The organism is Micromonospora terminaliae (genome assembly GCF_009671205.1).
In the GTDB taxonomy this organism is placed as follows: Bacteria; Actinomycetota; Actinomycetes; order Mycobacteriales; family Micromonosporaceae; genus Micromonospora; species Micromonospora terminaliae.
The window spans coordinates 3918355-3973512 of sequence record NZ_CP045309.1; the positions used below are offsets into that span (position 1 = coordinate 3918355).

The 55158-nt window shown below is 72.2% G+C and carries 58 protein-coding genes, 1 tRNA gene and 2 pseudogenes (2 of these 61 cut by a window edge); 25 read left to right on the plus strand and 36 right to left on the minus strand.

Annotation, left to right across the window (positions count from 1 at the left end):
• Window positions 1–372 (minus strand): annotated as a pseudogene (locus GCE86_RS17710) (DEAD/DEAH box helicase); its annotated part reaches 2223 nt to the left of the window's first position; the annotation flags it as partial.
• A 99-nt stretch (window positions 373–471) separates the two neighbouring features.
• A pseudogene (locus GCE86_RS32610) lies at window positions 472–924 on the minus strand (ATP-dependent helicase); the annotation flags it as partial.
• A 63-nt stretch (window positions 925–987) separates the two neighbouring features.
• On the opposite strand from GCE86_RS32610, the gene GCE86_RS17715 reads away from it, so the two are divergent.
• Window positions 988–1863: a carbohydrate kinase family protein gene (locus GCE86_RS17715; RefSeq protein ID WP_154227997.1), complete on the plus strand. Its 876-nt coding sequence runs from the start codon at window positions 988–990 to the stop codon at window positions 1861–1863.
• A gap of 7 nt (window positions 1864–1870) precedes the next feature.
• Here the strand turns inward: GCE86_RS17715 and GCE86_RS17720 are convergent, their stop codons facing one another.
• Window positions 1871–2392 carry a DinB family protein gene (locus GCE86_RS17720; RefSeq protein WP_154227998.1) on the minus strand — a complete coding sequence of 174 codons (522 nt, stop codon included), beginning with the start codon at window positions 2390–2392 and terminating at the stop codon, window positions 1871–1873.
• Window positions 2393–2476: 84 nt separating this feature from the next.
• Between GCE86_RS17720 and GCE86_RS17725 the strand changes: the two genes are divergently transcribed.
• A complete protein-coding gene (locus tag GCE86_RS17725; protein WP_154227999.1) occupies window positions 2477–2683 on the plus strand; it encodes a hypothetical protein in 207 nt (68 codons plus the stop codon).
• 6 nt (window positions 2684–2689) lie between these two features.
• On the opposite strand, the gene GCE86_RS17730 is transcribed toward GCE86_RS17725, so the two are convergent.
• Together GCE86_RS17730 and GCE86_RS17735 are read right to left on the minus strand one after the other, a co-directional pair.
• Window positions 2690–3838, minus strand: coding sequence for a polysaccharide pyruvyl transferase family protein (locus GCE86_RS17730; RefSeq protein ID WP_154228000.1), 1149 nt, complete (start codon window positions 3836–3838; stop codon window positions 2690–2692).
• A gap of 73 nt (window positions 3839–3911) precedes the next feature.
• Window positions 3912–4484 carry a TetR/AcrR family transcriptional regulator gene (locus tag GCE86_RS17735; protein WP_154228001.1) on the minus strand — a complete coding sequence of 191 codons (573 nt, stop codon included), beginning with the start codon at window positions 4482–4484 and terminating at the stop codon, window positions 3912–3914.
• Between the two features lie 91 nt (window positions 4485–4575).
• Here GCE86_RS17735 and GCE86_RS17740 point away from each other — a divergent pair, with 91 nt between their 5' ends.
• Both GCE86_RS17740 and GCE86_RS17745 read left to right on the plus strand, forming a co-directional pair.
• Window positions 4576–5154: a dihydrofolate reductase family protein gene (locus GCE86_RS17740; protein ID WP_154228002.1), complete on the plus strand. Its 579-nt coding sequence runs from the start codon at window positions 4576–4578 to the stop codon at window positions 5152–5154.
• A 41-nt stretch (window positions 5155–5195) separates the two neighbouring features.
• Window positions 5196–6131 carry a phosphotransferase family protein gene (locus GCE86_RS17745; protein WP_208818022.1) on the plus strand — a complete coding sequence of 312 codons (936 nt, stop codon included), beginning with the start codon at window positions 5196–5198 and terminating at the stop codon, window positions 6129–6131.
• 14 nt (window positions 6132–6145) lie between these two features.
• Here the strand turns inward: GCE86_RS17745 and GCE86_RS17750 are convergent, their stop codons facing one another.
• A complete protein-coding gene (locus GCE86_RS17750; protein WP_154228003.1) occupies window positions 6146–6946 on the minus strand; it encodes a helix-turn-helix domain-containing protein in 801 nt (266 codons plus the stop codon).
• A 238-nt stretch (window positions 6947–7184) separates the two neighbouring features.
• Between GCE86_RS17750 and GCE86_RS17755 the strand changes: the two genes are divergently transcribed.
• Together GCE86_RS17755 and GCE86_RS17760 are read left to right on the plus strand one after the other, a co-directional pair.
• Window positions 7185–7688, plus strand: coding sequence for a SigE family RNA polymerase sigma factor (locus GCE86_RS17755; protein WP_154228004.1), 504 nt, complete (start codon window positions 7185–7187; stop codon window positions 7686–7688).
• The gene (locus tag GCE86_RS17760) at window positions 7685–9103 is read left to right on the plus strand and encodes a beta-propeller domain-containing protein (protein WP_154228005.1); all 1419 of its coding nucleotides are present in this window, start codon (window positions 7685–7687) and stop codon (window positions 9101–9103) included. Before GCE86_RS17755 ends, GCE86_RS17760 begins: the two co-directional genes overlap by 4 nt.
• Here the strand turns inward: GCE86_RS17760 and GCE86_RS17765 are convergent.
• From GCE86_RS17765 to GCE86_RS17785, 5 genes are all read right to left on the minus strand, one after another.
• Window positions 9041–9838: an alpha/beta fold hydrolase gene (locus GCE86_RS17765; protein ID WP_154228006.1), complete on the minus strand. Its 798-nt coding sequence runs from the start codon at window positions 9836–9838 to the stop codon at window positions 9041–9043. The two genes, GCE86_RS17760 and GCE86_RS17765, sit on opposite strands and share 63 nt — an antisense overlap.
• 63 nt (window positions 9839–9901) lie before the next feature.
• Window positions 9902–10384 carry a GNAT family N-acetyltransferase gene (locus GCE86_RS17770; protein WP_204342532.1) on the minus strand — a complete coding sequence of 161 codons (483 nt, stop codon included), beginning with the start codon at window positions 10382–10384 and terminating at the stop codon, window positions 9902–9904.
• 230 nt (window positions 10385–10614) lie between these two features.
• Window positions 10615–12096 carry an NCS2 family permease gene (locus tag GCE86_RS17775; RefSeq protein ID WP_154228007.1) on the minus strand — a complete coding sequence of 494 codons (1482 nt, stop codon included), beginning with the start codon at window positions 12094–12096 and terminating at the stop codon, window positions 10615–10617.
• A 272-nt stretch (window positions 12097–12368) separates the two neighbouring features.
• Complete coding sequence (locus GCE86_RS17780) at window positions 12369–13052, minus strand: DUF6928 family protein (protein ID WP_204342531.1); 684 nt, start codon at window positions 13050–13052, stop codon at window positions 12369–12371.
• Between the two features lie 94 nt (window positions 13053–13146).
• Window positions 13147–13734 carry a helix-turn-helix domain-containing protein gene (locus GCE86_RS17785; protein ID WP_154228008.1) on the minus strand — a complete coding sequence of 196 codons (588 nt, stop codon included), beginning with the start codon at window positions 13732–13734 and terminating at the stop codon, window positions 13147–13149.
• 81 nt (window positions 13735–13815) lie between these two features.
• On the opposite strand from GCE86_RS17785, the gene GCE86_RS17790 reads away from it, so the two are divergent.
• The 9 genes from GCE86_RS17790 to GCE86_RS17830 all read left to right on the plus strand — a co-directional run bounded on the left by GCE86_RS17790 (window position 13816) and on the right by GCE86_RS17830 (window position 22369).
• Window positions 13816–14826 carry an NAD(P)/FAD-dependent oxidoreductase gene (locus GCE86_RS17790; RefSeq protein ID WP_154228009.1) on the plus strand — a complete coding sequence of 337 codons (1011 nt, stop codon included), beginning with the start codon at window positions 13816–13818 and terminating at the stop codon, window positions 14824–14826.
• Between the two features lie 15 nt (window positions 14827–14841).
• Complete coding sequence (locus tag GCE86_RS17795; protein ID WP_154228010.1) at window positions 14842–15459, plus strand: class I SAM-dependent methyltransferase; 618 nt, start codon at window positions 14842–14844, stop codon at window positions 15457–15459.
• 95 nt (window positions 15460–15554) lie between these two features.
• On the plus strand, window positions 15555–17402 hold the full coding sequence (locus tag GCE86_RS17800) for a glycoside hydrolase family 15 protein (RefSeq protein ID WP_154228011.1): 1848 nt from the start codon (window positions 15555–15557) through the stop codon (window positions 17400–17402).
• Window positions 17403–17509: 107 nt separating this feature from the next.
• Complete coding sequence (gene msrB / locus GCE86_RS17805) at window positions 17510–17980, plus strand: peptide-methionine (R)-S-oxide reductase MsrB (RefSeq protein WP_154228012.1); 471 nt, start codon at window positions 17510–17512, stop codon at window positions 17978–17980.
• A complete protein-coding gene (msrA, locus tag GCE86_RS17810) occupies window positions 17973–18491 on the plus strand; it encodes a peptide-methionine (S)-S-oxide reductase MsrA (RefSeq protein ID WP_154228013.1) in 519 nt (172 codons plus the stop codon). The genes msrB and msrA overlap by 8 nt, the downstream gene beginning before the upstream one ends.
• A gap of 125 nt (window positions 18492–18616) precedes the next feature.
• Window positions 18617–19759, plus strand: a complete 1143-nt coding sequence (locus GCE86_RS17815; protein ID WP_204342599.1) for an epoxide hydrolase family protein — start codon at window positions 18617–18619, stop codon at window positions 19757–19759.
• On the plus strand, window positions 19760–20713 hold the full coding sequence (locus GCE86_RS17820; RefSeq protein WP_154228014.1) for a redoxin domain-containing protein: 954 nt from the start codon (window positions 19760–19762) through the stop codon (window positions 20711–20713). It abuts the gene before it with no gap.
• Between the two features lie 49 nt (window positions 20714–20762).
• Entirely contained in the window at window positions 20763–21650 is an 888-nt protein-coding gene (locus tag GCE86_RS32120) for a hypothetical protein (protein ID WP_239542887.1), read from the plus strand.
• Between the two features lie 50 nt (window positions 21651–21700).
• On the plus strand, window positions 21701–22369 hold the full coding sequence (locus GCE86_RS17830) for a DNA alkylation repair protein (protein WP_208818023.1): 669 nt from the start codon (window positions 21701–21703) through the stop codon (window positions 22367–22369).
• 23 nt (window positions 22370–22392) lie between these two features.
• Here the strand turns inward: GCE86_RS17830 and GCE86_RS17835 are convergent, their stop codons facing one another.
• From GCE86_RS17835 to GCE86_RS17845, 3 genes are all read right to left on the minus strand, one after another.
• On the minus strand, window positions 22393–23262 hold the full coding sequence (locus tag GCE86_RS17835; RefSeq protein ID WP_154228015.1) for an AraC family transcriptional regulator: 870 nt from the start codon (window positions 23260–23262) through the stop codon (window positions 22393–22395).
• A gap of 79 nt (window positions 23263–23341) precedes the next feature.
• Window positions 23342–23677 carry a hypothetical protein gene (locus tag GCE86_RS17840; protein WP_154228016.1) on the minus strand — a complete coding sequence of 112 codons (336 nt, stop codon included), beginning with the start codon at window positions 23675–23677 and terminating at the stop codon, window positions 23342–23344.
• Window positions 23674–24927, minus strand: coding sequence for a hypothetical protein (locus GCE86_RS17845; RefSeq protein WP_154228017.1), 1254 nt, complete (start codon window positions 24925–24927; stop codon window positions 23674–23676). The genes GCE86_RS17840 and GCE86_RS17845 overlap by 4 nt, the downstream gene beginning before the upstream one ends.
• Window positions 24928–25224: 297 nt before the next feature.
• Between GCE86_RS17845 and GCE86_RS17850 the strand changes: the two genes are divergently transcribed.
• From GCE86_RS17850 to GCE86_RS32505, 3 genes are all read left to right on the plus strand, one after another.
• Window positions 25225–26076, plus strand: a complete 852-nt coding sequence (locus tag GCE86_RS17850; protein ID WP_154228018.1) for a hypothetical protein — start codon at window positions 25225–25227, stop codon at window positions 26074–26076.
• Window positions 26077–26741: 665 nt separating this feature from the next.
• Complete coding sequence (locus GCE86_RS17855; RefSeq protein ID WP_154228019.1) at window positions 26742–26963, plus strand: hypothetical protein; 222 nt, start codon at window positions 26742–26744, stop codon at window positions 26961–26963.
• Complete coding sequence (locus GCE86_RS32505; protein ID WP_341874554.1) at window positions 26960–28075, plus strand: NUDIX hydrolase; 1116 nt, start codon at window positions 26960–26962, stop codon at window positions 28073–28075. The genes GCE86_RS17855 and GCE86_RS32505 overlap by 4 nt, the downstream gene beginning before the upstream one ends.
• 103 nt (window positions 28076–28178) lie before the next feature.
• On the opposite strand, the gene GCE86_RS17865 is transcribed toward GCE86_RS32505, so the two are convergent.
• The 7 genes from GCE86_RS17865 to GCE86_RS17895 all read right to left on the minus strand — a co-directional run bounded on the left by GCE86_RS17865 (window position 28179) and on the right by GCE86_RS17895 (window position 32809).
• Window positions 28179–28424 (minus strand): helix-turn-helix domain-containing protein, encoded by a 246-nt coding sequence (locus GCE86_RS17865; RefSeq protein WP_204342528.1) that lies wholly within the window; start codon window positions 28422–28424, stop codon window positions 28179–28181.
• Between the two features lie 52 nt (window positions 28425–28476).
• A complete protein-coding gene (locus tag GCE86_RS17870; protein WP_154228020.1) occupies window positions 28477–28851 on the minus strand; it encodes a hypothetical protein in 375 nt (124 codons plus the stop codon).
• 30 nt (window positions 28852–28881) lie between these two features.
• The gene (gene deoC / locus GCE86_RS17875; RefSeq protein WP_154228021.1) at window positions 28882–29586 is read right to left on the minus strand and encodes a deoxyribose-phosphate aldolase; all 705 of its coding nucleotides are present in this window, start codon (window positions 29584–29586) and stop codon (window positions 28882–28884) included.
• A complete protein-coding gene (locus GCE86_RS17880) occupies window positions 29583–30311 on the minus strand; it encodes a GntR family transcriptional regulator (protein ID WP_244317009.1) in 729 nt (242 codons plus the stop codon). The genes deoC and GCE86_RS17880 overlap by 4 nt, the downstream gene beginning before the upstream one ends.
• A gap of 326 nt (window positions 30312–30637) precedes the next feature.
• Entirely contained in the window at window positions 30638–30901 is a 264-nt protein-coding gene (locus tag GCE86_RS17885; RefSeq protein WP_204342527.1) for a DUF7660 family protein, read from the minus strand.
• A 227-nt stretch (window positions 30902–31128) separates the two neighbouring features.
• Window positions 31129–31680, minus strand: coding sequence for a hypothetical protein (locus GCE86_RS32125; RefSeq protein ID WP_239542886.1), 552 nt, complete (start codon window positions 31678–31680; stop codon window positions 31129–31131).
• A 769-nt stretch (window positions 31681–32449) separates the two neighbouring features.
• Window positions 32450–32809, minus strand: coding sequence for a hypothetical protein (locus tag GCE86_RS17895; RefSeq protein WP_154228023.1), 360 nt, complete (start codon window positions 32807–32809; stop codon window positions 32450–32452).
• Between the two features lie 205 nt (window positions 32810–33014).
• On the opposite strand from GCE86_RS17895, the gene GCE86_RS17900 reads away from it, so the two are divergent.
• Window positions 33015–33644: a hypothetical protein gene (locus tag GCE86_RS17900; RefSeq protein WP_154228024.1), complete on the plus strand. Its 630-nt coding sequence runs from the start codon at window positions 33015–33017 to the stop codon at window positions 33642–33644.
• A gap of 332 nt (window positions 33645–33976) precedes the next feature.
• Here GCE86_RS17900 and GCE86_RS17905 read toward each other — a convergent pair.
• From GCE86_RS17905 to GCE86_RS17930, 6 genes are all read right to left on the minus strand, one after another.
• Window positions 33977–34051, minus strand: a tRNA-Val gene (locus GCE86_RS17905).
• Between the two features lie 79 nt (window positions 34052–34130).
• A complete protein-coding gene (locus tag GCE86_RS17910) occupies window positions 34131–34598 on the minus strand; it encodes a peroxiredoxin (RefSeq protein WP_154228025.1) in 468 nt (155 codons plus the stop codon).
• 80 nt (window positions 34599–34678) lie between these two features.
• A complete protein-coding gene (locus GCE86_RS17915; RefSeq protein ID WP_154228026.1) occupies window positions 34679–35116 on the minus strand; it encodes a DUF3052 domain-containing protein in 438 nt (145 codons plus the stop codon).
• Between the two features lie 111 nt (window positions 35117–35227).
• Window positions 35228–37837 (minus strand): thiamine pyrophosphate-dependent enzyme, encoded by a 2610-nt coding sequence (locus tag GCE86_RS17920; RefSeq protein ID WP_154228027.1) that lies wholly within the window; start codon window positions 37835–37837, stop codon window positions 35228–35230.
• Between the two features lie 51 nt (window positions 37838–37888).
• A complete protein-coding gene (locus GCE86_RS17925) occupies window positions 37889–38359 on the minus strand; it encodes a MarR family winged helix-turn-helix transcriptional regulator (RefSeq protein WP_154228028.1) in 471 nt (156 codons plus the stop codon).
• A gap of 3 nt (window positions 38360–38362) precedes the next feature.
• On the minus strand, window positions 38363–39784 hold the full coding sequence (locus tag GCE86_RS17930) for an MFS transporter (protein ID WP_154228029.1): 1422 nt from the start codon (window positions 39782–39784) through the stop codon (window positions 38363–38365).
• Between the two features lie 87 nt (window positions 39785–39871).
• Between GCE86_RS17930 and GCE86_RS17935 the strand changes: the two genes are divergently transcribed.
• A complete protein-coding gene (locus GCE86_RS17935; RefSeq protein WP_154228030.1) occupies window positions 39872–40642 on the plus strand; it encodes an AraC family transcriptional regulator in 771 nt (256 codons plus the stop codon).
• Between the two features lie 42 nt (window positions 40643–40684).
• Here GCE86_RS17935 and GCE86_RS17940 read toward each other — a convergent pair whose 3' ends face one another.
• A complete protein-coding gene (locus tag GCE86_RS17940) occupies window positions 40685–41089 on the minus strand; it encodes a secondary thiamine-phosphate synthase enzyme YjbQ (protein ID WP_204342525.1) in 405 nt (134 codons plus the stop codon).
• Window positions 41090–41287: 198 nt separating this feature from the next.
• Here GCE86_RS17940 and aceE point away from each other — a divergent pair, with 198 nt between their 5' ends.
• Window positions 41288–44032, plus strand: coding sequence for a pyruvate dehydrogenase (acetyl-transferring), homodimeric type (aceE, locus tag GCE86_RS17945; RefSeq protein ID WP_154228032.1), 2745 nt, complete (start codon window positions 41288–41290; stop codon window positions 44030–44032).
• Between the two features lie 254 nt (window positions 44033–44286).
• Here aceE and GCE86_RS17950 read toward each other — a convergent pair whose 3' ends face one another.
• On the minus strand, window positions 44287–44733 hold the full coding sequence (locus tag GCE86_RS17950; protein WP_091269147.1) for an SRPBCC family protein: 447 nt from the start codon (window positions 44731–44733) through the stop codon (window positions 44287–44289).
• 186 nt (window positions 44734–44919) lie between these two features.
• Here GCE86_RS17950 and GCE86_RS17955 point away from each other — a divergent pair, with 186 nt between their 5' ends.
• The 3 genes from GCE86_RS17955 to gltX all read left to right on the plus strand — a co-directional run bounded on the left by GCE86_RS17955 (window position 44920) and on the right by gltX (window position 48984).
• Window positions 44920–46251, plus strand: a complete 1332-nt coding sequence (locus tag GCE86_RS17955) for a GH1 family beta-glucosidase (protein ID WP_239542885.1) — start codon at window positions 44920–44922, stop codon at window positions 46249–46251.
• Window positions 46248–47525: an MFS transporter gene (locus tag GCE86_RS17960; protein WP_154228033.1), complete on the plus strand. Its 1278-nt coding sequence runs from the start codon at window positions 46248–46250 to the stop codon at window positions 47523–47525. The genes GCE86_RS17955 and GCE86_RS17960 overlap by 4 nt, the downstream gene beginning before the upstream one ends.
• Window positions 47526–47613: 88 nt before the next feature.
• Window positions 47614–48984, plus strand: a complete 1371-nt coding sequence (gltX, locus tag GCE86_RS17965) for a glutamate--tRNA ligase (RefSeq protein ID WP_239542912.1) — start codon at window positions 47614–47616, stop codon at window positions 48982–48984.
• Between the two features lie 37 nt (window positions 48985–49021).
• On the opposite strand, the gene GCE86_RS17970 is transcribed toward gltX, so the two are convergent.
• The 4 genes from GCE86_RS17970 to GCE86_RS17985 all read right to left on the minus strand — a co-directional run bounded on the left by GCE86_RS17970 (window position 49022) and on the right by GCE86_RS17985 (window position 52468).
• On the minus strand, window positions 49022–50071 hold the full coding sequence (locus tag GCE86_RS17970; protein WP_154228035.1) for an ArsR/SmtB family transcription factor: 1050 nt from the start codon (window positions 50069–50071) through the stop codon (window positions 49022–49024).
• Between the two features lie 149 nt (window positions 50072–50220).
• The gene (locus GCE86_RS17975) at window positions 50221–50712 is read right to left on the minus strand and encodes a hypothetical protein (RefSeq protein WP_154228036.1); all 492 of its coding nucleotides are present in this window, start codon (window positions 50710–50712) and stop codon (window positions 50221–50223) included.
• Window positions 50713–50771: 59 nt separating this feature from the next.
• A complete protein-coding gene (locus tag GCE86_RS17980) occupies window positions 50772–51731 on the minus strand; it encodes a hypothetical protein (RefSeq protein WP_154228037.1) in 960 nt (319 codons plus the stop codon).
• Between the two features lie 131 nt (window positions 51732–51862).
• Complete coding sequence (locus tag GCE86_RS17985) at window positions 51863–52468, minus strand: copper resistance CopC family protein (protein WP_154228038.1); 606 nt, start codon at window positions 52466–52468, stop codon at window positions 51863–51865.
• A 214-nt stretch (window positions 52469–52682) separates the two neighbouring features.
• Here GCE86_RS17985 and GCE86_RS17990 point away from each other — a divergent pair, with 214 nt between their 5' ends.
• Window positions 52683–53345, plus strand: coding sequence for a hypothetical protein (locus GCE86_RS17990; RefSeq protein ID WP_154228039.1), 663 nt, complete (start codon window positions 52683–52685; stop codon window positions 53343–53345).
• A gap of 8 nt (window positions 53346–53353) precedes the next feature.
• Here GCE86_RS17990 and GCE86_RS17995 read toward each other — a convergent pair whose 3' ends face one another.
• The 3 genes from GCE86_RS17995 to GCE86_RS18005 form a co-directional block, all read right to left on the minus strand.
• Complete coding sequence (locus tag GCE86_RS17995; protein ID WP_154228040.1) at window positions 53354–54280, minus strand: NADP-dependent oxidoreductase; 927 nt, start codon at window positions 54278–54280, stop codon at window positions 53354–53356.
• Between the two features lie 36 nt (window positions 54281–54316).
• Window positions 54317–54649, minus strand: a complete 333-nt coding sequence (locus tag GCE86_RS18000) for a hypothetical protein (protein WP_154228041.1) — start codon at window positions 54647–54649, stop codon at window positions 54317–54319.
• Window positions 54650–54778: 129 nt separating this feature from the next.
• Window positions 54779–55158: the 3' portion of an orotate phosphoribosyltransferase gene (locus GCE86_RS18005; RefSeq protein WP_154228042.1), read on the minus strand. Its footprint extends 166 nt past the window's final position; the window shows 380 of its 546 coding nt (coding positions 167–546); the start codon falls outside the window, past its right edge; its stop codon occupies window positions 54779–54781.

Below are 55158 nucleotides of genomic sequence, written 5' to 3' on the forward strand. Positions count from 1 at the left end.
GCCCGCGGCGTCGCGCTGCCAGGCGTCCAGCTCGGCCCGGAGGGTGTCCAGGGCGGCCGGCTCGGCGGCGAAGCCGCGCTCCGGGCCGGTGAGCGCGGCCAGCCAGGCCGGCACCGGCCCGTTCGGGCGCATGCCCCGGGGCAGCCGGGTGTCGGCGAGCGCGGCCCGGGCGGCGGCGTCGACCAGCGCGTCCAGCGCCTCGGCCACCAGCTCCCCCGGCTCGGCGCCGCCCACGGTCACGCTGCCCGGCTCCACGCCGTCCTCGTGCCACTCGCGGGCGGCGCGGACGGCCGGGGGCAGCGCGAGCGCCAGTGAGCGGGCCCAGGCCGCGTCCGTGCCGGTGAGCAGCGGACGCCAGACGGCCCGTGCGGTGGCCACGTCCGAGTCGTCCACCACGCGCAGGCGACGTCGGTCGCCGCCCTGACGAAGGGCCGCCGGAACCGTGGAGAGGGAGGTCGGGTCGGGGTCGGCGAGCCCGGGCAGGAGCCGGCCGCGGGTGACCAGGTCGGCGGCGAAGTCGGCCAGCTCGGCCAGGTGGCGCAGGCTCGCCCCGGCCACCGCCTCCCCCGGGTCGAGCGCCCGGAGCACGGCGAAGGCGGCGTCCGGCGCGTACACCAGGGCGGGGACCCGCCACCCGGCGCGGGTGGCCCGGCCGCGGGCCGGTTCCCCGACGGCGGTCCGGACCAGCTCGGGTGAGTCCAGCGGTGAGCCGGCCCGGGTGGGCAGGTCGAGCAGGACGGCGGCCGGGGCGCCCGGCGGACCGTCGAGCGCGGTCGCCAGGGCGGCGTGGCCGGCGGCGAAGGGGTGTGGCCGCTCGCGCGGCGCGCGGCCGGGCCGGCGGGGCGCGTCGGCCGGCAGCCAGCTGTCCTCGGCCCAGACGGCGAGCCCGCGGCCGGACAGCCACAGCCCGTGGATGACCAGCACGCACTCCCCCTCGACGACGCCCGGGGCCAGGATAGGCGGCCGGCGCGGACTACTGTCGGCGCCATGGTCGATCTGCTCGTGATCGGCGGGTTGGGCGTGGACATCCGCGCCCGGGTGCCCGCCCTGCCGCTGCCGGCCGCCGACTCGCTGGCGGTGCCCCCGATCGAGTTGCGGATCGGCAACACCGGCGCCGGGGTGGCGCTGGCCGCGCACGCCCTCGGTCTCCGGGTGGCGCTGGCCGACGTGCTGGGCGCCGACCCGGCCGGTGACGTGGTCCGGGCGGCGCTGGCCCGCACCTCGGTACGCGCCGTGCTGGCCGACGCGCCGGCCGGCACCCGCCGCTCGGTGAACATGGTCGACCCGGCCGGCCGGCGGATGTCCCTCTACGACCCGCGCCCCTGGTCGGGCGCCGCGCCGTTCGCCGAGGCGGACCTGGCCGGGCTGGTGCGCGAGGCCGCGCACGTGCACGTGTCGATCATGGACTGGGCCCGGGACGCGCTGCCGGCCCTGCGGGCGGCGGCCCTCGACACCGGGGTGTCGCTCTCCACCGACCTGCACGACTGGGACGGCGAGAACGACTACCACCGGCCCTTCGCCGAGGCGGCCGACCTGGTCTTCGTCAGCGACGTCCGGTTGGGTGACCGGGCCGGGAAGGTGGCGGCCGCGCTGGCGCCACGGACGGTGCTGGTCACCGGCGGGGCGGCGGGCGCCACCCTGCACGGCCCGGATACCCCGCCGGTCCACGTGCCCGCGATTACGCCGCCGGGAGCCGTGGTCGACACCAACGGCGCGGGCGACGCGTTCGCCGCCGGCCTGATCGCGGCCCGGCTGCGCGGCGCCACCCCGCTCGACGCGGCCCGGTACGCCGCCCGGGTGGCCGCGGCGGCCTGCACCCACGACGGCATGGAGTATCCGGCCGGCCTGCTGCCCCGGGACTGAGCCGGGCTCAGATCGCCCCGGTCTCGCCGTCGGTCAGCTCGCGCAGGATGTCGGCGTGCCCGGCGTGCCGGGCGGTCTCCTCGATGAGGTGCACGAGCACCCAGCGCAGCGACACCTCGCCGAGCTGCGGGTGCGGCACCACGTGGTCGAGGTCGAACCGGGCGGCCACGGCGCGGGACCGGGCGCAGGCGGCCCGGTAGACCTCGGCCAGCCCCTCGACGGTCTCGCCGGGCTCGAGGGTGAAGCTGGCCTCGGCGTCGGCCTCGCTGGTCAGGTAGACGTCGCCCGGCTCGGGGGCGAACAGGCACGGCAGCCAGTTCCGCTCCACCAGGGCGAGGTGTCGGAGCAGCCCGGCGAGGGTGGTCCGGGTGGGCACGAGGCGCCGGGTGGCCTCGGCGTCGGAGAGGCCGCGTGTCTTGCGCAGGATCGTGGCCCGGTGGAAGTCGAGGAACGATTCGAGGATGGCCCGTTCGCCGCCCGTGCGGGCGAGGATCGGACCGAGGGTGGGGTCGATCGCCGGTTCCGCCATCCCCGGACCCTAGTCGCCGGGACCGCCGTCCCGCTGCCCCCGCATCCCGCTGCGCGGCGGCGATCCCCGGGGCAGGATGGGCGCATGGCATCCACGGTGCAGATCCCTCTGGTGGGCGGCACGGCCGACGGCGAGACCGTCACCGTCGAGCTGGACAGCCACGGCCGCCCTCCGCTGACCCACCACCACCTCGGGCCGGAGGGGCTCGCCCACGCCCAGATCTACGAGCTGCAGACGGACGACCAGCAGGAGGGCACCTGGGTCTACACCTGGCGGGGTCCGGCGGCCTGACGCCGCTCAGGCCGTGGCCCTGGCCAGCGTCCGCGAGCGGAGGCTCTCCAGCACGCCGCGGGTGACCTGGGACGTGCCGTGGGCCTGCTCGCACACGGCGGCCACCCGCCGGGCGGTCTCGTCGGCTCGCGCGTCGCGCTCGTCCCACAACCGGTCCACCTCGGCCAGCAGCGGGCCCTCCACCTCGCGCTCCACGCCGCGCAGCGCCGGCACCCCGAGCCGCTGGGCCAGGTCGAAGACCTTTCCCGCGTACGGCAGGGGCAGGAACGGCGTGCCCATCATGGCTGCGAAGATCAGGAAGTGCAGCCGCATGCCGACCGCGAGGTCGAAGTGCTTCATGAGGCCGAGCACCTGCCGGGGCGAGTAGTCGTTGTGCAGGATCCGGCCCCGCTCGGCGGCGACCATGTGCGACATCACGCCGTGCGAGTGCCGGATGTCGTCGCGTTCCATGGGCACGAAGAGCACGTACGCGTCGATCCGGTGCACCAGGAAGTCGCTGATCTGGGCGAGCAGCCGGTGGTAGCCGTCGACGTCGAGCCGCTCGGCGGCCCGGCCCGGTTCGCGGACGCTCAGCCCGACCAGCTGCTTGCCGGCCGGTACGCCCTCCTCGCGCAGCCAGCTCTCCGGAAAGTCCTCGGGCGTGAGCAGGAACGCCGGGTCGGCGGTGACGGTGATCGGGTTCAGCAGCCCTGCCTCCTCCAGCACCATCCGGGACTCCTGGTCCCGCACGGTCAACTCGGTGGCCTTGCCCAGCGTCTCCCGCACCATCCCGGTGTCCACCCCCTCGCTGAGCGGGCCGACCCCGACCGCGTACGTGAGCAGCGGCAGGCCGCGTTCCTGGGCGACCCGGACCACCCGCAGGTAGCGCCGGGCCTCCTTGTCGTAGAGGATGCCGCCGCCGCCGAGGACGAGCAGGTCGAGCTGGGCCAGGACGGCCGACGAGTCGACCCGGCTGACGCCCTCCCAGGGCACCGCCTCCACGTCCGGGTGGGCCAGCGCGGTGTGCGCCGGGTTACGGGAGAAGACGATGATCCGGGCGTTCGGCTCCTGCTGACGCAGGTCGGCCAGGAGGCCCGTGAGGATCGCCTCGTCACCGAGGTTGCGACCGCCGTACGAGCCGAGCACACCGATGGTCAGTCCGGCGCCATCCGTCATCGTCGCTCCTCCCCAGGTGCGTCCCGGACCGCGTTCCCGCTGGTCGCCGGGACATACCTGGGCGCGGGACAGGTCAGGCGACGGCGACCAGACGGGAGACCAGGGCGGACACCACCTGATCGACGTCGAACCCGGCGTCGATCGAGGTGGTGAGCTGGTCGAGCAGGAGACCGTCGACCGCGTAGTGCAGCAGGGCGATCTCGAAGGCGCCGCCGGGCAGCCCGGCGGCGACGTGGAAGGCGACGTCGTCGGCGTACCCCCGGCGCAGCACGTCGCCCAGCGCGGCCCGCAGCTCGGGGCGGCGCGAGGCCTCCAGCCGCAGCTCGAACAGGGCGCGGGTGAGGTCGGGCTCGCGGGTGGTGCGCTCGACGATGTAGCGCAGGTAGTCGGTGACCAGCGCGAGTGAGGGCTCGCGCCGGCCGAGGTCGGCCAGCACCGCGGGGTCGGGCGCCATCCGGTCGAAGATCCGTTCGGCCAGCGCGGCAAGCAGCGCGGCCCGGGACGGGAAGTAGTTGGAAGCGGTGCCGGTGGGCACGCCCGCCTCGGCGTCCACCGCGCGGTGGGTCAGGCCGCGCGCGCCGGCGGCGGCCAGCACGCGCAACCCGGCGTCGGCGAGCAGGGTACGGCGTTCCGGATTTCGGACCATGCCAGCACCCTAGCAAAAACCACGACAGGTGTTGTACATTCTCTCTCGACCACGACAGCCGTTGTGGTTGAGGCCGGACATCGGAGTCGGTTTGCGCAAGCTCGTGTACTACGTCGCCAGCACCCTCGACGGCTTCATCGCCGCCCCCGACGGGTCCTACGACCACCTCCCGCTGGAGCCCGACGTGGCGGCCCACCTGACCGCCGAGTGGCCCCAGACCTTCCCCACGTTCACCCACGCCCACTTCGACATCGCCTCGCCGCCGGCCGGCCGCTTCGACGCCCTGCTCATGGGCCGGGCCACCTACGACCCGGCGCTCAAGATCGGCGTGACCAGTCCCTACGCGCACCTCAAGCAGTACGTCTTCAGCCGCTCGCTGCCCCCGTCGGACGACCCGCAGGTCGAGATCGTCGCCGGCGACCCGGTGGCCTTCGTCCGCGAGCTGAAGGCCCAGCCCGGCGGCGACATCTGGCTCTGCGGCGGCGGGCAGCTCGCCGGCCAGCTCCTCGACGAGGTCGACGAGCTGGTGGTGAAGCTCAACCCGGTGGTGGCCGGCAGCGGCATCCCGCTGGCCGACCGGAGCTTCACGCCCACCCGGTTCACCCTGGTCGGCACCCGGTCGTTCGACAGCGGCGTGGTGGTGCTCCGCTACACCGCCGGGGCGCGGTAATCGGGTTGCCCGCGGCCGGACGGGTCGCGCACGGTGGGTCGGTGACCAGCCTGACGAAGAGCCGGATCCGCTGGACGGACCTGCCCGGGCCCGTCCGCGCCGCGGTCGAGGAGATCCTCGGCGACCGGGTGGTCGCCGCCGAGTCACAGCACGGTGGCTTCTCCCCCGGCACCGCCGACCGGGTCCGCACCGCCGGTGGGCGGCGGGCCTTCGTCAAGGCGGTCAGCCCGGCGCAGAACGACCGCAGCCCCACGCTGCACCGGGCGGAGGCGCGGATCGCCGCCGCGCTGCCGCCGGCCGCGCCGGCGCCCCGGCTGCTCGGCAGCCACGACGACGGCGACTGGATCGCGCTGGTCTTCAGCGACGTCGAGGGCCGCCACCCGGTCACGCCGTGGGAGGCCGGCGAGCTGGCCGCCGTGCTGTCCACCCTGGAGGCGATGGCCGGGGTGCTCACGCCGGCGCCCGCCGCGGTCGTCACCACCGCGGCCGAGCAACTGGGGTACGACTTCGGCGGCTGGCGGCGGCTCGCCGACGACCCACCGGCCGACCTGGACCCGTGGGCGCGGGCCCGGCTGCCCGAGCTGCGCGCGGCCGCCGACCGGGGGCTGGCCGCGCTGGCCGGCGACACCCTCTGCCACGTCGACATCCGGGCCGACAACCTGCTGATCGGCCCGGACGGCGGCGTCACCGTGGTCGACTGGCCCTGGGCCTGCCGCGGGCCGGCCTGGCTGGACAGCCTGCTGACCCTGATCAACGTGCAGGTGCACGGCGGTCACGACCCGGAGGCGCTGCTGGCCGCCCGGCCGCTCACCGCCGGGGTGGACCACGCCGACGTGACCGGGGTGCTGGCCGGGTTCACCGGGTTCTTCCTGGACGGCGCCCGCCAGCCGCCCCCGCCCGGCATCCCGACGGTCCGGGCGTTCCAGCGGTTGCAGGGCGACGCGCTGCTCCCCTGGCTCGCCCGGCGTATGGGCTGACGACCAGGGCGGATTCAGGCCCGGTCCGGGAGCTTCTCCTGCCGGGTCCAGCTCGTCCAGCCCCGCTCGCGCATCAGGTCGCGCATCAGCCGGGCCCCGGGATGGGACTCGTCGGCGAGCGCGTCGAGCAGGTCGTACGGCAGGTCGTCCCCGGAATCACCCTGGCCGGCGGCCTCGCCGGCGGCGTAGGCCTCCTCGGACAGCTCCGCCATGATGTCGGCGGCCTCCTCCATGAGCCGGTGGGCGGCCCCATCCGTCAGGCGTTCGCCGGCCACGTCGCCGTCCAACAAGGTGGACAGGACCAGATAGAGCCGGACCATCCGCGGGTCATCCAACTGCGCGAACTTCAACGGCATCCACCCGCGCACCTGGTCCGGCCAGCGGGCCGAGATCAGGATCCACCCGTCCCGCTCGGCCTCCACGACGCGCTCGGACACCCCGATCTCCCGGAGCCGGTCAAGATAGGCGAGGACCTCCGGCGGGAGGCCGCCGCTGTTCCCGGCGGCCAGTTGGGCGATCTGCTGACGGCTGGTCTCCAGCCGGCTGATCTCGTCGGACAGGCGGCCGTCGATGCGGTGGATCGCCGCGGCGAAATCCGCCTGGTCCGCCCGCAGCAGCGCGGTGATCTCGGACAGCGGCACCCCGGCGTCCGCCAGGGCGCGGATCTTGAGGAGTGCGACGACGGCGCTCGCGCCGTACCGCCGGTAGCCGGAGGCGTCGCGCTCCGGCTCCGGCAGCAGACCGATCTGGTGGTAGTGCCGCACCGCCCGCACGGTGACACCGGCGTACGACGCCAGTTGCCCGATCGTCAGCATGCCCCTGATCCTGCCCTGCTCAGGAGGCCGTTCGCCGCTGGCCGCCGCCGGATTGTTCATGCCGCCAGCATGGCGGGTTGACGCTGCGTCAGGGTCAAGCCGCCCGCTTGGCGAAGACCACGACAGCGCGCCACGTCCGCGGGCTGACGGTGAGCACGGGGGCGGCCGGGGCGTGGTCGAATGACCGCCTCAACCATCCGGCGGGTGGCACGCGTTCCTAGGGGGCGAGGGGGTGGGCATGTCGGAGACGTTCCACGAGTTCGTGGTGCAGCGGTCGCCCGCGCTGTCGCGGACGGCGTACCTGCTGACCGGCGACCACCAGCACGCCGAGGACCTGTTGCAGAGCGCACTGGCCCGGACGTACCGGCACTGGCGGCGGATCCACGACGGGGACCCGGAGGCGTACGTGCGCCGGGTCATGTACCACCAGCAGGTCTCGTGGTGGCGCCGGCGGCGGGTGGCGGAACGGCTGGACGCGACGCCGGTCGAGCGGGGCGGCGGCGACCACACCGACGACACCGCGCTGCGGCTCAGCGTGGTGGCCGCGCTGCGCCGGCTCACCGCCCGGCAGCGGGCCGTGCTGGTGCTCCGCTACTACGAGGACCTGACCGAGGCGCAGGTGGCCGAGGTGCTCGGCTGCTCGGTGGGCACGGTGAAGCGGCACGGGCACGACGCCGTGCGCCGGCTCCGCGACCTCGTCCCCGACCTGTGGGAGCCGACGCCGGAGAGGAGCGGGCGATGAGCGTACGGCTGCGGGAGGCGCTGCGGGATGCGGCGGCCGAGGTTCCGGCGTACCCGGTGCACGACCGCGCGGTGCGGACCGCGCGGCGCACCCGCCGGCGGATGGCGGCGGCGGTCGCGGCGGTGCTGGTGCTGGTGGCGCTCGTGCCGCTGTCGGTGCGCGGCGGCGGGCCGGCCACCGTCGCACCGGCCGGTGTGGACGGCCCTGCCCTGCCCGACCGGATCGGGCTGCCGGGGTTCGGGTCGTTGCGCGCCACCGACCGGCCCCGGCTCGGCCCGGCGTCGGTGGTGTTCAGCGGGCAGGCGCGGGGGCTCACCGGGCTGATCGACGAGAACGGCACCGTGGGCATCGTCGGCGCCGACGCCGACCGCTACCGCACCTGGACGGTCGGCCACGAGGCGCCGGCCGGCGAGCAGGTGCTGCTCTCCCCCGACGGGCGGCGGCTCGCCGTGCCCGCCGGGTCGTGGGAGCATCCCCGGATCGACCTGGTCGACCTGGTGGACGGGACGGTCCGTCGGGTGCCGAGCCCGCGAGAGGGCAGCACGCTGACCGAGCCGGCCGGCTGGGCGCCGGACGGGACCGCGCTGGTGGTCCGGGACACCACGCCGGCCAACCCGGAGGGCAGCGCCCACGTCAACACGCTCAGCCTGGTGCGGCTGGACACCGGCCGGGCGGTACGCCTGCTCGAAACCGAGCAGCTGCCGGTCTTCGGCACCCCGGTCGCGTTCACCGCCGACGGGTCCCGGCTGGCCTACCAGGTCGGCGACAAGGTGCTCGTGACCAGCGCCGACGGGCAGTCGATCGCGTCGTTCCCGCTGCCGCCGGAGAGCGGGCTGGCCGGCAAGGGGGCCTGGCTGCCCGACGGGACGCTGGCGCTGGCCGGCCACGAACCGGGCACCGACCGGTGGCGGCTGCGCCGGGTCGACACCAGCGGCACGGACCTGGGCGTCCCGGCGCTGCCCGCCGTCGCGGGCGTCACCACGATCCGGCTGCTCGGCTGGCAGGCCGACGGGACCGCCGTGGTGGTCGGGTACCGGCCCGAGCCGAACTCCCCGGCCTCCTTCACCGGAGCGCTGGAGATGGACCAGCGGACCGCGTACGGGAACGTGCGGACGGTCCGGGTGCTGGGCCTGGCCCCGGGTGCCGCCGCGCCGACGACGCTGCTCACCGCACCGGACCAGGTGCTCGCCATCGACGTGGCGGACGCAGTGGTGCGCGCCGGCCGGGTCCGCGCGGCGGATCCGCCGTCCGGGCCGGGTGGCCGGGTCTGGTGGGCGGCCGGGGCGGCGGCGCTGCTGCTCGGCGGCCTGGTGGCCGCGCGGCTGCTCCGGCGGCGGCGACGGGCGCAGCGGTCACTCGGGGACGCGCACCTCGTGGGTGAGGAAGGGCAGCACGGCCGCGGGCAGGGCGGGTGAGCCGACGATGTCGTAGTGGGTCAGCCCGGGCAGCACGGCCAGCCGGGACGCGGGCCGGCCGGTGCCGTCCCAGCCGGCGTCCCGGTGGCCGCCGCCGAGCAGCCCGTAGAACTCGGCCGCGTGGCGCACGGGAATCGAGTCCGCGTCGGCGAACACCAGCAGCACGGGCATGGGCAGGGCGGCCACCTCCGCGGACCAGTCGTACTCGCGGCGCAGCAGCTCGCCGGTCTTCGCCCAGAGCACCGGCCAGTCCTGCGGGCGGGGCGCGACCCGTTCGTAGCGTTCGTGCGGCGGGGTGCCGCGCATCTGCTCGGCGACCCGCTCGTCCTGGGCGGCCATCGCGGCGAGCACCTCCGGGTACCAGCCCTGCCTTCGGCACGGCGTCGAGACCAGCACGAGGCGGCGGACCAGGGCCGGGTGCTGGATCGCGGCACGCAGGGCCACCCCGCCCCCGAGCGAGTAGCCGAGCAGGTCGGCCGGCGGCAGGCCGAGGTGCCGCAGCAGCGCGGCGACGTCGTCGGCCATCGACTCGTGGCGCAGCGGCCGGTCCACGTCGGCGGTCCGGCCGTGGCCCTGAAGATCGACGGCGACGACCTGCCGGCGCGCGGTGAGGGCGGGCAGGATCGGCGCGAACGTCTCCGTCGAGCCGTACCCGCCGTGCAGCAGGACGAGCGGGCGGCCGGTGCCGTGGATCTCGTACCAGAGCCGCACCCCGTCGACGTCCGCGTAGCTCACGCCGGTTCAACGACGGACGGCCCGGCGGCGGGTCGCCCCACCGCCGGGCCGGTCGGTCCGGCGTTACCCGGCGACGTACCGGTGCAACAGTCCTTCGTCACTGTCGACGGTGCCGTCGCGGCGCAGGCCGGCCTTCTCCAGCACCCGCACCGACGGGATGTTGGCCGGGTCGACGGTGGCGAACACGAGCGTCACCCCGGGCAGGGTGCGGGCGTGGGCCACCAGCGCACGGACCGCCTCGGTGACGTAGCCCCGGCAGCGCCGGGACTCGACGATGCCGTAGCCGAACTCGACCGCGCCGTCGGTGGGCGGCAACTTCAGCCCGATGCCGCCCACGGTGAGGCCGGTCTCCCGCTCGATGATGAGCCGGTGGCCGTGCGGCCGGTCCGGGTTGCCGGCGATGATCCCGGCGATCACCCGCTCGCCGTGGGCGGGGAAGTCCGCCGCCCAGTGCGGGCGGCGCGCACCGGCGACGACGGCGGCGGCCTCCTCGGCCGGCCACGGGCGCAGCACGAGACGGTCGGTGGTCAGGTCAGAAATGAACAACGCGATTCTCCAGAGTCATGGAGTGACCCGGGTCGCGGTGAACGCTCAGTCAGGAGTCGCGACCCGGAAGAGGGCATGGCAGGGGAAGCTCATGGCGATCCATGGCCTCATCTCCCCCTGCGCCCACGACGGTCGCGTGTCCGCGCCCGGGCACTCTAACCCATGATCCGGATACGCCGCGCCCCCGTTGCCTCGGGCCAACGGGCAACGGGGGCGCGGCGCGGGACGGGTCAGCTGACCCCGGTGACGGCCTTGACCAGGTTGATGGCGAAGTAGATGACGAACGCGACGGCCACCGCCCACATGAGCGGGTGGATCTGCCGGGCCTTGCCCTGCGCCACCCGGATCGCCACCCAGCTCACGAAGCCGGCGCCGATGCCGTTGGTGATCGAGTAGGTGAACGGCATGAGCGTCATGGTCAGGAACGCCGGGACGGCGACGCCCACGTCGGTGAAGTCGATGTCCTTGACCTGGCGGATCATCAGCGCGCCCACGACCACCAGCGCCGGGCCGGCGGCCTCGCTCGGCACCAGCGACACCAGCGGGGTGAGCAGCAGGGCGCCCAGGAAGAGCACGCCGGTGACCACGCTGGTCAGGCCGGTCCGCCCGCCGTCCGCGATGCCCGAGGAGGACTCGACGTACGTGGTGGCCGACGAGGCGCTGCCCGCGCCACCGGCGACCGCGGCGACGCCGTCGACGAAGAGCACCTTGCCGAGGCGCGGCATGTCGGTGCCGTCCTCGGTGGCCAGGTTGGCCTGCTTGGCGAGGCCGACCGTGGTGCCCATGACGTCGAAGAAGTCGGCCAGCACCAGGGTGAAGACCAGCAGCAGCGCGGTCATCAGGCCGACGTGGGCGAACGCGCCGAACGACACGTTGCCGAGCAGGTGCAGGTCGGGCTTCTGGACCAGCGGGTCCGGCAGGGTCGGCACGTTGAGCCGCCACCCGTCCGGGTTGGGCTTGCCGTCGACGAGCGCCGGGCCGGGCTTGGCGAACGCGTTGACGATCACCGCGATGACCGTGGTGGCCACGATGCCGATGAGGACGCCGGCCTTCACCTTGCGGGCGACCAGGATGCCCGTGACCAGCAGGCCGACCACGAAGACGACCGTGGGCCAGCCGTGCAGGGTGCCGTTGCTGCCCGAGCCGAGCTGCAGCGGCACGCCGCTGCCGGCCCGGACCAGACCACCGTCGACGAAGCCGATCAGCGCGATGAACAGGCCGATGCCGGCCGCGATGGCCGCCTTCAGCTCGGCCGGGATGGCCCGGAAGACGGCCTTCCGGAACCCGGTCAGCACCAGCACGGTGATGATCAGACCCTCGATGACGACCAGGCCCATGGCCTCGGCCCAGCTCATCTGGGACGCGACCGCGTACGCCACGAACGCGTTCAGCCCGAGACCGGTGGCCACCGCGAACGGCACCCGGCCCACGATGCCCATCATGATCGTCATGACGGCGGCGACCAGGGCGGTGACGCCGGCGACCGCCGGGATGCCGAGGGTCTTGCCGTCGGCGTCCGGCGCGGTGCCGATGATCAGGGGGTTCAGCACGACGATGTAGGCCATCGTCGCGAACGTGGTGAGCCCGGCGAGCACCTCGCGCCGGACCGTCGAGCCCCGTCGGGTGATCTCGAAGAAGCGGTCGAGGCGGCTCTGCGCGGCGGGTTCCGCCGGCTCCACCGGGGCAGCAGGATCCTGCGTAGTCACGCTCATGGCGTGGCTTACTCCGTTCCGGGTTGGCCCAGCCGGTTGCGCCGGCCAGGCGGTGGGGGTGCAGCCGTCCCGTTTCGGTTGGCCCGGAGAACGTCGGGGCGGCTGGGCTCCACGGATCCCGTGAAGCACTACGAAGCCGCGCCCCGGGGTCCGGGGAAGCGACTTCGCGAGGCCCACCTTAACCGCCGGGTAACGGCAGATGACCTGCCGCTGAGCGGGGATCCGGCCCGGGGGTGGCCAAGGTCACGCCCGGGCCCGGTGCCGCGCGCGAGCTAGGCGCGGCGCTGGAGCACCATCCGGCGTGCCAGTTCGTGGAGTTCGTCGCGCGCGGCCTGCTCCCGGCCGGTCGGGTCGGTCACCCGGAACCCGTGCAGCCGGACGGCGTCGGCGTCCACGTCGTCCGGCCGCCGGCGGCCCTCCATCACGAAGCCGAACAGCGCCCGCAGCGCCGCCTCACCCAGTTCCAGCGGATGGAACGGCAGGCGGTCCCAGCCCGGCACCGGGTGCTCCCCCGCCCAGTACGGGAGCTCGAACGGTAGTGGCTCGCCGATGTTCTCACCGACGCCTTCGGGTCCCACGTTCAGCGACCGGACCAGGACGCCGTCCTCCCACACCGCGAATCCCAGCCAGTCGCTGACCGACTGCATGCCATGGAGCACGATCCGCCGCCCGGCGCCGGCCTCGACCAGGTGTGCGGGCAGCGCGGACGGCGGGTTGACGGCCAGCCGCCGGTCGCAGAGCAGGTCCACCCCGGCCAGCGCGACGGCGTACGTCACGTCGTCGGGCGGGTAGACGGCGTCCCACAGGCACTCGTCGGCGGCGCCGTCGACGAGGTGCCCCGGGTGGATCCGCCGGACCAGCGCCTCGGCCGCGTCCCGGTCACCGCCGGTGGCCCCGCGCAACGCCGTGGCGATGTCCCCGTCCGCGTACGCCAGCAGTGCCGTCTTCGCCCCCACGCCCGCGCCCCTCCCCCGACGAGTGTCACCGCACGGTACCGGCGAGATCTTGGTAGGAAAAGGCCCCGGTAGGGGCCACTTCCCACCAAGATCTCTAGGAAGCCGTGCGGGGGCGGGCGCGGAGGTGGGCGCGTTCGCCCTGGGCGCCGAAGAGGCTGAGGAACTCGACGGCCTCCTCGTCGGCCCGGCCGAACCAGTGCGGCACCCGGGTGTCGAACTCGGCCGCCTCGCCGGGTGCGAGCACCAGGTCGTGCTCGCCGAGCACCAGCCGCAGCCGGCCGTTGAGCACGTAGACCCACTCGTACCCCTCGTGGGTCTGCGGGGTGGGCTCGGCGGGCCGCCCGCCCGCGGGGATGACCAGCTTGTACGCCTGGATGCCGCCGGCCCGGCGGGTGAGCGGCAGCATGGTCATGCCGTGCCGGGTGACCGGCCGCAGGTGGATGCGCGGGTCGCCGGTGGGCGGGGCGCCGACCAGCTCGTCGAGGGTCACGCCGTGCGCCCGGGCCAGGGGCAGCAGTAGTTCGAGGGTGGGGCGGCGGCTGCCGGACTCCAGCCGGGACAGGGTGCTCACCGAGATGCCGGTGGTGGCCGACAGCTCGGCGAGGGTGGTCTCCCGTTCGCGGCGCAGCGCGCGCAGCCGGGGCCCGACCGTGTCGAGGGCCCGGTCCAGGTCGTCGTCCATCACCCCAGTTTGCCAGAACGGCAACAAAGTTTGCGGGTATGGCCACCACCGCCGCATCGTTGCGGCCAGGAGGTGGTCAGGATGGCCGAAGGGTACGAGGTGGTCGTGATCGGCGGCGGCGCCGCCGGGCTGAGCGGGGCGCTCATGCTGGCCCGGGCGCGCCGGTCGGTCCTGGTGATCGACGGAGGCAGCCCGCGCAACGCGCCGGCCGACGGGGTGCACGGCCTGCTGGCCCGTGACGGCATGCCCCCGGCCGAGCTGCTGGCGCGCGGCCGGGACGAGGTACGCCGGTACGGCGGACAGCTGGTGGACGGCGAGGTCGACACGGTGACCCGCGACGAGGAGGGCTTCACCGTGGCGCTGGCCGGCGGCCGGCGGGTGCGGGCCGGCCGGCTGCTGGTGGCCACCGGCCTGGTCGACGAGCTGCCCGAGGTGCCCGGACTGCGGGACCGGTGGGGCCGGGACGTGGTGCACTGCCCGTACTGCCACGGATGGGAGGTGCGCGACCGGGCCATCGGTGTGCTGGCCACCGGGCCGCTGTCGGTGCACCAGGCGCTGCTGTTCCGCCAGTGGAGCGACGATGTCCTGTTCCTCCGCCACACCGCGCCGCCGCTCACCGACGAGCAGGCCGAACAGCTGGCCGCGCGGGGCGTCCCGGTGATCGAGGGCGAGGTCGCGTCCGTCGAGGTCGTGGCGGACCGGCTGGCCGGGGTACGCCTGGGCGACGGCCGGTCGGTCGCGCGCGAGGTGCTGGTCGCGGCCCCCCGGATGGTGGCGCGGGCCGGGTTCCTGGCGGCGCTCGGGCTGCGGGCCGTGGCGCACCCGTCCGGGGCCGGCGAGCACGTGCCCGCCGACCCGACGGGGCGTACCGAGGTGCCCGGGGTGTGGGTCGCGGGCAACGTCACCGACCCGGCCGCCCAGGTCGGCGCGGCAGCGGCGGCGGGCGCCCTGGCGGCCGCCGCGATCAACGGCGACCTGGTCGCCGAGGAGACCCGCCGGGCGGTCGACGCGCGGCAGCGGGACGTGTTCTCGGCGCAGACCGAGGCGCGGGTGAGCGAACTGGTGGCGGGCGACCGTCGCCACGGACTGTGAACCGGGGAGGCGGCCATGGCGGAGTTCGACCGGGCGTACTGGGAGGAGCGGTACCACCACCAGCACGCGGCGCATCCCCGGACGCCCACGCCGTACCTGGTGGCGGAGGCCGGTGACCTGGCGCCCGGCACGGCGCTGGACGCGGGCTGCGGCGAGGGCGCCGACGCGATCTGGCTGGCGGCACGCGGCTGGCGGGTCACCGCGGTCGACGTCGCGGACGGCGCCCTGCGCCGGGCTCGCGAGCACGCGGCGGCGCAGGGCGCCGAGGTCGCCGGCCGGGTCGAGTGGGTGCGGGCCGACCTGGCCGGCTGGCGTGCCCTTGAGGAGGGCTTCGACCTGGTGACCAGCTCCTACGTGCACGGCGCGGGCGAGGATCTGGTCGACCGGCTGGCCGCCGCCGTCGCGCCCGGGGGCACGCTGCTCGTGGTGGGTCACGACCCCACCGACCCGCACACCGCCGCGGAGGGTGCTCCGGCGACGGCGCACGTCACGGCCGGGCGGCTGGCGGCGGGCCTCGACCCGGCGCGGTGGGAGGACGTCATGGCGGAGACCCGGTCCCGGTCGGTCACCGCCCCGGACGGCCGGTCGAGCACCCTGCACGACGCGGTTCTGCGCGCCCGCCGGCGCGGCTGAGCACGCGGAGGGGTGGCATTCACGAATCCGACTTACATGGACAATATTGCCCTTTAAGTTACTGCGGTGAGGGTGCAGTCGAAACGGGGGGCGACGTGAGCGAGTATCCGCCGATCGAGGATCACGGGCTCATCGGTGATCTTCAGACCGCCGCCCTGGTGACCTGTGACGGCACGATCGACTGGTTCTGCGCACCCCGCTTCGACTCCCCCAGCATCTTCGCCAGCGTGCTCGATCGGGAGCGCGGTGGCTTCTTCCGGATCGCGCCCCACGAGACCACCTACGTCACGAAACAGCTCTACCTGCCCGGCACCCCGATCCTGATCACCCGGTTCATCAGCGCCGACGGGGTCGCCGAGATCCAGGACTTCATGCCGGTCACCGGCGAGAAGGCCACCGACGTGCACCGCCTCGTGCGCATGGTCACCATGGTCCGGGGCAGCATGCGGTTCCGGCTGGAGTGCCGGCCCCGGTTCGACTACGCGCGCGAGCAACCCCGGCTGGAGCGGCACCGGAACGGGTTCGTCTTCCGCGGCTCGTCCGCGTCGCTCACCTTCAACCCGGTCCAGCCGATCCGCCAGCTCATCGCCAAGGAGGACATGCACCTCGGGGACGGCGACCTGATCGGGTTCGGCACCCTCAACCAGGGCGACACCGGCGGCGTGGTGCTGGAGACGAACTCCGAGATGGAACCCCGGGCGGTCCCGCTCGAAGAGGTGCAGGGGATGTTCGAGTGGACCCGCGACTACTGGCGACGGTGGGTCGAGCGCTCCCGGTACACCGGCCGCTGGCGGGAGATGGTCGAGCGGTCGGCCATCACGTTGAAGCTCATGACGTACGCGCCCACCGGCGCGATGATCGCCGCGCCGACGGCCGCGCTGCCCGAACTCGTCGGCGGCACCCGCAACTGGGACTACCGCTACACCTGGGTCCGGGACACGTCCTTCTCGGTGCACGCGCTGCTCGGCCTCGGTTTCACCGAGGAGGTCGGCCGGTACATGGACTGGCTCGACGAGCGGATCCGCGAGGCCGGCGACCACCAGGCCCCACTGAAGATCATGTACCGGGTCGACGGTTCGTCCGACCTCCACGAGGAGGTGCTCGACCACCTGGAGGGCTACCGCGGCTCCCGCCCGGTCCGGATCGGCAACGGCGCCGCCGACCAGCTCCAGCTCGACATCCACGGCGAGGCGCTCTACGCCATGCACGTCGCCGACGAGCAGGGCATCCGGGTGTCCCACCAGGTGTGGAAGAGCACCGTGCGGCTCATCGACTGGCTGTGCCACAACTGGGACCAGCCGGACGCCGGCATCTGGGAGAGCCGGCACCATCCCCGGGACTACACCTTCGGCCGGGTGATGTCCTGGGTGGCCCTGGACCGGGCCATCCGGCTCGCCGCCCGTACCGGCCGGCCGGGGGACGTCAGCTGCTGGACCACCCAGCGGAACCTCATCTACGACCAGGTGATGGCGCGCGGTTACCACCGGGGCCGCGGTTCCTTCGTCCAGGCCTACGGCGAGAACGTCCTGGACGCCGCGCTGCTCTCCATGCCGGCGGTCGGCTTCGTGACGCCGTCCGATCCCATGTGGTGCCGCACCCTCGAGGCCATCGAGCGCGAACTGGTCTCCGACAGCCTGGTCCACCGGTACGACCCGGTCCACTCCCCCGACGGGCTCCCCGGCCATGAGGGCACCTTCAACATGTGCACCTTCTGGTACGCCGAGGCGCTGGCCCGCTCCGGCCGGCTCGACGACGCCCGGCTCACCTTCGAGAAGATGTTCACCTTCAGCAACCACCTCGGCCTGTACGCCGAGGAGATCGCCTCGACCGGTGAGCAGATCGGCAACTACCCGCAGGCCTTCAGCCACCTCGCCCTGATCAACACCGCGCTGGCGCTGAACGACATGCTCGACGCCGAGGCCGAGGCCCGGCGCAGACGCTGAATCTCGGGACGGGGTTAGCCGACGGCAGGCCGGGTAGCCACACGCGCTGCGTGTGCAGCCCGTTGAACCGGCCTTCCTTGCCGACAACCCAGCCGAGAGGAACGACGGTGTCGCACGAGTACCGCAAGAACCCGGAGGCAGTTTCCCGGTTGTCGCCCGAGCAGTACCACGTGACCCAGGAGGGCGGGACCGAGCGGCCCTTCGCCAACCCCTACTGGGACACCAAGGAACCGGGCATCTACGTGGATGTCGTGTCCGGCGAGCCACTGTTCGCGTCGGTCGACAAATACGACAGCGGCACCGGCTGGCCCTCCTTCACGAAGCCCATCGAGCCGCGGAACGTGGTCGAGGTCCGCGACGTCGCCCTCGGCATGGTCCGCACCGAGGTCCGGTCCGCGCACGGTGACAGCCACCTCGGGCACGTCTTCGACGACGGCCCCATCGCCACCGGCGGGCTGCGCTACTGCATGAACTCCGCGGCGCTCCGGTTCATCCGGCGCGACGACCTGGAACGGGAAGGGTACGGCGAGTACCGCGCACTGTTCGAGCACCCGGACGGGGGGCGAAGCGATGAGTGACAAGACGGAGAAGGCCGTCCTGGCCGGCGGCTGCTTCTGGGGGATGCAGGACCTCATCCGGAAACGGCCCGGCGTGGTGTCCACGCGGGTCGGCTACACCGGCGGCGACGTGCCGAACGCGACGTACTACAACCACGAGGGCCACGCCGAGGCCATCGAGATCGCCTACGACCCGGACAAGCTCTCGTACCGGGACCTTCTCGAGTTCTTCTTCCAGGTCCACGACCCGACGACCCTCAACCGCCAGGGCGGTGACGTCGGCACCAGCTACCGGTCGGCGATCTTCTACTGCGACGACGAGCAGCGGAGGGTCGCCGAGGACACGATCGCGGACGTCGACGCCTCCGGCCTGTGGCCGGGCAAGGTCGTCACCGAGGTCACCCCGGCCGGCCCGTTCTGGGAGGCGGAGCCGGAGCACCAGGACTACCTGGAGAAGCATCCCGGCGGCTACACCTGCCACTTCCCCCGGCCCGACTGGAAGCTGCCCCGCCGGGGCGAGAACCAGAGCTGACCGCACGCAGCCGAGTGACCAACGAGGAAAAGGAGCCCGACGTGGCCGCCAGGACCCAGACGCTCGCCCGCGCCACCGACATCAAGCCGTTCACGGTGGAGATCCCCGAGGCGGACCTCCAGGACATGCGCCGGCGCATCGCGGCGACCCGCTGGCCGGATAGGCAGACCGTCAACGACCAGTCCCAGGGCGTGCCGCTGGAGACGAGCCAGGCCCTCGCCCGCTACTGGGAGAAGGAGTACGACTGGCGCAAGGCCGAGGCGAGGCTGAACTCCCTGCCCAACTTCATCACCGAGATCGACGGCCTGGACATCCACTTCATCCACGTCCGGTCCAAGCACGAGAACGCGCTGCCGCTCATCGTCACGCACGGCTGGCCCGGTTCCGTCATCGAGCAGCTGAAGATCATCGAGCCGCTCACCGACCCGACGGCACACGGCGGGTCCGCGTCGGACGCCTTCCACGTGGTGATCCCGTCGATGCCGGGTTACGGCTTCTCCGGCAAGCCGACCGAACCCGGCTGGGGGCCGGACCACGTTGCGAGGGCCTGGACCGAGCTGATGAAGCGCCTCGGCTACAACCGGTTCGTCGCGCAGGGCGGCGACTGGGGCGCCCTGATCACCAACCTGATGGGCGTGCAGGCGCCGCCGGAACTGGCCGCCATCCACACCAACATGCCGAGCACGGTTCCGTTCGAGATCGACGCGCTGGTCCAGTCCGACATCACCGGAATCAACGGCGCGCTCGCCAAGCTGCCGGCCAACCTCTCCGAGGAGGAGCGGCGGGCCGCCGAGCAGCAGGACTTCTTCTGGAAGCACTCCGCCTACGCACTGATCATGGCCACCCGCCCCGAGACCCTGATCGGGTTGGCGGACTCGCCCGTCGCGCTGGCGACCTTCATGTGCGACCACGACGCGGCCAGCCTGGAGCTGATCTGCCGGGCGTTCGCCGGGAATCCCGGGGGCCTCACGCGCGACGACATCCTCGACAACATCACGCTCACCTGGTTGACCAACACGGGCGTCTCCTCCGCCCGCATCTACTGGGAGAACAAGTACTCCTTCCTCGGCGCCAAGGACGTCTCGGTGCCGGCCGCCGTGAGCGTCTTCCCGGACGAGCTCTACCAGGCGCCGCGGAGCTGGGCCGAGCAGGCGTATCCGAACCTCATCCACTACAACCAGCTCGACCGGGGTGGGCACTTCGCGGCGTGGGAGCAGCCGCAACTGCTGACCGACGAGCTCCGCACCGCCTTCCGGTCGGTTCGCTAGATGGCCGTCTCCGAACGGCTGCGCCTGCCCGCGCTCGACGGGGCGACCGGGTGGCTCAACTCCGAGCCACTCGGTCCCGCCGAGCTGCGGGGACGCCCCGTCGTCGTGAACTTCTGGACGCTCACGTGCATCAACTGGCTGCGCCAGGAGCCGTACGTCCGGGCGTGGTCGCAGGCCTACCGCGACGACGGGCTGGTGGTCGTCGGCGTGCACACGCCGGAGTTCTCGTTCGAGCACGACGTCGACGAGGTGCGCCGGGCGGTGGCGGCCCGTGGGATCGACTACCCGGTGGCGCTCGACAACGACTACGGGGTGTGGACCGCGTTCGACAACCACTACTGGCCGGCGCTCTACTTCGTCGACGCGGACGGCGTCATCCAGGACCACCACTTCGGCGAGGGCCGCTACGAGAAGTCGGAACGGGTGATCCAGCGGCTGCTCGGCGTCGACCGCGACCTCGTCCCCGTCGAGGGGACCGGGGTGGAGGCCGACGCCGACTGGGACCACCTGCGCACGCAGGAGACCTACCTGGGGTACGCGCGCTCGGAGCAGTTCGCGTCACCGGACGACGCCACGTACGACGCGAGCGGCGCCTACGAACTCCCGGCGAGCCTGCCCGCCGACCACTGGGCGCTCGGTGGGGAGTGGACGATCGGCTCCGAGAAGGTCGTGCTCGACCGGGCCGGCGGCACCCTCGCCTTCCGGTTCCAGGCCCGCGACGCGCATCTCGTGCTGTCGCCCGGAACGCGCGGCCCGATCCCCTTCCGCCTGCTCCTCGACGGCGCCGCCCCGGGCTCCGCACACGGCGACGACGTCGACGAGGACGGCAACGGCCTGCTCCGGGATGGCCGGCTCTACCAGCTCGTCCGACAGCGGGACGCCGTCCGGGAGCGGACGCTGGAACTCACCTTCCTCGAACCCGGCGCCGAGGCGTACGTGTTCACCTTCGGCTGACGGCGGAAACGACCTCGCGCCGATCCGCGCCCGTTGGCAGAATCGCCGGGTGCCCGAGCCGGTCGAGGTGAGCCCACCGTTCCGCTGGGATCTGGTGACACCGGACCAGCTCGGCTCGATGCTGTCCGGCGGTCCCGAACCGGACCTGTGGTTCGTCGACGAGCTGACGGAGTGCGCGGGCCGGGTGCTGGCCCGCAGTGGCAACGGCGACCTGCTGTTCGTGGGCCGGTCGCTGGACTCGATGTTCGACCTCCTGAGCGGGGCCCTGACCGGCATCACCACCGAGCAGCGCCTGGCGCGCCTCCCCTTCTCGTTCCACCGGCGGCCGGTGGTGGACGGGCGCGGGAGATGGCGCGTACCCGCGCTGTCGGCGGGGCAGCGCGCGGCCGCACGCCGCGTGCTGGCCGACCTCGACGTGACGCCCCACGCCCTGGCCCGCCGGCACCGGCCGGTGACCTTCGTCGACGTGGTCCACGAGGGCTCGACGTTCACGGAGCTGTTCGCGCTGCTGGACGACTGGATCGTCGAGTCCCGCGAACCGTGGGAGGTCGTGCGGCGGAAGCTGCGGTTCCTCGGCGTCACGCGGAGCCGGAAGACGAGCCCCAACACCTGGCGCTGGCACCAGCACGCCGGATGGACCCGCCGGCTCCCGGCCGCCTCGGTGCGGAACGTCTCCCTGGACGCCCTCGTGTGGTCCTACTTCGGTGACCACCAGACGAAACTCACCCGATCGTTCCGGCCGGACCGGTGGCTCCTTACCGACGACGGGCCGGACCGCGACGAGCGGGCCCGGCAGGCACTCGCCGAGGCGGTCGCCCTGGTGGCGTACGGTCGCGGCGCCCCGGGCCGGCGCGCGCTCGCGGCGGCGACCAGCCACGAGCCGGCCCTGGCCGAACCCTGGCTCCGCTCCGTCGTCCGGCAGCTCAACGGGGTCTGACGGGGGCGCGTCGTAGGCTGCATCTCGCAGGTGACGGGCGGGAGGCTGACGTGTCCGAGACGACGGTTGCCGGGGTGCTGGCCGAGCTGGCCGCGCTCGAGGACCCGAAGGCACGCGCCGTGAACGAGCGGCACGGTGACGATCACGGGGTGAACCTCGGCGCGCTGCGCGCGCTCGCGAAGCGGCTGAAGACGCAGCAGGAACTCGCGTGCCGGCTCTGGGCGACGGGCGACAGCGCGGCGAGGCTGCTGGCGCTCCTGATCTGCCGGCCGAAGGCGTTCGGGCGTGACGAGCTGGACGCCATGCTGCGCGAGGCACGCACACCCAAGGTGCACGACTGGCTCGTGAACTACGTCGTGAAGAAGAACCCGCACGCCGAGGAGTTACGCCTGGCCTGGTCCGCCGACCCGGATCCCGTGGTGGCGAGTGCCGGCTGGGCCCTGACCACGGAACGCGTGGCGAAGAAGCCGGAGGGCCTCGACCTCGCCGGGCTGCTCGACGTCATCGAGGCGGAGCTGAAGGACGCGCCGGACCGCCTGCAGTGGGCCATGAACCACTGCCTGGCGCAGATCGGGATCGAGAACGCCGCGCTCCGCGCCCGTGCCATCGACATCGGCGAGCGCCTGGAGGTGCTCAAGGACTACCCGACTCCCCCGGGTTGCACGTCTCCGTTCGCACCGACCTGGATCACCGAGATGGTGCGCCGGCAGCAGTCGTGAGCGGCCGGCGCACCGTCGGTCCGTCAGGCCGGTTCGACCGGTAGCCACAGCTCGCAGGTCGCCGTGCTGAAGTCGTCCGCCCGATCGAGGACGGCGACGATCGAGGGCCCGGGCCGCAGCCGCCACGGGTTCGACGGGAACCACTCGGTCGCGGTCGCGGCCCAGGTCTCCTGCAACACCTGCGGGTGCGGTCCGGCGGTGCGGAAGACCGCCCACCGGCCGGCCGGCACCTCGATGACGTCGAGGTCGCCGGGTGCCGGCGTGTCCGGGGAGAGGGCCACCCCGTGCAGGTACGTCAGTTCGCTGCCCTCGGTGGCGTCCGGATCGAGGTCGTCGGAGACCTGCAGCAGCCCCCCGGGCTCGGCGTCGCCGAGGGCCTTCAGCCGGAGGTGCTCCTCCATCGGCAGCGCGGCGATGTGCTGCTGGATGTGCGGGTTGATGCCGTGGTGGATCAGCGGGACCCGGGCGGCGTGCCCGACGAGCCGGAACGCGGGGCGGTCGACGATGCGGGTGTGCATGGGGTTGCTCCCTTCGACGGTCAGGCGGAACCTGAGCTGCGGTTGTGTGCGAAGGGGGCCTCCGTCGCGGCGGACGTCACCGGGGCCGGCACCGTGGACCGCCCGGAACGCGCGCCCGAACGCCTCGGTCGAGCCGTACCCGTGCCGGACGGCGATGCTCAGCAGGTCGTCCTGACCGCGGACGACATCGGCGGCGGCGAGGGTCATGCGCCGCCGGCGCACGTACTCCGACAGCGGCATGCCGGCCAGCGACGAGAACATCCGCCGCAGGTGGTATTCGGTCGTGCCGAGCGTCCGGGCCAGCCCGGTGACGTCGAGTTCCTCGGTGAGGTGCTCCTCGACGAGGTCGACGAGCCGGTTGAGTGCCGAGATCACGAGGCCTCCTTTCGACGTCAAGCCTCGCTCGTGCGACACCGGCCGCGCCCGACCACTCCGGCCCGATCCGATCGGGCGGTCAGCCGTCTGACCGCGACCGAAGATCTATCTGGGTCTTGTTGTGATTTCCGTTGATCACAACGCGGTTGCGGAAGACGATGTTGAGCATCCGGCTCACCCGCTGACTCCGGCCTCCGGCTGCCGGCGCGCTCGAAGCATCGCTCACCGCCGCGTTCCGTCGCACGGTGAACATGACGACACTGCCGCACATCGTGACGAGAGCAGCGGCGAAGCTGCCGATGCTCGCCCACTTGTCGGCCTTGTCGAGGGATTGCAGAGCAAGGAAGACGACTGCGGCCATCGACACCGCCAGACACAGTGAGAGGGCCAACCAGACCGAGAGCTTCGTCCTCATCTGCCGATCCCGCCTCCCCCCCGCCTGCGCCGCTTCTCTCGTGGCGACAGGGGCTGTTCATCCTCGATGTGGGGCATCTCGAAGGTCGCCTCCACGACCCACGGCACAGGGTGCGGGCTCCCGTCGGGCGAGGCCGCCTGCTCGCTCGTCGGCGTGTGGTAAGTCCGGATGTCCGATGGAGGCGGTGACATCTCCTCGTGCAGCTCTGCGACAGCGTCGATGACCTCGTCACCGCCAAGCTCCTCAACATGCACTCGGACGTCCCTCGTGAACCTGTTCCCGGTGCCGGCGAGGACGGACACGGGATCGCTCACGCGGGTGAAACCGAAAAGCGCGAACACCCTCGTGCGTTGGCTCGTCTCGTCGGTCGCCTGCCGCAGCAGGTCGAGTTCTCCGGTGCGATCTCCCGCCCTCAGCAGACTGACTAGGAAACGTTCCATGGCTTGCCCCGTCGGCCCCTCCCGAATCGCGTCGGCCAGCTGCAACCGGAGATCCCTGTCCCCCAAAAGCAATTCAGCGCCGGACAGAACGGTCCTCCGGACGAGGATCTCGGTCGTGCTCGTGATCCGGGAATCGTCACCCAGCTGAACGACGCCGGACCCGTGGATGAGGTTCACGTGACTACGTGCCAGCGGCAGATCCACCTCGGTCGGTCCGATCTCCTCCACACCGCCGACGGCTCTGGCCAAGGCGCGGACGAGGGCGGCATCATGCGAGCGGCTGGCCGGTTCGTTGACGAGCGCAGACAGCGCCTTCCGGACGTCGGGCGCCTCCAGAACCCCGTCGAGAGTCACGGCCACGGAATCCAGGTGGTAGTGCTCGCGGTGGATGAGTTCGCAGCTGTTGCCCGCCACCACCTCGTCCGCGCGGACGACATCGACGATCCGTGCCGGCGAGAGCAAGCCGAACACACTTACTTCGCCTCCCGCAGCCGAGGCGATGGTCAGGTGAACCGGACCGAGGTGAGGTTTCGTTGCCTCGGAGTCGGTGCCGTCGCTCACCTCCACACGGACGCCCGGCACCTGGATCGCGTGTTCGGCAAGCTTCTCCGGCCGCTCGATCAACCGCTCGAACCAACCTTGGTTGGCCGAGCGGCTTTCCACCCGTGGTTCGGGCACCCGCGGCCTTGTCTCCACCGGCGGAGTGATCATCAGTTCCGACAGTTCGGGTGGCCTGATGTCCCAGTACCCCGGTTGCTCAATCCGATGACGTCGCTCGCTGACGCCTTCACCGCTGCCGAACTCGACCATGGCACGCCCCTCGGTTGGCAAGTCGCACAGAAAGCGTTACATGGAGTAAGTATCGACGGCTAGAGCGCTGGCCGAGGAGACCGGCGCCCGTCCGGACTCGACACCGGCGAGGCAGCGGAGAGCTTCCCACCTCTCGTGACCCAGGCAGCCGCGCTGAGTGCACGACATCGCCGGCAGGCCGCCGTCTGCTGGGACGACGAGTACGTAGTCAGGCGGCTCGCCGAAGTTCGAGCGGCCTGAGAACGCGTTTGAGGAGTACGGGGTGGGCGCGGCAGACCTGGTGTGTACTGTGTACCCATGGCACAGGTCGACTTCAGGTATCTCACGGACCTCCTCACCCCACGCCACGCCACCGCGGTCGACGACCCGACGGAACGGAACCGCCTTGCCGGCCTGGTCGACACCGACACCTCCGAGTACATCGCCGGCTTCATCTCTCAGACCGGCCGGGTGCTCGGTGAGTCGATGAAATCGGGCGAGACCGTCCTACACGAGAGCGACATCATTCTGGACGCTGACGGTGGCTGGGAACCCGGAACTCCGTCCCGGATGTGGATTGTGTCAGAGGGCACTCGACGGGAGGACGTATTCGACGATGCCGCCCGCGTCTTCCTGGCCCATAGCCTGCTCACCGGAGCCGCGAGCCAGTTCTGCGGATGGCGGGAACGGGTTGTGGCAATCGTGCCCGAGGAGGTCGGACCCAAGGAGTCGAAGATCATCCGTACCCTGGCTGACGGGGGCATCGAGGTCGTGCACACGTACACCGTTCTCGATGCGTACGGCACGTACGCCCGATGGGTCACTGACCTCGCCTTGGAGTATGGAAGCGGTGACGAAGCAATCGCTTCCGACACCCCTCGGCCGCCCGGCATGGCGCGATCGGTCGTCAGCGCATGGCTGATGCGCGAGGCGGGCGAGGCACAGCTCCAGCAGGCCCGCCACTCCCTGAAGTTCGGCTTGGCGGGGTACGCGCGGGTGTCCGGTGAGGAGTTGCCGATCGCTGAACTCGCCCGCTCCCTCTACACCGACCGCGCGAACTTGACGAAGGTCATCAAGGCGGCCGAGAAAGATGCCAGGATCTCCGGGATCCTCGACGCGATCGCGTCCGGGGACACCGACCGGATCATGACGACTCTTCGCTGCGCGTAGAACGGTCACGCCTCTGCCGAGCTCGGGTCTCAGCCCGCCGGCAGGAAAGCCGGCATGGGCAGACCTTTATTGCGTTACTCGGGCACCGACGGATGTGCCTGTTTAGGTGGTGGTGGACGCGGCAGGTTTCGAACCTGCGACCCCTCGCTTGTAAGGTCTGCGCAACCCGCGGTCCGCAACCACCTGCGCCCAGCCCGCCTCGCTTCGGCGCGCCACAAGCACGTGATCGTGCGTCGTCGTCCGTCACGGTTGCTACAGACGCTGTTACACCGGCGCTCACCGGGTCTGTCGATGAGGACGACTAGCTGGCGGTCATGCTTGGTTCGCCCTTGCCTGGCTTGGACCTGGGTCAGGTGGCTTAGCGGTCGTGCTGGCCGGACGGCGCATCGGCCCCGGTTGCTGCCGCCGCCGCCCAATCCCCGTCGTGGGCAGCGAGACCTCAGCCACACTGCGACCGGCCCCGTCGCAGCTATGGCGGCCAATGGCCACATCTCCCTCAACCGCTGCAGGTTGACGCTCCCGGCGCCGTAACGCGAGCCCGGTTTTGCGTCGGGCTGACGCTATGGCTTCCAGTGCCCTTCGACCTGCGAGAACAGGACGGTTTTCGTCACGCCGGCGATATACGGATCGGCGCTTCGCATGTTTGAGATGCCACCATCTTGCGCATGAGAGCAAAGCAGTGGATCGGCCCGAGCGCAGGCGGCCTGGTCGCGATCGCGATCGTCTTCGGGCTCGCGGTACTGATGGTCCTCAAGCGGTACGACCCAGCAGTGATCACCGCGGTGGTTACCGGGACGAGCCTCGCGGCGGCCGAACTCGTGCGCCGGCTCCGAGAGTCTACGTCGGCCCCTACTGAGTCGAATCACAAGCGTGAGGTGGGCTCGTGATTCGGCCGTCGGTGTCGCTCGTTGGTAGCTTCCGGCAGCACTATGCCGAGGTCGTGGCAGCCGCCGAGATCTTCACCGCCGCCGGTGTCACGGTGAAGTCGCCGCCGATTTCGCGGATCACGAACCCGGGGCGAAACTTCGTGCGCTTCGAGTCCGACCCGCCGTTGTCCTTGGACCACCACATTCAAGCCGCGACCTTCGAGAAGATCTTCTCATCGGACTTTGTGTACGTGGTGAATCCCGGCGGATACATTGGCCGGACTACCGCGTATGAGTTAGGGCGAGTCCACGAGCGCGGCATGGCGGTCTACTTCGCCGAGAGGCCAATCGACCTGCCGATTCAGGTGCCTGCCGGAACGATACTGAACCCTCGGGAGCTGGTAGCTGCTGTCGTCGAAGGTGGCCTCAGAGTCCAGACCGTTAGACGTCCAAGGGTCGCCGCGCTACCGACTGCGGACCTGGTCATCCTCACGATCCGTGAGCAGCGTCTTAACGTCCTGCTGGTCGTTCGCGGGAAGGAGCCGTACCGCGGGCTGCTGGCGCTCCCTGGTGGCTTCGTCCGGCCGGGGGAATCCTTGGAGGACACGGCAGGGCGGGAACTCACAGAAGAGTCTGGGTTAGACAGCTCGAAGCTCCCGCTGCAGCAGGTACACACGTACTCAATGCCCGAGCGTGATCCTCGAGGACGGATCGTGACGACGGTCTTCCTCGCGATCGCCCCGAACCTACCAGAAGTCACGGGTGGCACGGATGCGTCGCGTGCGGACTGGGTCGAAATCGAGGAGTCACTCGGCACTCGCCTCGCCTTTGACCATGAGCAGATCCTGTGGCAGACGCTTGAGCATGCGCGCAGGTTGTTGGAGTACACCACTATCGCAGCAGCCTTCTGTCCGAAGGAGTTCACGATCGGCGAGCTCCGGCAGGTCTACGAGGCGGTTTGGGGAATCGGACTCAATCCTCAGAACTTCCATCGGAAGGTACGAGGCACGGAGGGCTTCCTCGTGGACACCGGCAGGAAACGGACGAAACAGCCTGGCCGACCAGCCGAGTTGTTTCGGCGGGGCCCTGCTCAAATCCTCTATCCGCCAATGCTGCGGCCGAGCCAGGGGTGACAGCGACGGTACGCCATACGCCGGAGTGGCTGATGTGGACGTCGTGGTACCGCTTGAGGTACATCGCGATCTTCTCGGGGCCGAAGTGGTAGTTCTGCCGCAGTTAGATGATCTTCCCAACGACCTCCGCGCGGGTGGCGTTGGGGCTGGTCTTGGGTCGCTTGGATCGGCTGCGCAGCCCGTCGACGCCTTCGGCCTGGTAGCGGCGGTACCAGATGTAGTACGCCTGCCGGCTGATCCCGTAGTACCGGCACGTCAGCGCGACGTTGCCGGTGACCTCTTCGACATGCCGGCTGATCGCCAGGCGCCGCTTGGCCTCCCGATCGAGCGGCGGGTGAGGGATAGACATATTTGGTCTCCGTACTGGCCGGAGACCCAGGTGTCAACGATGTCTGTCAGTTTTAGAGCGCTCTCGTGGATGAGCGCGGGGCTGTCGCCGAGCACGAGCAGGTCGACGTGGTCGGTGTTCCATCGGGCGAGTATGGCGGTGCTGTAGGGCTCTCGCCGGGTTTGAGGCCGTAGGTGTCGCGGACATCGGCGATCGCGGCGTCGAGGATCACGTTGAGGGCGGTGCCGTGTCCGGGCAGGCGAGCGGCCAGCGCCGCGCCTAGGGTCCGGGCGTACCAGCCGCCGTCGCGCGGTTCGGGTCCGTGGTAGGTGTGCAGCCAGGAGGTCGCGCCGTCGAGGACTGCGGCGGCACCGTCGACCATGACGTATTGGTCCTGTTTGGTGGGGCGGTCACCGCGCAGGGTGGCCGCCGAGCAGATCCAGTGCACGCGCTTGTCGCCGATCTTGGTTGAGTCGGTTCAGTAGTCGCTGCCGGAGGGGGCCACAGCGGTGGTGGGTTCGTCACCCCGTTCGCGAGCGGCGAAGTCGTCGAGGATGGTCTCGGTGGCGGTCGCGCCAAACCGGGTCGCTCCGGCTTCGTGCAGGGTCAGCAGGGTGTCGAGGCTGCGGACACCGCCAGCGGCCTTGACGTGGATGTGCGGGGAGACCGCGGCGCGCATCAGCTGAATGTCGGCCAGGGTGGCGCCGCCGGGGGCGAAGCCGGTGCTGGTCTTGACGAAGTGCGCCCCGGCTTGTTCGGCGATACGGCAGCCGGTGACCTTCTGTTCGTCGGTCAGGTAGGCATTTTCCAGGATCACCTTGACCACCCGGCCCTGCGCGGCGGCGACCACGGCGGCGATGTCGTCGTACACGTACGCGGTCTCGCCGCTGCGCAGGCGACCGATGTGCAGCACCATGTCGACCTCGTCGGCGCCCGCGTCGACCAGTTCGCGAGTCTCGGCGGCCTTGATCGTGGTGCGGGTATCGCCGTGCGGAAAACCGGCCACGGTACCGACGAGGACGCCGGTGCCGAAGAGTGCGACCTTGGCGAGTCCGACGTCGGAAGGACGCACGCAGACCGAGGCGACCTGGCGGCATGCCGCGATCTCGCAGCCACGGCGGATGTCGTCGGTGCTGAGTTCGGGGCGCAACAGCGAATGGTCGATCATCTTGGCAATGTTCATCGGGAATCTCCGGTCCGGGGTGGCTGCACGTCGAAGGTGACCTGCAGGTCGTAGCGGTCCCCGACGTAGCGACTGACGGTGTACTCCAGCGGTGCCGAATGCTGGTCGACGATGAGCCGGGTCTCGACCAGCAGCGGCTCGTCCGCCGGCACGTGCAGCAACTCGCCGTCGGAGCCGGCGCGCTGGGCGGTCAGCGTCGAGGAGCCGAGCGTGGGGCGCAGGCCCCTCTCGCCCAGGGCGCGATGCAGCGAGCCGGTTTCCAAGTCGAGGTCGAGCAGGGTGCTCAGGTGGGGCGGGAAGCAGGCGTATTCGATGGCCAAGGGCACGTCATCGGCGAGCCGCACCCGCACGATCGAGGTCACCCGCGGCGCTACCGCAGTCAGCTGCAACGCCGCCGCCTCCGCGGGGGACGCTGCCCGGACCTCAGCCTCTACCAGCCGCGATGCCGGTACACGCCCCCAGCTGCGCACCTGATCCTGGAAGCTCATCAGGGTCCCGGCGGCCCGCGGTTCGGGCCGCTGCCGTACAAACGTGCCCCGGCCCTGAATCCGCTCGATGAGCCCGTCGGATTCGAGAGCGTTGAGCGCCGCCCGGACCGTCATCCGGGCGACCCCGAACTCCTCGGCGAGTACCGACTCGGCCGGTACTACGTCACCGGGCTGCGCCTGGGCGAGACGTGTTCGCAGTTCCCGTTCGATCCGCACGTAGAGCGGCGCCTTGGCCACGTCTCCTCCAGGTCGTCTAGACAACCTAGAAGTTCGCATGGTCCGAGGTTCCCGTCAAGCCGCTGTGCGGCACAGCACCGACGACCAGAAGGAGGCCCTGCGAAAGCTGAGTGAAGGCGTTCAACCCCAGCGACTGATGTCGAACGTGGCGCGGCAGGTTTCGAACCTGCGACCCCTCGCTTGTAAGTTGTGGGCGCTCTGTCCGGGCTCGTCCACGCCTGTGTCCGACGTCGGGCGTGGACGGTGAGAGCCAAAGCCAGCCAGCGACGGATCAACCCCGGTTGCTGTCACCGTTGCTGTCGGCAGCAACCCGTGCCATGGGGCCCCTACTCGTACACGACAGCCGCCGCGAGCGCCCGGGCGAAGAACGTCCAGTCGCCCTCGGCAGGAAGCTCCTGTTCGAAGTTGCCGTACCAGCCTGGCGCGGCGGTGATCCACACGGACAGTGCGTCGAGGAACCGGTCCAGTGTCTGGTTCTCCCAATCCGCGCCGGAGCGAATGAAGTCATCGCGCAGGGCTGCCACGAAAGCAGCAAGCTCTTCCCGTGTTCTCACTTCGTTTGCAGGGTGCGGCGGCAGACTCCAAGCCATGGCGGAACGATACTTGGCCAAGGGGGTGCGGGCCGACGGACCAGCGGGTCCAACTGCCGGCCGCGGGTAGTGATCTCCGCGAGGGCGGTGACTCGGCGAGTCCGGCCACAGCAGCAGCGGTGGCCTGTTCTGGTCGTTGAGCCGGGGCCGGTCGATGGTGAGGGCGGTGCAGCGGAGCACCAGGACGGCGGCGCTGAGCTTGGGCAGCTGTGCCGCAGAGCCTCAGCTCAGGTCGCGCTACCAGGAAGCTGCGTCTCCACTTCGGAGTCCGCGATCCCGTTGATGAACCGCTCTCCTGCGTACGCAGTGAGCGCCTGAACTACTTGGTCCTGCGATGCCCGGAGCGAGTCCAGCGGCAGCAGGATGATGGAGGGCCGACCGTCGACCTTGTTCTGATATTCGGCGACCGTGCCCAGATCGGCGTCTGCCGACGGCACCAACAGCAGCCGCGGAGTGCCGCTACTGTCCAACGACCCCTGGTATGGCTCAAGGATCAACGCGTCAATCGACGCCCACGGTACGGACCGGTCGATGCCTGCCACACGCAGCCGGAGTCCCGTCTCATCGAGCATGATCGGGGCGGGACGAAACGTACTGGCAAGACCGGCAAGAGCGCCCAGAACCATGATCAGGCCGACAACAAGCAGAGCTCCCGAGCCCAACGGCACGACCAGGAGTCTCAACTCCCACCCATTCTGGGAAGCCCAGATGGTGACAAGGCCCCCCACGAGGAAGAAGGCGACCCAGAAGAGGTTGGGACGACGGCGGTGAAGCTCCATCAAGATCTCCAGAGATCAGTGCAGATACTCCTTGGCCAAGGCTGCAGGCCAAAATCACGGTGAAGCTAGCAGTTGCGTTCTCGGGTGACAACGGCTCATGCACATGCGTCCACCGGTCATCCCGGATGCCGTTGTCCAGCCCCGGCTGGCGAGCGGTCGCCCTGGGTTCGCCCATCAAGCGGACCTTGACTTCCGAGGCGCTGGCTGGCTGCTTCACGACGAGGCCGTGACTCGTCCCCGGGGCGGTGCAACGGCCGCCGCGCCCCGGCCGACTGCCGACCCACGAACTCCTCGCCCAACGGCCTGTCGTTCCGCGCCAGCCGCCGGGCATCAGGCATGACGGCCGCCGAGCGACAGCGCCAGCGGCCGGCGCGCGCCTGGCGGCGGCGCGTGCGGCCCATCAAGGGCCGCCTTGATGTCATGCGGCAGGCGCTCGGCAAACTCGACGGACGGCTCTCGTAACCGCTACCGCTGTCACCGTTGCTGCCACCGTCCCGGGGAGTGATCTTCTCGGGCGGTTTTCGCTGGTGGTGTGTGGTGGGCGCGGCAGGTTTCGAACCTGCGACCCCTCGCTTATAAGTTCTGGGCGCTCTGTCTGCGGTCGTCCGGGCGGATCCGTCACCTGGGACAGCCGTACGTGAACGGTTAGGTACGGCTATCCCTGTCACGTCTCGTTGCTGTCAGCGTTGCTGTCGGAAGCGGCGATCCAGGTGAGCGCTTCTGCTCGCCGCTGACGACCGGCTGGTCACAGCGAGGGCACCATGGCTGCTCACCGCCTTGCGCTTCCGCTCGTCGCGGGCTGCAAGCTTGGCGCGTTGATCGGGGGCAGGCTGTTTGGCCGATCCATACAGCCGTTGATGAACGACAGGCGTCGTCGCTCCTGGAAGTCGACATCGTTGGCGCGGTTGTTGTTGGGGTTGTTCATGTCGTTCTCAGCATCCTTGGCACCGCTGGTGAGCCACGAGCTGCCACAGGAAGCTTCGTCAACGACGATCCCCGTCTTCTCCATCGACTTTCGGCTGGTCTTGCCCTGCTCGTATACGGCGTCAATCGCCTCAGCCCGGTCTTCGAAGCTGTCCCCATTGTCCACTATGTCGCCAATCGTCGAACATCCTCCGAGAACCGCCATGAGTACAGTAGCGACAGATCCAACCACCAAGCGTCTCCACATGGGTACGGAGTGTATCGACATGGCTCTGTCTCTGCTACCAGCACCCTGCCCGCTAGGATCACCCCCTGTGATCAGCTTCCTACTTACTTCTCGACTAGCTTCCCCCGCTCCTGGGGAGCCGCCGAAGTGGACTGAGGTCGGTGGATTCTGGGTCGCCGTAGTCATGGGAATCATCGCCTTGGCTGCCATCGCCGTCGCAGCTCTCGTCACATACCGAGCCGCTCGGCCAAAACGTCTCCTGCGCTGGCAGTCCCGGGTTATCCCAATTACCGACGAGAGCCTGCGGCAGGTAGGGCTCGGTGTCACCTACAACGATGAGCGCCTCCAAGGAGCGCTAACAGCAGAGGTGCGACTCAAGAATGACTGCCGCAAGGACTTCGTCTCGTCAGATTTTGAAGAGGGCCGCCCCCTTGAGATCAAAATCGACGGCAGAATACTGAACGTTCTCGACTGGGATTTCGCGAATAGCAATGCACCCCGACCGATACTTGAGACTGACCACAGCACCGGAGTAATCACGATAGCGCCGTTCCTGTTTTCAGCAGGTTCATCGATTTCAATCAGGGTGCTTCTTGCCGATGACAAGGGTGCCACTTTCCGTCAATACGCCGTCTTTTCAGGCCATGAGATAAAAGTTGCACTGCCTACGGTTCGGCTCACTAGCCCGATTCGAGACGTGGCGGTTGCATTCAACGAACCAGACCGTCGGCGCTGGGTGCGGCCGGCTGTATACTCTGGAGCTTTTGGCTTTGTCGGCTTCGCCGCTGGCGCGTTAATTGGAGCGATTAACTAATTCCGCCTTGACCCCTAGGCAACCAACGCGAGGCGCTGACCTGCCGTTGCACAGCGGTCGGCCTGTTGAAATTTTTCATCGATGCCCCTGCTAGTCGGTTGCACCTTGTGGAATAGCCAAGCGATCAGGATCGCGATGTTCCCACCGCGTGGTGAACCCGGCACGCCGATGTGAAGATCACTCTCAAGATCTACTCGCACGCCAACCTTGATGTCATGCGACAGGCGCTCGGGAAGCTCGACGGACGGCTCTCGTAACCGCTACTGCTGTCAGCGTTGCTTGTCGCCGCCCTGGGGAGTGATCTTCCCGGGGCGGTTTCCGCTGGTGGTTGATGGTGGGCGCGGCAGGTTTCGAACCTGCGACCCCTCGCTTGTAAGGCGAGTGCTCTCCCACTGAGCTACGCGCCCGGAACGCCCGTACGGCGGGCCGGAGCGGCAAGCTTACCTGCCGGGCTCCGGCCCGGTCGAACGACGTGCCCGGGTGGGATCAGGCGGCGACGGCCTCGGCGAGCGCCTTGCGCCAGCCCTGCTGGTCCCGCGCCTCGCCGGGCATGTTCATCTCGGCGAACCGGACCACGCCGGCCTTGTCGATGACGAAGGTGCCCCGGTTGGCGATGCCCGCGACGTCGTTGAAGACGCCGTACGCCTGGGCGACCGCGCCGTGCGGCCAGAAGTCGGCCAGCAGCGGGAACTGGTAGCCCTCCCGGTCGGCCCAGATCTTGTGGGCGTAGACCGAGTCGACGCTGATCGTCAGCACCTGGACGTCGTCGTTGACGTACTCGTTGAGGCTGTCCCGCACCTCGCACAGCTCGCCCTGGCAGATGCCGGTGAAGGCGAGCGGGTAGAAGACCAGCAGCACGGTGCGCCGGCCACGGAAGTCGGCGAGCCGCACCTCCTGGTTGTTCTGGTCCTTGAGCACGAAGTCCGGCGCCTCGGCGCCAACCTCGATGGGCATGCGAGCTCCTCGGATCGGGTCTGGAGATGATCAGCCTGCCACACCCGGCGACAGCGGCCGCCGGGCGTGGAGCCCCGCGCCTACTTCTTGCTCTTCGACCCGCGCCGGAGTACGAGGCGGGCGCCGCTCCAGTCGCGGCCCGCGTTGATGGTCGAGGTCTGCTGGAGGCCGGCGGTCTGCGCGCTCTCCGCGACCTCGCTCGGCTCGACGTGGCCGTCCCGGCCGGCCTTGGGCGTCAGGAGCCAGACCACGCCGTTGTCGGCCAGCGGTCCGAGGGCGTCGACGAGGAGCTCGAAGAGGTCGCCGTCGCCGTCGCGGTACCAGACGAGAACCGAGTCGACCACCTCGTCGGTGTCCTCGTCGACCAGCTCCCCACAGCGGTCGGTCAGGGCGTCCCGGAGATCCTGGTCGACGTCGTCGTCGTACCCCATCTCCATGACGACCATCCCCGGCTCGATCCCGAACCGGTCCGCCAGGCTGCGTACCCCGTCGGCGGCCTGACCAGCGGTCGCGCTCACTGTCGCGTGCCTCCTCATCTCATCCCTGCTCGTGGCATCGTCCGACGCCGTCGGGCCCAGTCCACACAGTTGTGGCTCCCCGCGCAAGTGGCGCACCGGGTGGAACGGAATTTACCGTGCCAGCAGCGTACGGGCACCCTCGGTAATGGCTTCCTCGGAGACCAGAACCTGACGTGCCGCCGGACCTAATGGTACAAACGAGTCAAGTCCGGCCACGCGGCGTGCCGTGCCCACGTACCCGCCGTCGACCAGCGCCGCGATCACGCCCTCGCCCACCCCGCCCGAGCGGCGGGTCTCGTCGACGACCAGCACCCGGCCGGTGGCCGAGGCCTCCCGGACGATGTCCGCCACCGGCAGCGGGGCCAGCCACCGCAGGTCCACCACCCGGCTGCCGACCCCCTCGTCGGCCAGGACGGCCGCGGCCCGCAGCGACATCCGGACGCCGTTACCGAAGGTGATGATGGTGAGGTCCTCGGCCGAGCCGACCCCGTACACCCGGGCGCGGCCGACCGGCACGTGGCGGGCGGCCCAGGCGCCGGGCTCGGCGTACTCGGCGAGCCACTCGCCGTCGCCCTCCGTGTAGAGGTCGCGGGTGTGGTAGAGCGCGATCGGCTCCAGGAACACGCTGACCGCGCCGTCCACCGCGGCGGCTGCCAGGCAGGTACGCAGCATCGGCGCGGCGTCGTCCGGGCGCGCCGGCACCGCGATGACCAGCCCCGGCACGTCCCGGAGCACGGCCACCGAGTTGTCGTTGTGGAAGTGCCCGCCGAACCCCTCCTGGTACGCCAGCCCGGCCACCCGGACCACCATGGGGTTGCGGAACGCCCCCCGGGAGAAGAAGCGCATGGTCGCCGCCTCGCCCCGGAGCTGGTCCTCGGCGTTGTGCAGGTACGCCAGGTACTGGATCTCCGGCACCGGCAGCATCCCGGCCACGCCCGCGCCCAGCGCCAGCCCGAGGATCGACGTCTCGTCGAGCAGCGTGTCGAACACGCGGGCCGCCCCGAATTTGTCCCGCAACCCCTTGGTCACCCCGTACACCCCGCCCTTGGCGGCCACGTCCTCACCGAAGACGGCCATCCCGGCGTGGTCGAGCATCCCGTCGGCCAGGGCTGCGTTGATGCTCTGCGCCAGGGTGAGCGGCCCGGCCCGCTCCGGCGGCTTCCCGCCGAACGCCTCCGCGCGGGCGCCGGCGCCCGGACCGGCGGCGCGGGTCCCCGCGTCGGCGACCGCCCGGGAGATGCGGACCGGCCGGCGCGGGGCCAGTTCGGCCACCACCTCGACCGGGGACGCCAGCTTCGGCTCGTCCAGCACCTCCTCGGCGATCCGGCGGATCTGCCAGCCGCGCTCGTCGTACCGGGCCAGCAGTTCCTCGCCGGTGGCGTAGCCGGCCTCGACCAGCCGCCGGGCGGTCACCAGCAGCGGGTCCCGTGCCACGTCCGCGGCGATCTCGGCCGGGCTCCGGTACGCGGTCTCCGCGTCCGCGCCGGCGTGCCCCATGAGCCGCACGGTGGTCAGGTGCAGCACGGCGGGCCGCCGGTGCCGGCGCACCCAGGCCGCCGCCTCCGCCGCCACCCGGTACGCCTCGGCCACGTCGGTGCCGTCGGCGGCGAAGTAGCGGATCCCCGGCCGGGACCGCAGGGTCGCGGCCACCCAGCCCTGCGGCGAGCGCACGCTGATGCCGAGCCCGTTGTCCTCGCACACGAAGAGGACCGGGATGCGCAGGCCCGTGTGGTCGTACCAGCCGGCGGTGTTGAACGCCGCCGTGGCGGTGGCGTGGTTGACCGAGGCGTCGCCGAACGAGCAGACCACGACGGCGTCCGGCGGCCAGGCGGCGACCTCGGGGTCCCCGTCGGCCCGGCGGCCGCCGCGGCGCAGCCGTTCCAGGGCCAGGCCCAGGCCGACCGCCCGGGGCAGGTGCGAGGCGATGGTGGAGGTGGTCGGGACGACCGCGAGGTCGGCCCGGCCGAAGACCTTGTGCCGGCCGCCGGCGATCGGCTCAGCGACCGAGGCCACCATGCCGCGCAGCACGTCGCGGGCCGCGGCCGCGTAGGCGTCGTCGGGGTCGGGCGGGGGCAGTTCGGGTACGCCGGCCGTCGCGGCGCCGGCGGTGTCCACGGCCACCCCGGCCCCGGTCGGCAGGGCTTCGGCCTCGGCCCAGTCACCACCCGCCGGGGAGCCGCCCGGCGGGCGCGCCCCCTCGGCCCCGTCACCCGACTCCGGCGGCCCGTCCGGCACGGCGGCGTCCGCGTCCAGGGAAGCGTCGGCGGGGGTACGCGGGTCCGGGATCCGGGCCGTCGGGGCGTCCTCCGCCGCCTCCGGCCCGTCGGCGTCCGGCACGGCGGCGTCCGGCACGGCGGGGCCGGCCGGGAAGGCGCCGGCCGCCTGGGCGGCACGGAGGCAGTAGAAGGCGCCGGAACGATAGTGGAGCAGGGCGGGATCGGTCGGCCGCAGCGCGGCCGCCACGGCGGCGTTGCCCTCGTGGCCGGCGGAGCCGATCGTGTAGTACCCCTCGCCGAAGCTGCGCAGCCAGCGTCCGGCGAGGTCGAGCAGCCGGCTGGTGAGCTGGGCGTCGAACAGGGCCAGCGCCTGCGCCCCGGTCAGCGGCGCGCCACCGGGCAGCGGTTCACCCAGGTCGCGCCGCGAGGCCGGGGCGCCGAGCGCGGTCAGGGCCGCCCGGAACCGGTCGTCGAGATCTTGCGGGGTGGTCACGTCGGACAGCATTACCGACCGGAGGGCACCTCGCCCAGCCGGACACGTTCCGCCCGGGCGCCCTCAGGCCTCGCCGCACTCCTCCGGGCAGCCGCCGTCGGAGACCTTCCAGACCAGCTCACGGAGGGTGGCCAGCTCCCCCGTGGTCAGCCCGCCGAGGAGTCGGGAGTCGGACATCACCAGCCGGACCCGGTCCCGGACCCGCCGGCCATCCGCGGTCACCACGAGCGTCTTCTGCCGCCGGTCGGCCGGGTCGGCCCGCCGCTCCACCAGACCGGCCTGCTCCAGCCTGTCGACGAGCGCCGTGACGTTGGAGCGGTCGCAGCCCAGCCGGTCGGCGAGGTCCCGGGCGGGCAGCGGCCGGTCGGGGTCCAGCTCGTGAAGGGCGCGGGCGGCAGCCGGGGTGAGGCCCAGCCCCGCGATCGCCTCGTCCTGCTGATGGCGCATGGCCGAGGCGATGTGCATGATCCGGCGGACGGCGTCCCCGGCCAGGCCGGAGCGGTCGCCGGCCTCGGGGACGGTAGGTCGCGCCATGTCTCACATCGTACGGGCGAAACCGATCATCTCCGGTGCCGGCCGCGTGGCCAGCCGGGCGGCGACGGCGCCCGTGAGCAGCAACGCGGCGGTCGGGAGCGCCGGGGGCAGGGTGAGGGCCGGCCCGTGCCGGCCGGCCGCGGTCAGGGCGAGATGCAGGCCGCCGACCAGGGTCACCCCGAGCACGGCCGCGAGGAGCGTGCCGGTGGAGACGGCCGCCGAGAGCGCCGCGGCCGCGCCGGCCGGCACCACGCGGGTGAGCCGGGTGACCAGCGGGCTGAACGACGCCGCGTGCGCCGCCCCACCCACCAGCAACAGCGCGCTTCCCGCCGGCCACGGCCAGCCCGCGGCGGCGAGCCCGGCCACCGCCACCACGACCGCCGCCAGCACCGCCGGGCCGGCCACGGGCAGCACCGCCCGGCCCCGCTCCGGCAGCCGCGCCACCGCCAGGCCGCACAGGGCGAAACCCGACGCGTACGGGAGGAACGCCAGCCCCGCCGCCAGCGCGGTGAAGCCCAGCCCGTCCTGGAGCCGCAGGGTGAGCACGAACAGGAAGCCCGCGTAGCAGCCCATCACCACGCAGCAGGCGAGCAGCCCGGCCGGCACCCCGGGGTGCCGCAGCACCGTCACGTCCAGCAGCGGGGCGGCGTCGCGGCGGGCGCGCCGGACCTCGTACCCGAGGAAGAGCCACAGCCCGGCGGCGCCGGCGGCGACCGCGGCGGCCCGGACCCAGCCGGGCCAGGCGAGGTCCCCGCCGAGCACCAGCGGCACCACCAGGGTGAGCATCGCGGCGGCGAGGAGCAGCACGCCCGGCAGGTCCAGCGGCTCGCGGCGAGGTGGATCGGCCGGCAGTCCGGCGAACACCCGCCGCCCGACGACCTGGAGCGCCACGCCGACCGGCACGTTCACCAGGAACGCGGCCCGCCAGGTGAGGCCGCCCAGGTCGAGGGTCACCAGCAGCCCGCCGAGGACCTGGCCGGCGGCCACACCGAGGGCCAGCACCATCGAGTACGCCCCGACGGCCCGCGCCCGGGCCGCGGCCGGGACGGCCGCCTGGATCAGCGACAGCACCTGCGGCACCATCAGCGCGCCGGCCGCGCCCTGGGCCACCCGGGCCGCCACCAGCGTGGCCGGTCCCGGGGCGAGGCCGCAGGCCAGCGACGCGAGCGTGAAGCCGGCCAGGCCGAGCAGGAAGACCCGGGGGTAGCCGTGCCGGGCGCCGAGCCGCGCCCCGACCACCACGAGCACGGCGAAGGTGAGCGTGTAGCCGGCCAGCACGAGCTGCTGCACGGCCGGCGGTCCGGCCAGGTCGGCGCGGATCGCGGGCGCGGCCACCGCCGCGATAGAGGTGTCCATGGAGGCCATCGCCTGCCCGGTGAGCAGGACGGTGAGCAGGGCGGCGGTCCGGCGGGTCGACTCGGTCACGGCCGCCACCCTGCCCGCCCCGGTGGCCGCGGTCTTGTCGATCCTTGCGGGGCGGTCGTGTCGGCCGGTGGGCCTACGCTGACCGGCATGCGTACCGCGACACCGCTGCTGACGCACCCCGACTTCCGGATCAGCGTGGTGCGGTGCCGCGACGACCACACCGGCTGGTCCGCGCCCGAGCCGGCCACCGCGCACGGCCTCGTGCTCACCCGGCGGGGCGGCTTCCGCCGGGCCGGGCGGGGCGGCGCCGAGTTCGTCGAGCCGACCGTGGCCTACCTGACCGTGCCGGGTGAGGAGGAGCGCTTCGCCCACCCGGCGGGCGGGGACGACTGCACCTCGCTGCGCCTGTCCGAGCGGCTGTGGCGGGAGCTGTTCGCGGACCGGCCGGTGCCGGCCGTGGTGCACGTCGACGCCCGGGTCGACCTCGCCCACCGGCTGCTGCTGCGCGCCACGGCCGACCCCGACCACGCGGCGGCCGAGCGGCTGGTCCGGCTGGTCGGCGCGGCGACCGGACCGGCGGCCGGCCGGAGCGGGCGGGACGGGCGGCTGGTCGAGCGGGCCCGGGCCGCCCTGCACGACGGCGCGCCCGAGGCGGCCGGGCTCCTGCCGCTGGCCCGGGCGCTCGGGGTCTCGCCCTACCGGCTCAGCCGGGAGTTCCAGGCCCGGGTCGGGGTGCCGCTGACCCGCTACCGCAACCGGCTGCGGGTCGGGCGCCTGCTCGACCGGCTGGAGGAGGGCGCGGACAGCCTCGCCGCGCTCGCCGTCGAGCTGGGCTTCGCCGACCAGGCCCACCTGACCCGCACGGTCCGCGCCCAGCTGGGCCACACCCCCGGCCGGCTGCGGCGGCTGCTGGGCTGAGCGCCGGCTCTCCGCCGGGGCCGCCCCCGCTTCGCGCCGGGCTCAGCCGGGCAGGAAGGAGAAGCGGACCTGCCGGTCGGGGTTGTCGCCGTTGGTGTCGACGAGGCAGATCGACTGCCAGGTGCCGAGCTGGAGCCGCCCGCCGAGGACCGGCAGGGTGGCGTACGGGGGGACGAGGGCGGGCAGCACGTGGTCCCGCCCGTGCCCCGGCGAGCCGTGCCGGTGCCGCCACCGGTCGTCGGTGGGGAGCAGGTCGTCGAGCGCGCGCAGCAGGTCGTCGTCCGAGCCGGCGCCGGTCTCGATGATCGCCAGGCCGGCGGTCGCGTGCGGCACGAAGACGTGCAGCAGGCCGTCCCCCTGGCCGGCGACGAACCGCTCGGCCTCGCTCGTGATGTCCCGGACGGCCGGCCGGGTCCCCGTCTGGACGGTGATCACCTCACTGCGCATACGCCGCATTCTGCCGGAGTGGGACGTCGGCCGTCGCCGGTGTGGCCGGCCGGCCCCGCACAGCGGGCGATCGCACAAAGTTACCGGCGAGTACCTGTGTTCAGCGTCGCGTCTGGGGGAGGGAGACGTGACGACGAGCGCCACCAGGGGGCAGGATGGCGCTAGAGACCTATCCCACACAGAACCGAGGGAACGCCTGTGGCTACGGAACGCAAGCGCCCGGTGATCACCGCTGGTCTGCCGAGCCAGCTTCCGGACATCGACCCTGAAGAGACCAGCGAATGGGTCGAGTCGCTTGACGGTGTCATCGACGAGCGCGGAACCAAGCGCGCCCGCTACGTCATGCTGCGCCTGCTGGAGCGGGCCCGCGAGCGCCAGGTCGGTGTGCCGTCGCTGACGACCACCGACTACATCAACACCATCCCGCCGGAGCGCGAGCCCTGGTTCCCGGGTGACGAGCACATCGAGCGGCGGCTCCGGGCCTACATCCGGTGGAACGCCGCCATGCTGGTGCACCGGGCGCAGCGGCCGGAGATCGGCGTGGGTGGCCACATCTCCACCTTCGCCAGCTCCGCGTCCCTCTACGAGGTGGGCTTCAACCACTTCTTCCGGGGCAAGGACCACCCGGGTGGCGGCGACCACATCTTCTACCAGGGCCACGCCTCCCCCGGCATGTACGCGCGGGCGTTCCTGGAGGGCCGGCTCAACGCCGACCAGCTCGACGGCTTCCGGCAGGAGCTGTCGCACCCGAACGGCGGGCTGCCGTCGTACCCGCACCCGCGGCTCATGCCGGACTTCTGGGAGTTCCCCACCGTCTCCATGGGCCTCGGGCCGATGAACGCGATCTACCAGGCGCGGTTCAACCGCTACCTGCACCACCGGGGCATCAAGGACACCTCCCAGCAGCACGTCTGGGCGTTCCTCGGCGACGGTGAGATGGACGAGGTCGAGTCGCTCGGCGCGATCGGCGTGGCCGCCCGCGAGGAGCTGGACAACCTCACCTTCGTGATCAACTGCAACCTGCAGCGGCTGGACGGCCCGGTGCGGGGCAACGGCAAGGTCATGCAGGAGCTGGAGGCGTTCTTCCGGGGCGCCGGCTGGAACGTCATCAAGGTGGTCTGGGGCCGGGAGTGGGACCCGCTGCTCGCCGCGGACACCGACGGCGCCCTGGTCAACCTCATGAACACCACCCCCGACGGTGACTACCAGACCTACAAGGCGGAGTCCGGGGCGTACGTCCGGGAGCACTTCTTCGGCCGCGACCCGCGGACCCGCAAGATGGTCGAGCACCTGAGCGACGACGAGATCTGGAACCTCAAGCGGGGTGGCCACGACTACCGGAAGCTCTACGCGGCCTACAAGGCGGCCATGGAGCACACCGGCCAGCCGACGGTGATCCTGGCCAAGACCATCAAGGGCTGGACGCTGGGCTCGCACTTCGAGGCCCGCAACGCCACCCACCAGATGAAGAAGCTGACGCTGGAGGACCTCAAGCTCTTCCGCGACCGGCTCTACCTGGACATCCCGGACAAGCAGCTGGAGGACAACCCGTACCTCCCGCCGTACTTCCACCCGGGCGAGAAGTCCGACGAGATGGAGTACCTGCACGAGCGGCGCAAGCAGCTCGGCGGCTACCTGCCGACCCGCCGGACCACCGGCAAGACGCTGCCGATCCCGGGCCCGGAGCGGTTCGCCGACGTCAAGCGCGGCTCGGGCAAGCAGAAGGTCGCCACCACCATGGCCTTCGTCCGCCTGCTCAAGGACCTCATGAAGGACAAGGAGTTCGGCAAGCGCTGGGTGCCGATCATCCCGGACGAGGCCCGCACCTTCGGCATGGACTCGCTCTTCCCGACGGCGAAGATCTACTCGCCGCACGGCCAGCGGTACACCTCGGTGGACCGGGAGCTGTTCCTGTCGTACAAGGAGGCCACCACCGGCCAGATCCTGCACGAGGGGATCAACGAGGCCGGCTCGGTCGCCTCGTTCACCGCGGCCGGCACCTCGTACGCCACGCACGACGAGCCGATGATCCCGCTCTACATCTTCTACTCGATGTTCGGGTTCCAGCGGACCGGCGACGGGCTCTGGGCCGCGGCCGACCAGATGGCGCGGGGCTTCCTGCTCGGCGCGACCGCCGGCCGGACGACGCTCAACGGTGAGGGCCTGCAGCACGAGGACGGCCACTCGCTGCTGCTCGCCGCCACCAACCCGGCGGTAGCCGCCTACGACCCGGCGTTCGCCTTCGAGATCTCGCACATCATGGAGAACGGCCTCCACCGGATGTACGGCGAGGCGCAGGAGAACATCTTCTACTACCTCACCGTCTACAACGAGCCGATCTTCCAGCCGGCCGAGCCGGAGGGCGTGGACGTCGAGGGCATCGTCAAGGGCATCTACCGCTACTCGCCGGCCCCGCAGGTCGACGGGGACGGGCCGAAGGCCAACATCCTGGCCTCCGGCACCGGCATGCAGTGGGCCCTCAAGGCGCAGAAGCTGCTCGCCGAGGACTGGGGCGTGGCCGCCGACGTCTGGTCGGTGACCTCGTGGACCGAGCTGCGCCGGGACGCGGTGGAGTGCGAGGAGCACAACCTGCTCAACCCGGGCGGCGAGCAGCGGGTGCCGTACATCCAGCGGAAGCTGGCCGACGCCGACGGGCCGAAGGTCGCCGTGAGCGACTGGATGCGCGCGGTGCCGGACCTGATCGCCCGCTGGGTGCCCGGCGACTACACCTCGCTCGGCACCGACGGCTTCGGCATGTCGGACACCCGGCACGCGCTGCGCCGCCACTTCCACGTGGACGCCGAGTCGGTGGCCGTCGCGACGCTGCGCCAGCTCGCCCTCCGCGGCGCGGTGCCGGCCCACGTGCCGGCCGAGGCCGCCAAGAAGTACGCGCTGGACGACGTCAACGCCGCCCCGGTCGGGGAGACCGGCGGCGACAGCTGATTCATCCCGAACGAAGGGCCCGGCGCTTCGCGCCGGGCCCTTCGTCGTCCCCCTCCCCTCCCCGCTGCGGCGATCATGGAGTTGTGGTGGCACGCGGCAGGGGCGAAACGGTCGAAGACGGGCGCCACAAGTCCATGATCGGCGCGCGGGGCGGGCGGGGCCGGCGGGGCGGGCGGGCGGCGTGACAATGGTCCGGCGTCCCTGGCGGGGACGCCGGACCATCACCATCGCGGGCGACGCCGGGACGGGCTCGGTCAGCCGACGGCGGCCAGGTCGGTGAGCCGGGCCAGCGAGTCCTCCAGATCGGCGCCGACCCGGCGCAGGCCGAGCCGGAGCAGGGCGGCCTTGACGGGGCCGGCGGGCCACCGCACGACGATGAGCCGCACGACCGTCCCGCCCTCCTCCTCGTCCGGGGTCAGCTGCACGTAGATCTCGGTGCGCGCCTCGGCCCGCGCGCCGGCCCCCTTGGCCCGTTCGCGCCAGCCGATCAGGGTCGGCTCCTGATAGGCGATCACCTCGGCCTCGTGCGCCGCGCCACGCCCGGCCTGCACCAGTTGTCGCCGGCCGAAGCCCTCCCCGGACAGGACCTCGGCCGCGCGGACCCCCGCCAGCCAGGCCGGCAACTGCTCGGCCCGCTGTACGACGTCCCAGACCGTTTCCACCGGCGCCATCACGTGCGCACTGCGCTCCACGAGGATCATGTCTATCTTTCCCCCACTTAAAACACATCCGCGATATTCGGCACTCTATGTGTAAATCGGACTTAAGCGGACGGGTTCGGAGAAGACACGCCGAAAACCCTTGCCTACCTGGGGTTTCGGGCCTATGGCGCGACGGCCACTCGGGCCCTAGAGTCGCGAGCACGCTTCGCGTTTCTGGGAGGGCGAATGACGAGCGCGCCGATGCCCGAGTTCCCCGCCGGCTTCCGCTGGGGGGTGTCCACGTCCGCGTACCAGATCGAGGGGGCGGTCGCCGCCGACGGCCGCGGGCCGTCCATCTGGGACACCTTCGCCCACTCCCCCGGCCGGATCGTCGACGGCAGCACGGGCGACGAGGCGTGCGACCACTATCACCGCTACGCCGAGGACGTCGGGCTGCTGGCCGGGCTCGGGGTGTCGGCGTACCGGTTCTCCGTGGCGTGGCCCCGGGTGCAGCCCACCGGCACGGGCGCGGCGAACCCGGCCGGGCTGGACTTCTACGACCGGCTGGTGGACGCGCTGCTCGCCGCCGGTGTGGACCCGGTGGCCACCCTGTTCCACTGGGACCTGCCACAGGCCCTGGAGGACACCGGAGGCTGGCTGAACCGGGACACGGCCCACCGCTTCGCCGAGTACGCCGACCTGGCCGCCGCCCGGCTCGGCGACCGGGTGAAGCTCTGGATCACGCTCAACGAGCCGTTCGTCCACATGAGCCTCGGGCACGGCATGGGCGTGCACGCACCCGGCAAGACGCTGCTCTTCGACGCCTTCCCGGTGGCCCACCACCAGCTTCTCGGGCACGGCCTCGCCGTCTCCGCGCTGCGCGCCCGCAGCACCAGCCCGGTGGCCATCGCCAACAACTACTCCCCGGTGCGGCTGGCCGGGGACACCGACGCCGACCGGGCCGCCGGGGCGGCGTACGACGCCCTGCAGAACCGGCTCTTCACCGACCCGCTGCTCGGCCGCGGCTACCCCGAGGAGCCCGGCTTCGACCCGGGCGTGGTCCGCGCCGGCGACCTCGACGTGATCGCCGCCCCGATCGACGTGCTCGGCGTGAACTACTACAACCCGACCGGCATCCGCGCGCCCGCCGACGAGGACTCGCCACTGCCGTTCGAGATCGTGCCGCTGACCGGATACCCGCGCACCGCCTTCGACTGGCCGGTGGTCCCGGACGGGCTGCGCGAGCTGCTCGTCCAGCTCCACCAGCGGTACGGGGACGCCCTGCCACCGATCCAGATCACCGAGAGCGGCTGCGCGTACGACGACGTGCCGGACGCCGACGGCTCGGTGCCCGACCCGGACCGGATCGCGTACCTGGACGGGCACGTGCGGGCGGTGCGCGAGGCGATGGCCGAAGGGGTGCCGGTGACCGGGTACTTCGTCTGGTCGCTGCTGGACAACTGGGAGTGGGCCGAGGGCTTCACGAAGCGGTTCGGCCTGGTGCACGTCGACTACGCCACCCAGCGGCGCACCCCGAAGTCGTCGTACGCCTGGTTCCGGGACCTGATCCGGCGATGACCACCGTCAACCCGACGCCGGCCTCGCTGCCGGCGGCGCTCGCCGAGCCGACCGTGCCGGTGCGGCGGAGCTGGATCGCGCTGATCTTCGCGGCCAACCTGGGCGTCTGGATGGCGTTCTTCACCCCCATCCAGGTGCTGCTGCCGCAGCAGGTGGAGCGGATCGCGCCGGCCGACAAGGAGGCCATGCTGGCGGTGGTCACCGGCCTGGGCGCGCTCGCCGCCGTGCTGGCGAACCCCCTGGCGGGAGCGCTGTCCGACCGGACCTCGCTGCGCCTGGCCAACCGGCACCTGGGCCGCCGGCACGTCTGGACCGCCACGGGCGCGGTGGTCGGTGCGTTCGCCCTCGTGGTGCTGGCCCGGCAGAACACGATCGCCGGGGTGGCCGTGGCCTGGGTCGCCGCCCAGGTCTGCTTCAACGCCATGCTGGCCAGCCTCACCGCCGCCATCCCCGACCGGGTGCCGGTGGCGCAGCGCGGCGGCGTCTCCGGCTGGGTGGGCATCCCGCAGGCGCTCGGCCTGGTGGTCGGCGCGGTGCTGGTCACCGCCGTGGTCACCGGCAACGCCGCCGGGTACGCCGCCATCGCGCTCGCGGTGCTGCTGCTGTCGCTGCCGTTCGCGCTGCTCACCCAGGACGACCCGCTGCCCCGGGAGCACCGGTCGCCGCTGCGGGCGCGGGCGCTGCTCGCCTCGATGTGGATCAGCCCGCGCCGGCACCCCGACTTCGCCTGGGCGTGGTTCACCCGGTTCCTGGTGCAGACCGGCAACGCGCTGGGCACGCTCTACCTGCTCTACTTCCTCAGCGACGGGGTGCGGGTGGCCGACCCCGAGGGCGCCCTGCTCGTGCTGATCCTGCTCTACACCCTCGGCATGATGCTCACCGCCGTCGTGGCCGGGCGGCTCTCCGACCGGTCGGGCCGGCGCAAGGTGTTCGTGATCGTCTCCGGGCTGATCATGGCGGTGGCGGCGGTGCTGCTCGCGGTGGCGCCGATCTGGCCCATGGCGATCGTCGCCGCGCTGCTGCTCGGCGCCGGCTACGGGGTCTACCTGGCGGTGGACGCCGCGCTCATCACGCAGGTGCTGCCGGCCGCCACCGACCGGGCCAAGGACCTCGGCGTGATCAACATCGCCAATTCGGCGCCGCAGGTGCTCGGCCCGGCGCTCTCCGCCCCGATCGTGGTCCACCTGGGCGGATATCCGACCCTGTACGCCGTGACGGCGGTGGTCACCCTGGTCGGCAGCGTCCTGGTCCTGAAGATCAAGGCGGTGCCCTGAACCGGCCCCCTGCCGGACTGCGGTCGCGGCCCGCCGTAGGCTGGGGGACGTGACGGTACGTGTACGCTTCGCCCCCTCCCCGACCGGAATGTTCCACGTCGGCGGCGCCCGCTCGGCCCTGCAGAACTGGATCTACGCCAAGCAGCAGGGCGGGGTGTTCGTGCTCCGCATCGAGGACACCGACGCGGCCCGCAACAAGCCCGAGTGGACCGAGGGCATCCTCTCGGCGCTCGACTGGATCGGCATCGCGCGGGGCACCTACGAAGGGCCGTACTTCCAGTCCACGTACGCGGGTGAGCACCGGGCCGCCGCGCAGCGGCTCTACGAGGGCGGCCGGGCGTACTACTGCGACTGCACCCGGGAGGACGTGCAGGCGCGCACCGGCTCGCAGTACCAGGGCTACGACGGTTACCACCGCGACAAGGGCCTCGGCCCCGGCGAGGGCCGGGCGCTGCGGTTCCGCACCCCGGACGAGGGCGAGACCGTGGTGGTCGACCTGATCCGTGGCGAGCCGACGTTCGAGAACAAGCTGATCGAGGACTTCGTGATCGCCCGCGGCGACGGTTCGCCGGTCTTCCTGCTGGCCAACGTCGTCGACGACATGACCATGGGGATCACCCACGTGATCCGGGCCGAGGAGCACCTGCCCAACACGCCGAAGCAGCAGCTGCTCTGGGACGCGCTCGGCGTCAAGCCGCCGATCTGGGCGCACGTGCCCGTGGTGGTCAACGAGAAGCGGCAGAAGCTGTCCAAGCGGCGGGACAAGGTCGCCCTGGAGGCGTACCGGGACGAGGGCTACCTCGCCGAGGCGATGCGCAACTACCTCATGCTGCTCGGCTGGGCGCCCTCCGGCGACCGCGAGATCGTGCCCTGGTCGGTCATCGAGGAGGAGTTCCGGCTCGACGAGGTCAACCCCTCCCCGGCGTTCTTCGACGAGAAGAAGCTGCGCGCCTTCAACGGCGACTACATCCGGGCGCTGCCGGTGGAGGACTTCGTCGCCGCGTGCCAGCCGTGGCTCACCGGCACCGACACCATCGCCCCGCCGCCGTGGCAGCCGGCCGAGTTCGACCCCGCCGCGTTCGCCGCGGTGGCGCCGCTGGCACAGACGCGGATCGCGGTGCTCAGCGAGATCGTGCCGAACGTCGACTTCCTCTTCCTGGCCGACCCGCTCATCGACGAGGGCGCCTGGGCGAAGGCCATGAAGGAGGGCGCGGCCGACCTGCTGGACGCGGCGATCGCCGCGTTCGAGGCGCTGGAGACCTGGGACGCCGAGTCGCTGAAGGCCACGCTGGAGGCGGTCGGCGCGGAGCGCGGCCTCAAGCTGGGCAAGGCGCAGGCCCCGGTCCGCGTCGCGGTCACCGGCCGGACCGTCGGGCTGCCGCTGTTCGAGTCGCTGGAGGTGCTCGGCCGCGACCGCACCCTGACCCGGCTGCGGGCCGCCCGGGTGCGCCTCTTCTGACTCTGGCTCGACCGGCGCCCGCGGTCGCTCCTCGGAGTCACCGGACGTCGCGGGTGCCGCCGCCGGGGACCGGTGGCGTGCCCGGGCGCGCCGGCACGTCGCCCAGCAGCGTCTCACCCAGGTCGGTGAGGCGGTGCAGCACGAGGTTGCCGTGCCGCTGGCTGCTGATGAGCCCGGCCTCCCGCAGGATGGTGGTGTGGTGGCTGGTGGTGGCCGGCGAGATGCCGGCGCGCCGGGCCAGTTCGCCGGTGGTGGCGCCCCGGACGGTGGCGCGAAGGACGGCCAGGCGGGTGTGGCCGAGCAGCGGGCCGAGCCGGCGTTCCGGGTCGGCCGGTGACCCCGGCCCGGTCGTCGGGTCCGGTCGCTGTCGGCGGGCCGGGTAGACCAGGGCCGGGGGCAGCTCGGGATCGGCCAGCGCGATCGGCGCGTGCCAGCAGAAGTACGACGGGATCAGGGCGATCCCCCGGCCGTCGAGGTGCATGTCCCGGTCCTCCGGGTAACCGTTCACGGACAGCACCGGCGGGTCCCACCGCACGTCCGGACCCAGGTCGTCGAGGATCTGCCCGGCGCCGGTCTCGAGTACCCGGGCCCCGCGCAGGGCCCGGTCGCCGGAGACGGCGGCGCCGATCTGCGGAAGGTGAGGGGCGACCGCGACCCGGAAGTAGGCACGCAGCGCATCGCCGAGGCCGTGCAGGGCGGCGAGCCGGCCGGCGGCCAGGTCGCTCAGCCAGGCGCCGTTGGCGGGAGCCGCCATCCGCCCCAACTCGGTGCGGATCCGCCGGCTCGGGGTGCCGAGCACCCGGTCGATCCCCTCGTCGAGGTCGGTGACCGGACCGGGCGTCAGGAAGTCCGGGAAGTACCGCTTGAGCGGCGCGACAGGCAGCAGCCGTTCGCGGACCACCGGGACGAGACCCGCCCGTTGCAGGTCCCGGCGCACCTGCCGGTACCAGCCGGCGTAACCGGCGTAGCCGGCCCGGGTCTGCAGGCGGTGCAGACTGCAGACGATCTCCCACAGTGGATCCGGCTGGACCGCCAGCCGGGTACGGCTGAGGTCCTGGGCCGTGAAGTGGATCCGCAGAGTCCGCATGGCGCACAGTGTTCCGAGATCGATCGACGCGCTCAGTCTCGTCCGCGACATTGACATACATCGACATCTGTCACCCGCCGTCAACACCGGCGTGCGACGGCCGGGCGGGGCGGCAGCCGTTCGGCTGCCGCCCCGCGGTGCACCATGGTTCAGCCGACGCTGCAGCTCGACCGCCACCGGTGGGAGGCGATGTTGTCGTTGGTGTTCTGCATGTAGCCGTCGCGGTTGGAGCCCCAGGTGAACCAGGCTCCCGTGAGGTCGTCCCAGGCGTCGCCGGCACCCAGGCAGGCGTACGCGCCGGTGTAGTCGGGGTGGATGTAGAGGGCGACCGGCCGGCCGGTGTTCGAGTCGTTCCACGCCGAGGACGCCAGGTTGCGCATGCTGGCCCGGTTGTTGTTGTCGCAGTTGGCGTTCTCGGCGACGTTGATGGTGTCCCAGTTGTTGTCGGCGTTGTACCACCAGCACCACCGGCCCGCCCAGTAGGCGTCCTGGCTGACGTACAGGTAGCCGCTGCCGGCCGCCACGCGGTGCGGGTCGGCGTGCGGCGCCGGCCTGCGCGCGGCCTGCGCCGCGGTGGCGGTGACGGCCAGCGCGGCCAGCACCGCGACCAGGGTGGCCACCAGGGACCGTACTGCTCTCATGGGGTTTCCTCCCGTTGGGGTTTCCGCCGTGACGGGTCCGCCACGGAGTTCGTGAGGTGTCAGCCGCCGGCCAGCACGGCACGGGCGCGCGGCAGCGCGGCACCTTCGAGGCGGAGCCGGTCGGCCACCTCGGTGGGGAACTGCCGTTCGACGGCGCGCCGGTGCTCGGCGTCGAGCCGCCGGGCGAGCCGGCCGAGTCCCGTCTCCGTGGCGCAACTCGCCTCGGCAACGGCCAGCCGGACCTCGCCGGCCGGGACGGTGCCGGACGCCGGTTCGGGCACCGACGCGCGGGCGGCGGCCGGGTCGGCGTAGTCGTGCCCGGCGCCGCGCATGCACCGCCGCCACGCCGTCACACCGGCGGCGTAGCGGCGATCGGCGAGCACCCGGCCGACGCGCAGCCCGGCGAGGTTGTCGGTCGTCTTCGCGGCGCGGTACCAGGCGGGCAGGTCGCCGTAGAGGTGGCGCTCCGCCTCCGAGGTGCAGCTGTGGCTGCTGCGGCGCAGCACGCCGCCGGCCGGCAGCGTCGCGCGCAGGGCGTCCGGCTCGCCGGGGTCGCCGTTGACGGCGCGTACGGCGGCCGCCGCGCGCTCCGGCGGCAGCTCCCGGGCGTACCGGGTGTTCGGGTCGGCCGCCATGGCCGCCTCGAACCGGCGTTCCAGCACCCCGCCGTAGCCGTGACGGCGGGCGTAGGACACGTCGTCGAGGACGTACGGGAACTCGCGCAGCTCCGGCACCGGGCGCCGGGGCACCGGCCAGTAGCGGAACCCGCGGCGCTGCATGCAGTCACGGATCAGCAGCTGCGTCGCAGCGTGCAGCACCTCCGCCGCCGGGGCGGACGCGGCCGGCGCGGCCGGCGGCGGCGCGGTCGCCACCGGTTGCCGCCCGGCGGCGCCGTGGTCGCCGGGCGGTGGTGTCGTGTCGCGGCCGGCACCCACCGCTGCGCCGACCGCCACCGCGAGGACCGCCGAGACCGCGACGGCGTACCACCAGGACCGTGACCGGCGCGACCCACCCGCCATGACACCCACCTCGGCCGTCCGGGGCGCCGGATGCGCCCGTCAGGACACAGCCTCGGTACCCGGCGCGCGCCGGGACAGGGGACTTCGATGAGGCTCGAACGACCGGGCCGGGCCCCGTCGCGTAGGCGGCGTCAGCCGCGGGCGGACCGGCGGCGCAGCAGCAGGCCGCCACCCAGCGCGACCAGCGCCACGGCGACGCCGGCCGCCCACAGCCAGCCCGTACCCCCGTCGGAGTCGACCTCGTCGGCGGCGGGCGTGGGACTCACCGCGGAGGTCGCCGGCGACGCCGCCGGGGTGCTCGGCGCGGCGGTGGCCGGGGTGGCGGTCGCCGACGGCGGTGCGGCCGCCGTCCCGGTGGTGAGGGTGAAACGGATCTCCCCGCTGACCGGGTGGCCGTCCGCCGAACCCACCCGGTAGGCCACGATGTAGAGCCCGGCCGCGCCCGGGGTGAACGGCACGCTCACCCGGTTGCCGGCGAAGGTCGGCGCGCCACCGGCGGCGGGCACGTTGTCCGGCCCGGTGATGGTGATCTTCGTCGCCGCGGGCGCCGGCGAGGCGAGGAAGCGCAGCTCGACCCGCTTCGGCGCAGTGGCCACCCGCGCCCCGTTCTTCGGATCGCTGCCGGTCAGCGAGTTGTGCGCGGCCGCCGGCGTGGCCGGCAGCAGCACCGACACCCCGGCCACCAGCCCGAGCACCACCGACCACGCCGCTGTCGCACGGGCGACCCTGCCCCCCATGAACCCCTCCATCCGGGTACGATCCGGCCGCTGATCATCGGCCGCTCTGTTGGTCGGTCACAGATCGCACATAGTTCCAAATACTCTTCCAGCGAGTGCAACCCAGCGCCGTTCTGCGGAGTCTTTGAGGGTGAACGCCGGTCCGCGCCCGGCGCCTCACCCCTCGGCCGGTCCAGCGCGGAAGCCACCCATCGAACGGGGCGAGGAGGCGGCGATGGTCCGGAAGGTGAGGCGGCTGCTGGCAGCCGCGGCCGGGACGGTGGTGGCGATCGCGTGCTCGCTGGCCCTCGTCGGCACGACCCCGGCGCAGGCGGCGCCGAAGCCCAAGCTCGCACCGGCCGGAGTGGACATCACCGGCGACCGGCTCGACCAGCCGCTCCAGCTGCGCGCCGACACCCGGCCCGCCGAGGTCAACATGGTCGTCGACCAGGTCAAGTGGCTGGGCGCCACCGGCCAGCAGCGCGGCCCCGCGGCCGAGGACCTCGGTCCCAAGTACACGATCGTGCTGTTCGTCGCCGGGACGGCGAGCAAGACCTACGACCTCTACCCGCTCGCCAAGGGCGGCCCCCGGGTCTACCGCCCGGCCAGGCAGCCGGACCTGAGCAAGACCCGGGCCGGCTGGTTCTTCGGCCGGCTCAACATGTCCGAAACGCTGCGCACCGTGGGCGTGCCGCTGGAGCGACAGTTCGACACCATCAGCGGCGGCATCGGCGGCGGCGAGCGGGTCATCCCGGAGGAGGCGCTCGACCCGGTGGAGGACATCGACGCCGCGCTCGGTGAGCTCCAGCGGCTGCTGCTGCTCAACGTCGGTGTCATGGTGGTCATCACCGCCGGGCTCGCCGGCATCGCGCTGCTGGTGCGCCGCCGCACCCGCTGAGCCGGGGGTCACACCTCCAGCACGACCTTGCCCCGGACGTGTCCCGCCGCCACCAGGCGCTGCGCCTCGGCCGCCTCGGCCAGCGGGAACGTCCGGGCCACGTGCACGGCGAGCCGGTCGGCGTCGACCAGCCCCGCCAGCACGCTCAGGTCGGCCGTGGACGGCTTCACGAAGACGTAGCTGCCGCCGAGCCGCGTGACGTGCTCCGGATCGGCCGTGGAGATCAGCCGCGCCGGCCGGGCGATCAGCTCGGCCGAGACGTCCAGGGCGTCGCCGCCGAACAGGTCCAGCGCCACGTCGACCCCGTCGGGCGCGACCGCGCGCACCCGGTCCAGCAGGCCCTCGCCGTAGCTGACCGGCTCCGCGCCCAGCGACCGGACGAAGTCGTGGTTGGCCTCGCTCGCCGTGCCGATCACCCGGCCGGCGCCGAGCGCCCGGGCCAGCTGCACCGCCAGGTGCCCCACCCCGCCGGACGCGCCGTGCACCAGCACGGTGTCACCCGCGCCCGTGCGGGCCAGCTGCAACGCCTGGTAGGCGGTGAGCCCGGCCAGCGGCAGGCCGCCCGCCTCGGCCCAGGACGCCTGCACCGGCTTGTCGGCGAGGCAGCGTTCGGGAGCCGGCACCAGTTCCGCGTACGTGCCGTGCTGCACGTCGTCGCGCCGGACGTAGCCGATGACCTCGTCACCGACGGCGAACCCGGCAACCGCCGGCCCGACGGCCTCGACCACGCCGGCCGCGTCCCAGCCGGGCACCAGCGGGAAGTGGCTCGGCATCAGGGCGTCGAGGCGCCCCTCGCGGATCTTCCCGTCGACCGGGTTCACCCCGGCGGTGCGCACCCGCACCAGGACCGTGTCCGGCCCGACCGGCGGGGCGGGCAGCTCGCGGAGAGCGAGCCGGTCGACCGGCCCGTACGCGTCGATGGCGATCGCCTTCACCCCGCCCACGCTAGCCGCCGGACGGCGGCCGCGGGGTCAGCACCAGCGGCGCGGGGGCCGCTCCCGGCGCACCGTGCGGCTGCGCGGCCGGACCGCGCCGTGCCGGTGGGCGCCCGCCCAGCCGGGCAGATCGCTGCGGCAGCCCTGGGCCGGCTCCGCCTCTCCCCCGGCCGGGGGCACCGGCTCGGTGGCCCGCTGGCGGGGCACGGGCGGCTCGTCGTCGGCGCGCTCGGGCGCCCAGCCGGCGGCCGGCTCCGGGTGGGTCAGGCCCGCCCGGCGCGGGTGCTTGGCGGGCGCCGGCTGCTCGTGGTGGCCCGGCCGGCAGGGCTCGCCCTGGGCGCAGCCGTGCTCGGCCTCTCCCTGCGCCATCCCGGTCTCCTCACGTTCGCCTTCGCCCGCCGGGCGGTCGTCACCCCGACGTGCCCTGACACCGTACTGGCCGGGCCCGACGGGGTGTTCGGCGCGTACCCGTGGAGATCGTTCGGAGACCGGAACCGGTCAGGCCCGGCGGGCGGCGTCGAGGTCGGCGCGGGTGAGCAGGGCGTGCAGCGCGAGGCCGTGCCCGGCGAGCGCCTCCGCGCCGCCCTCGCCCCGGTCGATCACGCAGAGCGCGTGCTCGACCGTGGCGCCCAGCTCGCGGAGCTGGCCCGTGGAGATCGCCACCTGACCGCCCGAGGTCACCACGTCCTCGACGACCAGCACCCGCCGCCCGGCGACGTCCGCGCCCTCGGCCAGCCGGGCGGTCCCGTACGCCTTGGCGGTCTTGCGGACGAACGCGCAGGGCAGCCCGACGTGGCGGGCCAGCGCCGTGACCACCGGGATGCCGCCCAGCTCCAGGCCGGCGAGCACCTCGGTGCCGGGCGGAACCAGCCCGGCCA

Coding starts and splice junctions, on each gene's coding strand:
- GCE86_RS17715 (WP_154227997.1), top strand. CDS start 988: ATGGTCGATCTGCTCGTGATCGGCGGGTTGGGCGTGGACATCCGCGCC.
- GCE86_RS17720 (WP_154227998.1), bottom strand. CDS start 2,392: ATGGCGGAACCGGCGATCGACCCCACCCTCGGTCCGATCCTCGCCCGC.
- GCE86_RS17725 (WP_154227999.1), top strand. CDS start 2,477: ATGGCATCCACGGTGCAGATCCCTCTGGTGGGCGGCACGGCCGACGGC.
- GCE86_RS17730 (WP_154228000.1), bottom strand. CDS start 3,838: ATGACGGATGGCGCCGGACTGACCATCGGTGTGCTCGGCTCGTACGGC.
- GCE86_RS17735 (WP_154228001.1), bottom strand. CDS start 4,484: ATGGTCCGAAATCCGGAACGCCGTACCCTGCTCGCCGACGCCGGGTTG.
- GCE86_RS17750 (WP_154228003.1), bottom strand. CDS start 6,946: ATGCTGACGATCGGGCAACTGGCGTCGTACGCCGGTGTCACCGTGCGG.
- GCE86_RS17755 (WP_154228004.1), top strand. CDS start 7,185: ATGTCGGAGACGTTCCACGAGTTCGTGGTGCAGCGGTCGCCCGCGCTG.
- GCE86_RS17760 (WP_154228005.1), top strand. CDS start 7,685: ATGAGCGTACGGCTGCGGGAGGCGCTGCGGGATGCGGCGGCCGAGGTT.
- GCE86_RS17775 (WP_154228007.1), bottom strand. CDS start 12,096: ATGAGCGTGACTACGCAGGATCCTGCTGCCCCGGTGGAGCCGGCGGAA.
- GCE86_RS17785 (WP_154228008.1), bottom strand. CDS start 13,734: ATGGACGACGACCTGGACCGGGCCCTCGACACGGTCGGGCCCCGGCTG.
- GCE86_RS17790 (WP_154228009.1), top strand. CDS start 13,816: ATGGCCGAAGGGTACGAGGTGGTCGTGATCGGCGGCGGCGCCGCCGGG.
- GCE86_RS17795 (WP_154228010.1), top strand. CDS start 14,842: ATGGCGGAGTTCGACCGGGCGTACTGGGAGGAGCGGTACCACCACCAG.
- msrA (WP_154228013.1), top strand. CDS start 17,973: ATGAGTGACAAGACGGAGAAGGCCGTCCTGGCCGGCGGCTGCTTCTGG.
- GCE86_RS17815 (WP_204342599.1), top strand. CDS start 18,617: ATGCGCCGGCGCATCGCGGCGACCCGCTGGCCGGATAGGCAGACCGTC.
- GCE86_RS17820 (WP_154228014.1), top strand. CDS start 19,760: ATGGCCGTCTCCGAACGGCTGCGCCTGCCCGCGCTCGACGGGGCGACC.
- GCE86_RS17840 (WP_154228016.1), bottom strand. CDS start 23,677: ATGAGGACGAAGCTCTCGGTCTGGTTGGCCCTCTCACTGTGTCTGGCG.
- GCE86_RS17845 (WP_154228017.1), bottom strand. CDS start 24,927: ATGGTCGAGTTCGGCAGCGGTGAAGGCGTCAGCGAGCGACGTCATCGG.
- GCE86_RS17850 (WP_154228018.1), top strand. CDS start 25,225: ATGGCACAGGTCGACTTCAGGTATCTCACGGACCTCCTCACCCCACGC.
- GCE86_RS17855 (WP_154228019.1), top strand. CDS start 26,742: ATGAGAGCAAAGCAGTGGATCGGCCCGAGCGCAGGCGGCCTGGTCGCG.
- GCE86_RS17865 (WP_204342528.1), bottom strand. CDS start 28,424: ATGTCTATCCCTCACCCGCCGCTCGATCGGGAGGCCAAGCGGCGCCTG.
- deoC (WP_154228021.1), bottom strand. CDS start 29,586: ATGAACATTGCCAAGATGATCGACCATTCGCTGTTGCGCCCCGAACTC.
- GCE86_RS17885 (WP_204342527.1), bottom strand. CDS start 30,901: ATGGCTTGGAGTCTGCCGCCGCACCCTGCAAACGAAGTGAGAACACGG.
- GCE86_RS32125 (WP_239542886.1), bottom strand. CDS start 31,680: ATGGAGCTTCACCGCCGTCGTCCCAACCTCTTCTGGGTCGCCTTCTTC.
- GCE86_RS17895 (WP_154228023.1), bottom strand. CDS start 32,809: ATGGCGGTTCTCGGAGGATGTTCGACGATTGGCGACATAGTGGACAAT.
- GCE86_RS17900 (WP_154228024.1), top strand. CDS start 33,015: ATGGGAATCATCGCCTTGGCTGCCATCGCCGTCGCAGCTCTCGTCACA.
- GCE86_RS17910 (WP_154228025.1), bottom strand. CDS start 34,598: ATGCCCATCGAGGTTGGCGCCGAGGCGCCGGACTTCGTGCTCAAGGAC.
- GCE86_RS17920 (WP_154228027.1), bottom strand. CDS start 37,837: ATGCTGTCCGACGTGACCACCCCGCAAGATCTCGACGACCGGTTCCGG.
- GCE86_RS17925 (WP_154228028.1), bottom strand. CDS start 38,359: ATGGCGCGACCTACCGTCCCCGAGGCCGGCGACCGCTCCGGCCTGGCC.
- GCE86_RS17935 (WP_154228030.1), top strand. CDS start 39,872: ATGCGTACCGCGACACCGCTGCTGACGCACCCCGACTTCCGGATCAGC.
- GCE86_RS17940 (WP_204342525.1), bottom strand. CDS start 41,089: ATGCGCAGTGAGGTGATCACCGTCCAGACGGGGACCCGGCCGGCCGTC.
- GCE86_RS17950 (WP_091269147.1), bottom strand. CDS start 44,733: ATGATCCTCGTGGAGCGCAGTGCGCACGTGATGGCGCCGGTGGAAACG.
- GCE86_RS17955 (WP_239542885.1), top strand. CDS start 44,920: ATGACGAGCGCGCCGATGCCCGAGTTCCCCGCCGGCTTCCGCTGGGGG.
- GCE86_RS17960 (WP_154228033.1), top strand. CDS start 46,248: ATGACCACCGTCAACCCGACGCCGGCCTCGCTGCCGGCGGCGCTCGCC.
- gltX (WP_239542912.1), top strand. CDS start 47,614: ATGTTCCACGTCGGCGGCGCCCGCTCGGCCCTGCAGAACTGGATCTAC.
- GCE86_RS17970 (WP_154228035.1), bottom strand. CDS start 50,071: ATGCGGACTCTGCGGATCCACTTCACGGCCCAGGACCTCAGCCGTACC.
- GCE86_RS17975 (WP_154228036.1), bottom strand. CDS start 50,712: ATGAGAGCAGTACGGTCCCTGGTGGCCACCCTGGTCGCGGTGCTGGCC.
- GCE86_RS17980 (WP_154228037.1), bottom strand. CDS start 51,731: ATGGCGGGTGGGTCGCGCCGGTCACGGTCCTGGTGGTACGCCGTCGCG.
- GCE86_RS17985 (WP_154228038.1), bottom strand. CDS start 52,468: ATGGGGGGCAGGGTCGCCCGTGCGACAGCGGCGTGGTCGGTGGTGCTC.
- GCE86_RS17990 (WP_154228039.1), top strand. CDS start 52,683: ATGGTCCGGAAGGTGAGGCGGCTGCTGGCAGCCGCGGCCGGGACGGTG.
- GCE86_RS18000 (WP_154228041.1), bottom strand. CDS start 54,649: ATGGCGCAGGGAGAGGCCGAGCACGGCTGCGCCCAGGGCGAGCCCTGC.